Origin of the sequence: Bradyrhizobium manausense, assembly GCF_018130615.1 — a bacterium.
Classification (GTDB): domain Bacteria; phylum Pseudomonadota; class Alphaproteobacteria; order Rhizobiales; family Xanthobacteraceae; genus Bradyrhizobium; species Bradyrhizobium manausense_A.
Genome location: NZ_JAFCKB010000024.1, coordinates 1 through 55,513, shown reverse-complemented (window position 1 = coordinate 55,513; position 55,513 = coordinate 1). Strand labels below are relative to the sequence as shown.

Annotated in this window: 56 protein-coding genes (1 of these 56 cut by a window edge); 23 read left to right on the top strand and 33 right to left on the bottom strand. The window is 64.0% G+C overall.

Features of this window, described 5'->3' with window-relative positions:
• From JQ587_RS31855 to JQ587_RS31840, 4 genes are all read right to left on the bottom strand, one after another.
• On the bottom strand, window positions 1–807 hold the 5' portion of the coding sequence (locus JQ587_RS31855; RefSeq protein ID WP_027557529.1) for a branched-chain amino acid ABC transporter permease. The gene continues 57 nt to the left of window position 1, outside the view; the window shows 807 of its 864 coding nt (coding positions 1–807); it begins with the start codon at window positions 805–807; the stop codon falls past the left edge of the window.
• Window positions 808–974: 167 nt separating this feature from the next.
• On the bottom strand, window positions 975–2,195 hold the full coding sequence (locus JQ587_RS31850) for an ABC transporter substrate-binding protein (protein ID WP_212427976.1): 1,221 nt from the start codon (window positions 2,193–2,195) through the stop codon (window positions 975–977).
• 61 nt (window positions 2,196–2,256) lie between these two features.
• Entirely contained in the window at window positions 2,257–3,003 is a 747-nt protein-coding gene (locus JQ587_RS31845; protein WP_212427975.1) for an ABC transporter ATP-binding protein, read from the bottom strand.
• Window positions 2,996–3,751: an ABC transporter ATP-binding protein gene (locus JQ587_RS31840; protein ID WP_212299335.1), complete on the bottom strand. Its 756-nt coding sequence runs from the start codon at window positions 3,749–3,751 to the stop codon at window positions 2,996–2,998. Before JQ587_RS31840 ends, JQ587_RS31845 begins: the two co-directional genes overlap by 8 nt.
• 338 nt (window positions 3,752–4,089) lie before the next feature.
• On the opposite strand from JQ587_RS31840, the gene JQ587_RS31835 reads away from it, so the two are divergent.
• On the top strand, window positions 4,090–4,740 hold the full coding sequence (locus tag JQ587_RS31835; RefSeq protein WP_212427974.1) for a hypothetical protein: 651 nt from the start codon (window positions 4,090–4,092) through the stop codon (window positions 4,738–4,740).
• Window positions 4,741–4,747: 7 nt separating this feature from the next.
• Here the strand turns inward: JQ587_RS31835 and JQ587_RS31830 are convergent, their stop codons facing one another.
• The gene (locus tag JQ587_RS31830; protein ID WP_212427973.1) at window positions 4,748–5,113 is read right to left on the bottom strand and encodes an ArsC family reductase; all 366 of its coding nucleotides are present in this window, start codon (window positions 5,111–5,113) and stop codon (window positions 4,748–4,750) included.
• Window positions 5,114–5,213: 100 nt separating this feature from the next.
• On the opposite strand from JQ587_RS31830, the gene JQ587_RS31825 reads away from it, so the two are divergent.
• The 3 genes from JQ587_RS31825 to JQ587_RS31815 all read left to right on the top strand — a co-directional run bounded on the left by JQ587_RS31825 (window position 5,214) and on the right by JQ587_RS31815 (window position 7,189).
• Window positions 5,214–5,585, top strand: coding sequence for a tRNA-binding protein (locus JQ587_RS31825; RefSeq protein ID WP_212427972.1), 372 nt, complete (start codon window positions 5,214–5,216; stop codon window positions 5,583–5,585).
• A 185-nt stretch (window positions 5,586–5,770) separates the two neighbouring features.
• The gene (locus tag JQ587_RS31820; protein ID WP_212427971.1) at window positions 5,771–6,403 is read left to right on the top strand and encodes a TetR/AcrR family transcriptional regulator; all 633 of its coding nucleotides are present in this window, start codon (window positions 5,771–5,773) and stop codon (window positions 6,401–6,403) included.
• A 3-nt stretch (window positions 6,404–6,406) separates the two neighbouring features.
• Complete coding sequence (locus JQ587_RS31815) at window positions 6,407–7,189, top strand: sulfite exporter TauE/SafE family protein (protein ID WP_212427970.1); 783 nt, start codon at window positions 6,407–6,409, stop codon at window positions 7,187–7,189.
• A gap of 2 nt (window positions 7,190–7,191) precedes the next feature.
• On the opposite strand, the gene JQ587_RS31810 is transcribed toward JQ587_RS31815, so the two are convergent.
• The 6 genes from JQ587_RS31810 to JQ587_RS31785 form a co-directional block, all read right to left on the bottom strand.
• The gene (locus tag JQ587_RS31810) at window positions 7,192–7,896 is read right to left on the bottom strand and encodes a glutathione S-transferase family protein (RefSeq protein ID WP_212427969.1); all 705 of its coding nucleotides are present in this window, start codon (window positions 7,894–7,896) and stop codon (window positions 7,192–7,194) included.
• Between the two features lie 370 nt (window positions 7,897–8,266).
• Window positions 8,267–8,932, bottom strand: coding sequence for a DUF429 domain-containing protein (locus JQ587_RS31805; protein WP_212427968.1), 666 nt, complete (start codon window positions 8,930–8,932; stop codon window positions 8,267–8,269).
• Between the two features lie 31 nt (window positions 8,933–8,963).
• Window positions 8,964–9,311, bottom strand: a complete 348-nt coding sequence (locus JQ587_RS31800) for a carboxymuconolactone decarboxylase family protein (protein WP_212427967.1) — start codon at window positions 9,309–9,311, stop codon at window positions 8,964–8,966.
• Between the two features lie 3 nt (window positions 9,312–9,314).
• Entirely contained in the window at window positions 9,315–9,836 is a 522-nt protein-coding gene (locus JQ587_RS31795; RefSeq protein WP_212427966.1) for an RNA polymerase sigma factor, read from the bottom strand.
• Window positions 9,833–10,042, bottom strand: a complete 210-nt coding sequence (locus JQ587_RS31790; protein WP_212299325.1) for a YgaP family membrane protein — start codon at window positions 10,040–10,042, stop codon at window positions 9,833–9,835. The genes JQ587_RS31795 and JQ587_RS31790 overlap by 4 nt, the downstream gene beginning before the upstream one ends.
• Window positions 10,043–10,137: 95 nt before the next feature.
• The gene (locus JQ587_RS31785) at window positions 10,138–11,322 is read right to left on the bottom strand and encodes a serine hydrolase domain-containing protein (protein ID WP_212427965.1); all 1,185 of its coding nucleotides are present in this window, start codon (window positions 11,320–11,322) and stop codon (window positions 10,138–10,140) included.
• A 246-nt stretch (window positions 11,323–11,568) separates the two neighbouring features.
• Between JQ587_RS31785 and JQ587_RS31780 the strand changes: the two genes are divergently transcribed.
• Window positions 11,569–12,117: a hypothetical protein gene (locus tag JQ587_RS31780; RefSeq protein WP_212427964.1), complete on the top strand. Its 549-nt coding sequence runs from the start codon at window positions 11,569–11,571 to the stop codon at window positions 12,115–12,117.
• 31 nt (window positions 12,118–12,148) lie between these two features.
• Here the strand turns inward: JQ587_RS31780 and JQ587_RS31775 are convergent, their stop codons facing one another.
• The 7 genes from JQ587_RS31775 to JQ587_RS31745 form a co-directional block, all read right to left on the bottom strand.
• On the bottom strand, window positions 12,149–12,838 hold the full coding sequence (locus JQ587_RS31775) for a GNAT family N-acetyltransferase (protein WP_212427963.1): 690 nt from the start codon (window positions 12,836–12,838) through the stop codon (window positions 12,149–12,151).
• Between the two features lie 4 nt (window positions 12,839–12,842).
• Complete coding sequence (locus JQ587_RS31770; protein ID WP_212427962.1) at window positions 12,843–13,190, bottom strand: Lin0512 family protein; 348 nt, start codon at window positions 13,188–13,190, stop codon at window positions 12,843–12,845.
• 24 nt (window positions 13,191–13,214) lie between these two features.
• Window positions 13,215–15,041 carry a chloride channel protein gene (locus JQ587_RS31765; protein ID WP_212427961.1) on the bottom strand — a complete coding sequence of 609 codons (1,827 nt, stop codon included), beginning with the start codon at window positions 15,039–15,041 and terminating at the stop codon, window positions 13,215–13,217.
• 107 nt (window positions 15,042–15,148) lie between these two features.
• Complete coding sequence (locus JQ587_RS31760) at window positions 15,149–16,804, bottom strand: acetolactate synthase large subunit (protein ID WP_212427960.1); 1,656 nt, start codon at window positions 16,802–16,804, stop codon at window positions 15,149–15,151.
• Between the two features lie 178 nt (window positions 16,805–16,982).
• Window positions 16,983–17,627 (bottom strand): O-methyltransferase, encoded by a 645-nt coding sequence (locus JQ587_RS31755; RefSeq protein ID WP_212427959.1) that lies wholly within the window; start codon window positions 17,625–17,627, stop codon window positions 16,983–16,985.
• 11 nt (window positions 17,628–17,638) lie between these two features.
• A complete protein-coding gene (locus tag JQ587_RS31750; RefSeq protein WP_212299317.1) occupies window positions 17,639–18,265 on the bottom strand; it encodes a PadR family transcriptional regulator in 627 nt (208 codons plus the stop codon).
• A gap of 112 nt (window positions 18,266–18,377) precedes the next feature.
• A complete protein-coding gene (locus JQ587_RS31745; RefSeq protein WP_212299316.1) occupies window positions 18,378–18,929 on the bottom strand; it encodes a carboxymuconolactone decarboxylase family protein in 552 nt (183 codons plus the stop codon).
• A gap of 75 nt (window positions 18,930–19,004) precedes the next feature.
• On the opposite strand from JQ587_RS31745, the gene JQ587_RS31740 reads away from it, so the two are divergent.
• From JQ587_RS31740 to JQ587_RS31710, 7 genes are all read left to right on the top strand, one after another.
• The gene (locus JQ587_RS31740) at window positions 19,005–19,379 is read left to right on the top strand and encodes an MmcQ/YjbR family DNA-binding protein (RefSeq protein WP_212299315.1); all 375 of its coding nucleotides are present in this window, start codon (window positions 19,005–19,007) and stop codon (window positions 19,377–19,379) included.
• 98 nt (window positions 19,380–19,477) lie between these two features.
• A complete protein-coding gene (locus tag JQ587_RS31735) occupies window positions 19,478–20,866 on the top strand; it encodes an SWIM zinc finger family protein (protein WP_212427958.1) in 1,389 nt (462 codons plus the stop codon).
• Complete coding sequence (locus tag JQ587_RS31730; protein WP_212427957.1) at window positions 20,859–22,289, top strand: DUF5691 domain-containing protein; 1,431 nt, start codon at window positions 20,859–20,861, stop codon at window positions 22,287–22,289. Before JQ587_RS31735 ends, JQ587_RS31730 begins: the two co-directional genes overlap by 8 nt.
• Window positions 22,286–23,362: an ATP-binding protein gene (locus tag JQ587_RS31725; protein WP_212427956.1), complete on the top strand. Its 1,077-nt coding sequence runs from the start codon at window positions 22,286–22,288 to the stop codon at window positions 23,360–23,362. The genes JQ587_RS31730 and JQ587_RS31725 overlap by 4 nt, the downstream gene beginning before the upstream one ends.
• A gap of 4 nt (window positions 23,363–23,366) precedes the next feature.
• Window positions 23,367–25,592, top strand: a complete 2,226-nt coding sequence (locus tag JQ587_RS31720) for a DUF5682 family protein (RefSeq protein WP_212427955.1) — start codon at window positions 23,367–23,369, stop codon at window positions 25,590–25,592.
• On the top strand, window positions 25,589–26,767 hold the full coding sequence (locus JQ587_RS31715; protein ID WP_212427954.1) for a VWA domain-containing protein: 1,179 nt from the start codon (window positions 25,589–25,591) through the stop codon (window positions 26,765–26,767). The genes JQ587_RS31720 and JQ587_RS31715 overlap by 4 nt, the downstream gene beginning before the upstream one ends.
• Before the next feature lie 124 nt (window positions 26,768–26,891).
• A complete protein-coding gene (locus JQ587_RS31710) occupies window positions 26,892–27,770 on the top strand; it encodes a bifunctional helix-turn-helix transcriptional regulator/GNAT family N-acetyltransferase (protein WP_212427953.1) in 879 nt (292 codons plus the stop codon).
• A 6-nt stretch (window positions 27,771–27,776) separates the two neighbouring features.
• Here JQ587_RS31710 and JQ587_RS31705 read toward each other — a convergent pair whose 3' ends face one another.
• Window positions 27,777–29,003 carry an MFS transporter gene (locus JQ587_RS31705; protein ID WP_212427952.1) on the bottom strand — a complete coding sequence of 409 codons (1,227 nt, stop codon included), beginning with the start codon at window positions 29,001–29,003 and terminating at the stop codon, window positions 27,777–27,779.
• 239 nt (window positions 29,004–29,242) lie between these two features.
• The gene (locus JQ587_RS31700; protein ID WP_212427951.1) at window positions 29,243–29,653 is read right to left on the bottom strand and encodes a hypothetical protein; all 411 of its coding nucleotides are present in this window, start codon (window positions 29,651–29,653) and stop codon (window positions 29,243–29,245) included.
• Between the two features lie 125 nt (window positions 29,654–29,778).
• Here JQ587_RS31700 and JQ587_RS31695 point away from each other — a divergent pair, with 125 nt between their 5' ends.
• Complete coding sequence (locus JQ587_RS31695) at window positions 29,779–30,093, top strand: hypothetical protein (protein WP_212427950.1); 315 nt, start codon at window positions 29,779–29,781, stop codon at window positions 30,091–30,093.
• Between the two features lie 270 nt (window positions 30,094–30,363).
• Here the strand turns inward: JQ587_RS31695 and JQ587_RS31690 are convergent, their stop codons facing one another.
• Both JQ587_RS31690 and JQ587_RS31685 read right to left on the bottom strand, forming a co-directional pair.
• Window positions 30,364–33,702: a DEAD/DEAH box helicase gene (locus JQ587_RS31690; RefSeq protein ID WP_349629546.1), complete on the bottom strand. Its 3,339-nt coding sequence runs from the start codon at window positions 33,700–33,702 to the stop codon at window positions 30,364–30,366.
• Between the two features lie 109 nt (window positions 33,703–33,811).
• Window positions 33,812–34,345, bottom strand: a complete 534-nt coding sequence (locus JQ587_RS31685) for an RBBP9/YdeN family alpha/beta hydrolase (protein WP_212428016.1) — start codon at window positions 34,343–34,345, stop codon at window positions 33,812–33,814.
• 110 nt (window positions 34,346–34,455) lie between these two features.
• On the opposite strand from JQ587_RS31685, the gene JQ587_RS31680 reads away from it, so the two are divergent.
• Together JQ587_RS31680 and JQ587_RS31675 are read left to right on the top strand one after the other, a co-directional pair.
• Window positions 34,456–34,932 carry an Lrp/AsnC family transcriptional regulator gene (locus JQ587_RS31680; protein ID WP_212427949.1) on the top strand — a complete coding sequence of 159 codons (477 nt, stop codon included), beginning with the start codon at window positions 34,456–34,458 and terminating at the stop codon, window positions 34,930–34,932.
• Window positions 34,933–34,942: 10 nt separating this feature from the next.
• Window positions 34,943–35,440, top strand: a complete 498-nt coding sequence (locus JQ587_RS31675) for a peptide deformylase (protein ID WP_212427948.1) — start codon at window positions 34,943–34,945, stop codon at window positions 35,438–35,440.
• A 75-nt stretch (window positions 35,441–35,515) separates the two neighbouring features.
• On the opposite strand, the gene JQ587_RS31670 is transcribed toward JQ587_RS31675, so the two are convergent.
• The 5 genes from JQ587_RS31670 to guaA form a co-directional block, all read right to left on the bottom strand.
• Entirely contained in the window at window positions 35,516–36,397 is an 882-nt protein-coding gene (locus JQ587_RS31670; protein ID WP_212427947.1) for an AraC family transcriptional regulator, read from the bottom strand.
• A gap of 87 nt (window positions 36,398–36,484) precedes the next feature.
• Complete coding sequence (locus JQ587_RS31665) at window positions 36,485–36,967, bottom strand: acyl-CoA synthetase family protein (protein WP_212427946.1); 483 nt, start codon at window positions 36,965–36,967, stop codon at window positions 36,485–36,487.
• A 131-nt stretch (window positions 36,968–37,098) separates the two neighbouring features.
• Window positions 37,099–38,358, bottom strand: coding sequence for a three-Cys-motif partner protein TcmP (locus tag JQ587_RS31660; RefSeq protein WP_212427945.1), 1,260 nt, complete (start codon window positions 38,356–38,358; stop codon window positions 37,099–37,101).
• Between the two features lie 165 nt (window positions 38,359–38,523).
• Window positions 38,524–39,303 (bottom strand): DUF5131 family protein, encoded by a 780-nt coding sequence (locus JQ587_RS31655; RefSeq protein WP_212427944.1) that lies wholly within the window; start codon window positions 39,301–39,303, stop codon window positions 38,524–38,526.
• Window positions 39,304–39,579: 276 nt separating this feature from the next.
• Window positions 39,580–41,178, bottom strand: a complete 1,599-nt coding sequence (guaA, locus tag JQ587_RS31650) for a glutamine-hydrolyzing GMP synthase (protein WP_212427943.1) — start codon at window positions 41,176–41,178, stop codon at window positions 39,580–39,582.
• A gap of 150 nt (window positions 41,179–41,328) precedes the next feature.
• On the opposite strand from guaA, the gene JQ587_RS31645 reads away from it, so the two are divergent.
• From JQ587_RS31645 to JQ587_RS31635, 3 genes are all read left to right on the top strand, one after another.
• On the top strand, window positions 41,329–41,700 hold the full coding sequence (locus tag JQ587_RS31645) for a nuclear transport factor 2 family protein (RefSeq protein ID WP_212427942.1): 372 nt from the start codon (window positions 41,329–41,331) through the stop codon (window positions 41,698–41,700).
• Between the two features lie 158 nt (window positions 41,701–41,858).
• Window positions 41,859–42,191 (top strand): DHCW motif cupin fold protein, encoded by a 333-nt coding sequence (locus JQ587_RS31640; RefSeq protein WP_212427941.1) that lies wholly within the window; start codon window positions 41,859–41,861, stop codon window positions 42,189–42,191.
• Between the two features lie 264 nt (window positions 42,192–42,455).
• Window positions 42,456–42,665 carry a cold-shock protein gene (locus JQ587_RS31635; RefSeq protein ID WP_027532363.1) on the top strand — a complete coding sequence of 70 codons (210 nt, stop codon included), beginning with the start codon at window positions 42,456–42,458 and terminating at the stop codon, window positions 42,663–42,665.
• A gap of 155 nt (window positions 42,666–42,820) precedes the next feature.
• Here JQ587_RS31635 and JQ587_RS31630 read toward each other — a convergent pair whose 3' ends face one another.
• The 3 genes from JQ587_RS31630 to JQ587_RS31620 are packed head-to-tail and all read right to left on the bottom strand — an operon-like array spanning window position 42,821 to window position 45,293.
• Window positions 42,821–44,122, bottom strand: a complete 1,302-nt coding sequence (locus JQ587_RS31630) for an RsmB/NOP family class I SAM-dependent RNA methyltransferase (RefSeq protein WP_212427940.1) — start codon at window positions 44,120–44,122, stop codon at window positions 42,821–42,823.
• 35 nt (window positions 44,123–44,157) lie between these two features.
• Window positions 44,158–44,580, bottom strand: a complete 423-nt coding sequence (locus JQ587_RS31625) for an MAPEG family protein (RefSeq protein WP_212299295.1) — start codon at window positions 44,578–44,580, stop codon at window positions 44,158–44,160.
• A gap of 47 nt (window positions 44,581–44,627) precedes the next feature.
• A complete protein-coding gene (locus tag JQ587_RS31620) occupies window positions 44,628–45,293 on the bottom strand; it encodes an NUDIX hydrolase (RefSeq protein WP_212299294.1) in 666 nt (221 codons plus the stop codon).
• A gap of 129 nt (window positions 45,294–45,422) precedes the next feature.
• Here JQ587_RS31620 and JQ587_RS31615 point away from each other — a divergent pair, with 129 nt between their 5' ends.
• The 3 genes from JQ587_RS31615 to JQ587_RS31605 all read left to right on the top strand — a co-directional run bounded on the left by JQ587_RS31615 (window position 45,423) and on the right by JQ587_RS31605 (window position 48,134).
• A complete protein-coding gene (locus JQ587_RS31615; RefSeq protein ID WP_212299293.1) occupies window positions 45,423–46,418 on the top strand; it encodes a radical SAM protein in 996 nt (331 codons plus the stop codon).
• Between the two features lie 187 nt (window positions 46,419–46,605).
• Window positions 46,606–47,223: an acriflavin resistance protein gene (locus JQ587_RS31610; protein WP_212299292.1), complete on the top strand. Its 618-nt coding sequence runs from the start codon at window positions 46,606–46,608 to the stop codon at window positions 47,221–47,223.
• Between the two features lie 68 nt (window positions 47,224–47,291).
• Window positions 47,292–48,134: a metallophosphoesterase family protein gene (locus tag JQ587_RS31605; protein WP_212299291.1), complete on the top strand. Its 843-nt coding sequence runs from the start codon at window positions 47,292–47,294 to the stop codon at window positions 48,132–48,134.
• A 6-nt stretch (window positions 48,135–48,140) separates the two neighbouring features.
• On the opposite strand, the gene JQ587_RS31600 is transcribed toward JQ587_RS31605, so the two are convergent.
• Both JQ587_RS31600 and curA read right to left on the bottom strand, forming a co-directional pair.
• On the bottom strand, window positions 48,141–48,440 hold the full coding sequence (locus tag JQ587_RS31600) for a hypothetical protein (protein WP_212299290.1): 300 nt from the start codon (window positions 48,438–48,440) through the stop codon (window positions 48,141–48,143).
• A gap of 194 nt (window positions 48,441–48,634) precedes the next feature.
• Window positions 48,635–49,657 carry an NADPH-dependent curcumin/dihydrocurcumin reductase gene (gene curA, locus JQ587_RS31595; RefSeq protein WP_212427939.1) on the bottom strand — a complete coding sequence of 341 codons (1,023 nt, stop codon included), beginning with the start codon at window positions 49,655–49,657 and terminating at the stop codon, window positions 48,635–48,637.
• Window positions 49,658–49,792: 135 nt separating this feature from the next.
• On the opposite strand from curA, the gene JQ587_RS31590 reads away from it, so the two are divergent.
• The gene (locus tag JQ587_RS31590) at window positions 49,793–51,922 is read left to right on the top strand and encodes a methyl-accepting chemotaxis protein (RefSeq protein ID WP_349629545.1); all 2,130 of its coding nucleotides are present in this window, start codon (window positions 49,793–49,795) and stop codon (window positions 51,920–51,922) included.
• 111 nt (window positions 51,923–52,033) lie between these two features.
• On the opposite strand, the gene guaB is transcribed toward JQ587_RS31590, so the two are convergent.
• Window positions 52,034–53,527, bottom strand: coding sequence for an IMP dehydrogenase (gene guaB / locus JQ587_RS31585; RefSeq protein ID WP_212299288.1), 1,494 nt, complete (start codon window positions 53,525–53,527; stop codon window positions 52,034–52,036).
• A gap of 372 nt (window positions 53,528–53,899) precedes the next feature.
• Between guaB and JQ587_RS31580 the strand changes: the two genes are divergently transcribed.
• Window positions 53,900–55,390, top strand: coding sequence for an MFS transporter (locus JQ587_RS31580; protein WP_212299287.1), 1,491 nt, complete (start codon window positions 53,900–53,902; stop codon window positions 55,388–55,390).
• The last annotated feature ends 123 nt before the right edge of the window (window positions 55,391–55,513 follow it).

Sequence of the window (55,513 nt, the reverse complement as noted above, 5' to 3'; positions counted from 1 at the left end):
CACAAAGACGACGGTGTTGGAGGCCTCGGGGTAGAAATACTTGGTCAGGCCCTCGATCACGCCCAGCGCGAAGCCGGTGATGATGGAGCCCATGATCGAGCCCATGCCGCCGATCACGACCACCGCGAACACGACGATGATGAGGTCGGCGCCCATCAGCGGCCGGACCTGGTTGATCGGCGCCGAGAGCACGCCCGCGAGCGCGGCAAGACCGACGCCGAGGCCGTAGGTGAGCGTGATCATCCGCGGCACGTTGATGCCGAAGGCACGCACCAGCGTCGGATTTTCAGTGGCGGCGCGCAAATAGGCGCCGAGCCGGGTCTTCTCGATCAGGAACCAGGTCGCCAGGCACACCACCAGCGAGAAGATGACGACCCAGCCGCGGTAGACGGGCAAGAACATGAAGCCGAGATTCATGCCGCCCTTGAGCTGGTCCGGAATGGCGTAAGGCAGGCCGGAGGAGCCGAAATAGTTCTGGAACACGCCCTGCACGATCAGCGCGATGCCGAAGGTCAGCAGCAGTCCGTAGAGATGGTCGAGCCCGGTCAGCCATTGCAGCATGGTCCGCTCCAGGATCATGCCGAAGATGCCGACGATGATCGGCGCCAGCAGCAGCGCCCACCAGTAGTTGATGCCGCCGAGGTTCAGCAGGAAATAGGCGACGAAGGCGCCCATCATGTAGAGCGCGCCATGGGCGAAATTGATGATGTTGAGCATGCCGAAGATCACGGCAAGCCCGAGACTGAGCAGCGCGTAGAACGAGCCGTTGATCAATCCCACCAGTAGCTGTGCGTAGAGAGCCTGCATCGATCCAGCACCCAGTCCCTTCGGCGTTCCCTAGAGCCATTTCCGCTCCGATGGAATCGGAACGGGGCTCGTTGTTCTGACGCGTCTTCTTTACGCGAACCGGTATCCACTTCGCTCGAAAACGGTTTGGAGCGCCCGCCGGCTCGCCGCCGGCGGGCTTGTTGGTCTTACTTCTTGAGCAGCGCGCACTTGCTTTCGGACAGCGGCGTGAAGGCCTGGTCGCCCGGCACCGTGCCGACGAGCTTGTAGAAGTCCCACGGTCCCTTGGACTCGGAAGGCTTCTTCACCTCGAACAGATAGGCGTTGTGAATGGTGCGGCCATTGGGCTGGATCTCGCCCTTGCCGAACAGATCGTCTTCCGTCGGCATCGACTTCATCTTCTCGACGACCTTGAGACCGTCATGCGGATTGCCGCCCAGCGCTTCCAGCGCCTTGAGATAGTGGCGCACGCCGGCATAGACGCCCGCCTGAACCATGGTCGGCGGCGCGCTGTTCTTCATCTTCTCCGCAAAGCGCTTGGAGAAGGCCCGGGTCTGGTCGTTCATGTCCCAGTAGAACGTCTCGGTGAAGTTCAGGCCTTGCGCGGTTTCCAGACCGATCGCCTTGACGTCGGTGAGGAACAGCAGAAGCGCGGCGAGCTTCTGGCCGCCCTTGACGATACCGAACTCGGCTGCCTGCTTGATGGTGTTGGTGGTGTCGCCGCCGGCATTGGCAAGACCGATGATCTTGGCCTTGGAGGCCTGCGCCTGCAGCAGGAAGGACGAGAAGTCCGGCGTATTCAGCGGATGCTTGACGCCGCCAACCACCTTGCCGCCATTGGCCGTGATCACCGCCGTGGTGTCGCGCTCGAGCGCTGCGCCGAAGGCATAGTCGGCGGTCAGGAAGAACCAGGTGTCGCCACCGGCCTTCACCAGCGCCTGGCCGGTGGTGTGGGCCAGCATGTAGGTGTCATAGGTCCAGTGCACGGTGTTGGGCGAGCACTGCGCGTTGGTGAGGTCCGAGGTCGCCGCGCCCGAATTGATGTAGACGCCGTTCTTTTCCTTGACGACGTTGTTGACGGCGAGCGCCACGCCGGAGTTCGGCACGTCGACGATGAGGTCGACCTTGTCAACGTCGAACCACTGCCGCGCAATCGCGGTGCCGATGTCCGGCTTGTTCTGGTGGTCGCCGGAGATGATGTCGATCTTCCAGCCCTTGCCCGCGAGGCCGGAATCCTCGACGGCCATCTGGGCAGCGAGCGTCGAGCCGGGACCGCCGAGGTCGGCATAGAGGCCGGACTGGTCGGACAACGCGCCGATCTTGACGGTCTTGTCCTGTGCGAAGCCGGCGCCAGCGGTGGTCACGGCCAACGCCGTGCCGAGCAACAACGATGCAATCGACTTTTTCATGTGACTTCCCTCGTAAATTCTCTCTTCGCCGCCGCTCTTGTCCGCCCCACTTTGGGCCGCACTAGACGCCGAGATAGGTGTGAAGCTTGTCCATGTTGGCGGCAAGCTCCGCATTGGCAAATCCGTCGATGATCTTGCCGTGCTCGACGACGTAATAGCGGTCGGCGACGGTGGATGCGAAACGGAAGTTCTGCTCGACAAGGAGGATCGTGAAGCCCTCCTTCTTGAGTCGCGCTATGGTGTGGCCGATCTGCTGAATGATGACAGGCGCAAGACCTTCGGTCGGCTCGTCCAGCATCAGGAAGCTCGCGCCCGTGCGCAGGATTCGCGCGATCGCGAGCATCTGCTGCTCACCGCCGGACAGCTTGGTGCCCTGGCTGTTGAGGCGTTCCTTCAGGTTCGGAAACAGGTCGAAGATCTGCTCGAGCGGCAATCCGCCTGCGCGCACCACCGGCGGCAGCAACAGGTTCTCCCGCACGTCGAGACTGGAGAAGATTCCGCGCTCCTCCGGGCAGAACGCGATACCCATCCGCGCGATCTTGTCGGAGGTCGCGCGAATGATCTCCTGGTTGTTGAATTTGATCGAGCCGGCACGTTTGCCGATGATGCCCATGATCGATTTCAGCGTGGTCGTCTTGCCGGCGCCGTTGCGGCCCAGCAGCGTGACGACCTCGCCCGCATTCACGTCGAAATTGATCCCGTGCAGGATGTGGGACTCGCCGTACCAGGCCTCCAAGTTGCGAACCTGGAGAATGTTGCCGCCGGATGCGGCCTTCACTGGCGCCTCGGTCATTGCAGTCTCAGGCATGACCCGCTCCCAGATAGGCTTCCTTGACGCGCTCGTCCTTGGTGAGTTCGCTGTAGTGGCCCTGCGCAAGCACCTGCCCGCGCGTGAGCACGGTGATGATGTCGGAGAGGTTGGCCACCACGCTCAGATTATGCTCGACCATCAGGATTGTGTATTTTGCCGAGATGCGCTTGATCAGCGCCGCGATCTTGTCGATGTCCTCGTGGCCCATGCCGGCCATCGGCTCGTCCAGCAGCATCATCTCCGGATCGAGCGCGAGCGTGGTTGCGATCTCGAGCGCGCGCTTGCGCCCATAGGCCATCTCGACCGCCGGCGTGTTGGCGAACTCGCTGAGACCCACATCGTTCAACAACTCGCGCGCGCGTTCGTTGAATTGATTCAGCACCGACTTGGAGCGCCAGAAATCGAAGGAGCTGCCGTGCTGGCGCTGGAGCGCTACGCGGACATTCTCCAGTGCAGTCATGTGCGGAAATACCGCCGAAATCTGGAATGAACGCACCAGTCCCAGGCGCGCCACGTCAGCTGGCGCCATCGCGGTGATGTCCTGTCCCTTGTACAGGATTTTTCCGGCAGACGGTTTGAGGAACTTGGTCAGAAGATTGAAGCACGTCGTCTTGCCGGCACCGTTCGGCCCGATCAACGCGTGGATACTGCCACGGCGAACCTTGAGCGCAACGTCGCGGACGGCAAAGAAGCCCGCGAACTCCTTGGTCAAGCCTTCCGTTTCGAGAATGAACTCATCGGCCAAACAGATTTCCCCCTGCCCGCGCAATGCGCGCGGCTATCCTTGTTTCCTTCGGCTTTCCGAGGCTTTGGAGCCTGTCCCGGAACGCCGCCTCCGGGCGCGGAATATGCCGGAGGTGACGGGGGTTAGGCAAGGCGGAAAGCTGAGCAGGTCAGGCCTTTGGCCGGGAGTCTTATGCTCCCTTAGTTGGAGGCTTTGTGATGTCGCCTGCCGGCCTCCCGGTTCGCAAAACACCGGTCATCAAGTCGTCGTTAACGGTCTTAGGTCCCGCGCGCCAGCCTTCATCAAAAATTTTACCGCAAGCGAGATCATGCGCGCGTTTCATTCGCCGGGATATTGTTTTGGATTTCGCCAGCGCCGCTCCCTCCGCCATCAAGTCGATCAAGCAGCGTGACCTGCTCAACACGTGGCTGCGACTTTATGCGCGCCAGCAGACCGCGCCGGCGATCTGGGAATATCAGCCTGCGCGACTCGAGGAAGAGCTGTCCGATCTCATCTATTACACCGTGGACAATTCGGCGCCGACGCCGCGCCTGACCATCCAGAGCGAGGGCACGCGAATCTCGCGCGCCTATGGCCTTACCGGCAAGGGCGCTCTGCTGGAGGATTATGTCGGGCCGCTTCTCGCGCCCTTCGTGATGCCGATCTACCACGAATGCGTGGCGCGCGGCCTTCCGGTCTACAGCGTTGCCGACGTCGACGACATCTACGGTCGCGTCGTCGCCTATGAACGGCTGCTGCTGCCGTTCCTGACCGACGACAAGGTCAGCCACGTCATCGCTTCGCTCAAGACGTTCTGCGAGGATGGCGGCTTCGAGATCAAGAATCTGCTGCGCGGAAGTGACGCGCTGCCGCGGCCGAAACTGCGCGTGGTGATCGACCGCGACCTGTTTCACCGCGCCCCTGGCCGCATTGCCGCCGCCGAAATCGTCGAATTCGCCGATCAGTCCGGCGGTCCCGAGGTCCCGCCCGAGATCATCGAGCTGAACTAGCTCTTGATCAGCCCTTGCGCGCTTTGGCGCCGACTTCCTTGTCGTAAATGTCGGGCTTGAAGCCAACCAGGAGCTTGCCGCCGATTTCGAGCACCGGCCGCTTGATCATCGATGGTTGCGCTAGCATCAGCGACAGCGCCTTCTTCTCGGTCAAGCCTTCCTTGTCGGCATCCGGCAGTTTCTTGAAGGTCGTGCCGGCGCGATTGAGCAAGGTCTCCCAGCCGAGCTTATCGCTCCATTGCTTGAGCTTGTCCTTCTCCACGCCAGAGGCCTTGTAATCGTGGAACTCGTAGGCAACGCCATGGGTGTCGAGCCAGGCGCGGGCCTTCTTCATGGTGTCGCAGTTCTTGATGCCGTAGATGGTGTTGGGCAAGACGGTCCTCGCGTTTTACGTCCCCTCGCGTTGTACGCAACCCCACATCGCGCGACAATGTTGCGAACGACGCTTTCGACATCTTCCGAACGGACACACCATGCACGTCACCCACGATCCCGCCGCATCCGCCTCGCCGACCATCGACTTCAGCACGTTCCTCGCAGTCGATATCCGCGTCGGCACCGTCATCGACGCCAAGCCCTTTCCCGAGGCGCGCAAGCCGGCCTGGCGGCTGTGGATCGACTTCGGCCCGGCCATCGGCGTGCGCAAGAGTTCGGCGCAGATCACCGAGAACCATCCGCTCGAGACGCTGGTGGGACAGCAGGTCGCTGCCGTCGTCAATTTCCCGCCGCGCCAGATCGGACCCGTGGTCTCCGAGGTGCTGACGCTCGGCTTTCCTGACGCCGACGGCAAGGTCGTGCTGATGCAGCCGAGCAAGCCGGTGCCGAACGGCGGGCGGCTGTTCTAGCGGCGGCTCTTCTCCCACCGGCCCCTCAGCGTCCAGCCTCTTCGGTCAAATCCTCCGGACTTGACCACGATCATCCTTTACGGATAAAACTGACTGACTGGTCGTTTTTTATAAACCGCCTTCCTAACGTTCCTGCGGCGACCAACCAAAACGATCGATCTGTCAGTTATTTACGGACGGGACGGATGCCCAAGATCAGCGACCAGAAGCGTGAAGACCGGCGGCAGCAGATCCTCGAGGCGGCCCTCGCCTGCTTCTCCGAAGACGGATTTCACCAGACCGGCATGGCCGATATCGTCAAGCGATCGGGCCTGAGCCACGGCGCGGTCTACCTCTACTTCCAGAGCAAGGACGATCTGATCGAGGCGCTCGCCGACGACAGGCATCGTCGCGAGGCCGTTCTCAACTCGGTCGCACAAGGCTCCGGAGATGCGATCGAGGGACTGCACGCGCTGGTGCGCGTCTACGCGCAATGGCTCACCGATCCCGCGGGCGAAGCGCGGCGCCGCGTCGGCATTCACGGCTGGGCCGAAGCGCTGCGCAACCACCGTGTCCGCAGCAGCGTGGTTGAAGGCATCGACATGCCGCGGGCCCTGATCGCGACCCTGGTCGAGCGTGGCCAGCACGACGGCCTGATCAAGCGCGACCTCGGCGCGGATGCAATCGCGCGCGTGCTGATCGCAACCTTCCAGGGCTTTGTGCTGCAGAAATGCTGGGGCGAGGATTTTGACATCGCCGGCTGCATGGCGGCAGTCGACGCCGTGATCGACGGCTTTCGCACCGCCAAGCCGCATATCAAGCGACGAACGCGGGCGTGACCGATGTCGGGGATGTACGACCTTCTTGCTGGTGCCGGCGTCGGTCTCGTCAGTGGATTGACCTCGGGCTTCATGGGAACGAGCCCCGGCGGCGGCCTCGTCATCTTCAGCGTATTGCTGCTCGGCGCAGAGCAACACGTCGCCCAGGGTACGTCGCTGATCACGCAGATTCCACCGACCGGCCTCGCCGGCGTGCGCCGCTACTGGCAGAACGGCAATCGTAGCCCGCTGTCATGGATCGTCTGGATCGGCATCGGATTTCTGATCGGCGGCGCGGGCGGCGGTTATGCCGCGGCCGCCGTCTCCGATGTGGTCCTGCAATGGACCTATGTCGCCTATCTCGTCGCGCTGATCGCGCTTTTGATCCTGCGCCGTGACCGCAAGGACGGCGGCAGCGGGACCGGTGAACGCGACCAACTTCCCTGGCTCCCCCTGCTCCTCATCGGCGGGCTCGCGGGCTTCTCCTCCGGCTTCATGGGCATCGGCGGCGGGCTCGCGATCACGGTCGGCCTCGCCGCCGGACTCCGCGTGCCGCAACATCAGGCGCAACTCGTCAGCCTGATCTTCTCGGTCGTCCCGACCAACGTTCCGGCTGCCTGGATCTACTGGAGCAAGGGATTGATGGTCGGCTGGCCGGCCATCCTCGGCATCGTTGCCGGCCTCTGGATCGGCACCGATCTCGGCGCCCGCGCGGCCAACGGCGTCAGCAAAGTGGCGCTACGCCGGAGCATGATCGGGCTCGTCGCGCTTATGGCGATCTACATGAGCTACAAGGCGCTGAGCTAGTTTCACGGACGCTTCGGAATGTTCAATCCGCGCTCCACGGCCGGCCGCGCCAGGGCGCGTTCGAGCCAGGCACCGACCGATTTGAACTGGCCGAATGCAACGAGATCGCCCGCGCCGTAGAAGCCGACGAGGTTGCGCACCCAGCCGAGCATGGAGATGTCGGCAATGGTGTAATCGTCATCCATAAACCACTGCCGGCCTGAAAGATGCGCGTCCATCACGCCGAGCAGACGCTTGGACTCGCCCACGTAACGCTCCAGCGGGCGCTTGTCCTCAAAATCCTTGCCGGCGAATTTGTGGAAGAAGCCGACCTGTCCGAACATCGGCCCGATGCCGCCCATCTGGAAGTGCACCCACTGGATGGTCTGGTAGCGCCGCGCCGCGTCCTGCGGCAGCAGCTTGCCGGTCTTCTCCGCGAGATATTGCAGGATCGCGCCCGACTCGAACAGCGCCAGCGGCCTGCCGCCGGGGCCGTTGGGATCGAGGATCGCCGGAATCTTGCCGTTGGGATTGAGCGAGAGAAATTCCGGCGTCTTCTGATCGTCTTTGCCGAAATCGACCAGATGAACCTCGTAAGGCAGTCCGATCTCCTCCAGCATGATGGAGACCTTGACGCCGTTCGGCGTCGGCAGCGAATAGAGCTGAAGCAATTCCGGATGCTTGGCAGGCCAGCGCTTGGTGATGGGAAAGGCGGACAGATCAGACATCGGAACCCCGGCTGCTTGCGTGAGAGTCCGCCTAATCTAGGCGAGCCGGGACATGGCGCAAGGCCGGGACGTCGTCACATCAATATTCAGCCGCGAAATCCGGTCATAATGGCCGCAGCAGATGACTGGTGGCATAGAGCACATCGTGCTGGACGCGCTGCTCGATGAAGGACTGCCCGGTGACGAACAACGCCCCGGCGAAAACGAGTGTGAGCATCGCGGTCGCTAACTGACTGGCATCATACATCGTAGTACGAGCTTCTCTCAATTTCGGTTCGCATAGGGAACGCGGACCGACCACGGCCAGTTCCTGCTGGGTTCAAATAAATTGCCTGTTTTTCCCAAACTTGAGATCCACCATCCGAACGTCTCAGTAGTTGATCTCCATCCGCAGACCGCGCGGATCGATCTCATTCTCGCCGACGCGCTGCGTGCTGTCCCGCGCCGCAATCGCACATGCGCAGGCATCGGTGAGATCGTCGCGACCGATGCCGGTGCCGTGGCGCTGCGTCAGCCATTCCGGCAAGCGCGTGAAGCCGCGCTGCGCCAGCAGTACGATACGCTGCCCGCGACCTTCCGCCGAGGTCTTCTTCGCCAGTCGGACTCCGCTGGCGAGATTCCGGAAGATCAATTCCGGATGTGCTTCGCCGATTGTCGCCTGGCGCTCCGGCGTCATGATCTCGTCCACCTCCCTGATCTTGTCCCTGATATTCCAGAGTTGCGCCGAGACGCCCCTGCCCTTGCCTTCGTGCTTCCAGTAATGGCGATTGGCGGCCGCCATGTCGGGAAACGTCCAGAGGTCGCGGCGAGCCCCGAGGAATACGGCGGGGCCCACCAATTCGCGCGCCCGCAGGTCGCACGCGCGATAGCCGCTCGGCTGCAACCCGATCGGCATGTCGATCATCGCGCGCGCATGCGGCATCGCGAGCAGGCGCGTCAGCCCTGGCGAATAGTCGAACCCATGATCGCCGCGCTCATCGATCCACGCGGCAACCCAGCCGAAACGAAATCCGTCGAGACCGAGATAGGTTTTCACATGCCCGGTCCCGCCCCCTGCCAGCGCTTGTTCACCCTGCACCCTCACCCCGATGTCGATCAAACAGCCGCTGCGCCAGCAGCGCATGGCCGAGCGTGCCGCCGGCGCGCACCGCCGCTGCAATCAGTGCGGCTTCTGCCACCTCCTCGCGCGTCGCGCCGGCTTTCGCCGCCTGCGCCGTATGAACGTCGAGGCAATAGGCACATTGCGTGGTGAGCGCGACCGCGAGCGAGATCAGCTCGCGATATTTTGCTGGGATCAGCCCGTCCTTGCGCTCGACCGCGCGGTTGAACGCCAGGAATGCGTTGGCTTCGACCGGCGCGAGCGCGACGAAGGCCGGGACCGATTTCAGATCGTCCGGGTTTTGGTAATCGGCCATGACTCACCTCGTCAGATATTCGCGCATCAGGGCGCGGGCGCGATGCAGACGCGCTTTCACGGTCTGTCGCGTCGCGCCGAGCGCGTCGGCGATTTCGTCGATGGTCATCTCCTTGACGTCGCGCATCAGCGCGACATCGCGGTAATGTGCCGGCAGCGCTTCGAAGGCTGCGGCGACGTCGAGCCGCAGATCGGCCTCTGGCCGCAACAGCAGCACGGCCTCCGCCTCGCTCTCATCGACCGACGGGGCGAGGCCCGCCTTGCGCGCGAGCCGCAGGCATTCACGACGGACCACGCTGAACAGCCAGGACGAAAATGCCAATAGCGAGCGGATCGTGCCGACATGCCGGAACAGGATCCACAGCGCCTCTTGCGCCGCATCCTCGGCATCCGCCGAACTGCGGCACGTCGCGCGAGCGTAGCGGCGGATATCGGGCTGCGCCGTCTCGAGCAGGCGGGCTATGGCCTGGGGATCGCCGAGCCGCGCGGCCTCAAACAGGTTTGGGGAGATTGCGGCCGCGCTCACGACACATCTCCCCTGCCGATGCCGGCCATCGCGCACATCGGACAATAGCCGACGAGGCCGGTCAGCGCGAAACCTGCACCGCCGAACGCGACCAGCCATGCCGGCGCACCGGTCAGATAGACGAACGCCGCAATCGCCACGGCGATCCCTGACGCAACCCGCACCGCCTGGTGCCAGCCGCCGATGTTCTTCCTGTAAAATGCCATCGCATCCTCCGAGATGGGCCGAGGCGGAATGCCTCGACCACCAAGAGGGCGCGACGGCGGAAAAGGATTCGCCAGGACGCGCAATTTCTTCGCGCTCAGCCTCCGACCGCCTGGTAGGCCAGGCGCTTGAACTCGAAGAAGAACGGATTCCAGAAGCCCAGATGGCGCTGGGCCATCAGGACACCCGCCGTATTGGCCTCGGGGCAGATCCACCAATGGGTGCCGGCCAGGCCGCCCCACTGGAATTCGCCGGTGGAATTCGGGGGATCGAACTGCGTCGGCGCGAAGGTGACGGCGCCGCCTAGGCCAAAGCCCTTGCCCGGCATCGGGCCGAGATTGGCGAAGCGGATGGTCTGGCCCGCCGGCAATTGGTTCGTCATCATCTGCCGCAGCGTCTCCGGCTTCAGCAGCGCGTCCGGGCCAGGCAGCAGCGCACGCACCAGAGCAAGCATGTCCGGCAAGGTCGACACCAGCCCACCGCCGCCCGACAGTCGCGGGAACGGCCGCCGATAGGCCTGCGGAAAAGGCAGATTGTCCGCGCGGGTGAGGCCAGGCTTCATCGGATCGAGCACGTCGGCGCCGGTGTAATGCGCGACCAGCCTGCCCTGCTGCGCTTCAGGCACGGAGAAGCCGGTATCGGTCATGCCGAGCGGATCGAAGATCCGCACCTTGAAGAAGGCGTCGAGCGGCTTGCCCGAGACGACCTCCACCACGCGGCCGAGCACGTCGGTCGCCACCGAATATTCCCAGGACGTGCCGGGATGATAGGACAGCGGCAGATCGGCGAGCTTGTCGATCATGTCGGTCAGCGGCGTCAACGGATTGAGCACGCGCGCGTCGTTGTAGCCTTTGAACAGCACCGTGCCGGGATCGAAGATGCCGTAGCTGAGGCCCGATGTATGGGTCAGAAGCTGCCGGATTGTGATCGGGCTTTTCGCTGGCTCGACATCAGCAAGGCTCGAAGCGCCCTGCTTCAGCACCTGGCGATTGCCGAGTTGCGGCAGGAATTTCTCGATGGGGTCATCGAGCCCGATAAGGCCTTCCTCGACCAGCAGCATGATCGCAGACGTGACGAATATCTTGGTGTTGGAGAAGGCACGAAAGATATGGTCCGGCCGGAGCGCCGTCTTGGCCTCGCGGTCGGCGAAACCGACGCATTGCTGATCGACCACCTCCCGCCCGCGCAGCACGGCCCAGGACACGCCAGGAATGATCTCCTGATCGACGTAGCGTTGCATCGCTGTCCGCACGGCGGAAAAATCTGGCGTTCTAACGTCCATAAACAGGCCCCTCTCCCAATTGGTTGCCACGGATATAGCAACGAATCGGCGGCGTGAAAGCCCGTTCGTGCGAGCCTCGATCCGCACAGGCACCTGCCGCTTTTTTGTTTCGCTGCATGTTCGCACCCGTGCGAGCAACACAACGAAAACGCCAGCAATCCCCGCGGCAAGACCTCGTTAAGCGCGCGACCTTTAGCCTCACACTCATGTTCAGCGTATCTTCACCCTCACCAGGAGTGACCGGCAATGACCTCGATCTCTGCAACGACCACCAATTCCTACTCCCCGCTCGACCGCCTCAAGAGCGAGCTCACCAAGGAAGTCTCGGCGGGCACCATCTCTTCGAGTGACGAATCCGCGCTCTCGTCGGCGCTCGACGACATCGATTCCTCACTCAAGAGCGGCGCATCGAGCGCGACCTCCTCGTCGCCGCCCTCGGCCGACGAGATGCAATCCAAGGTCGACGGCCTCATCCAGAACGAGGTGTCGAGCGGCAAGCTGACCAGCGACCAGGCAAGCGAGCTGAAGAATGTGTTCGCCAACACCTTCTCCGGCAGCGCCGGCGGACCGCCGCCCCCGCCCGATGGCAGTGACAGCTCCAGCACGAGCAGCACGGACTCGACCTCTTCGTCGGATTCCTCCTCCAGCTCGTCTTCGGCCACCACCGCAGAGCTGATGAAGGAGCTGATCGCGCTGCTCCAGAACGCGACCAGCCAGTCGACCTCCTATGGCTCCAGCGGCAACTCGGCGGCCTCCAACGCGTCGAGCGCGCTGCTGGTCGATTACACGACTTGAGCCCAGCGGCCCGGCGCGCACCGCCGGGCCGTCATTCCTGCTTCATGAACGCCGTCACGTGAAGGCGACGGCGGATGCGCATGCCCTGACGCTGATAGAGCGCGATGGCGGACGTGTTGTTCGAAAACACGTGCAGGAACGGAATTTCACCGCGCGCCTCGATCCGGCGCGCGACGGCTGCGAGCAGCGCCTGCGCGTAGCCGCGCCCGCGATAGTCGGGATGGACGCAGACGGCCGTCATCTCGACGAACTTGCCCGGCTTCATGCGCTCGCCGGTCATCGCGACCAATTCGCCGCCGGCGCGGATGCCGAGGAACGTGCCGAGCTCGTGCGTCCGCGCAGCGAACGGCCCGGGCTTGGTCAGCGCCGTGAGCGCCATCATCGCGGGAACGTCGGCCGGACCGAGCGTGACGATCTCGGCATCGCGCAATGGGCTGTCGGCGGGCGAGCCGATCATCTGATCGCCGCTCTCGGCGAGCACAACCTTGAATCCAGCCGGGACATCAACCGGGTCCGGCGTGAACAGCGCGACAACCTGCGAGGGCGACATGAGATCGCCGAGCGCGGCAAAGCTTGCCGCCGACATGTCGATCATGTCCGCGAACGGCGTCATGTCCACGGGATAGCGCAGCGCGCGCGGGCCGCCTTCCGCCAGATGCTTATGGCTCGTCGTCAGCGCGCTCCAGATCGGACGGTCCAGCAGAGCCTCATCGTCGGACATCGACTCATTCCTTGTCGAAGCTGACGATGACAGCGGCATTGGCGATGAGGATGGGGTCATTGGCCACTTCCGTGGCCGAGGGAATCTCCAGCCCGCCCTTGACCGCGGTGACGGTCACGGTGCCGTAAGGAAGCTCCTTGGCGACCGCCTCCTTGTCCACCGCCTCGGGATAGGGCACGCCAATCGTGACATCGACGAACATGTCATTCGCGGTCTTGTTGATCATCCGGAAGAAACCGAGGCTCGAATGGCGGATGGCATCCGACACCGCGCGCTTCGCCGCCTTGGTGGCATCCCTGCCGTGGACGTCGACGCCCATCCCCATCTCGGTAACACAACGAACGCGAGTCATGCTCATTCCTGTCGCTGCTGGAGTTCAGAGGGACTGACCTTCCGCGATCCGTGCCTCCGGCACAAGCGCCTTTTCGCGCAGGAAATATGCGTTGCGGTCCTCCTCCTGCGCGTTCACGACCGCGCGAATTCGCAGCAAATCCTTGCGAGCGACCAGGCCGACCACGCGATGGCTGGCGCGATCGACCACCGGCAGCCGGCCGAGATCGGAGGCAACCATGAGGTCCGCAACCCGCCCCAGAACATCGTCGGGATGCGCCACCACGCTGGAGCTGTCCGACACGACGTCATCGAGCGTTGCGGCCTGATGATCGCCCTCGGTGCGCCAGCGCAGCACGTCGGCGCGCGTCACCATGCCGGTCAGACGTCCATCGGCCGCGACGACCGGATAGGATTTATGACGACGCTGGTCCGAGGTGAAGAAAGTCACCGCCGCGTCGATGGACATGTCGGCCGGCAGCGTGTCGACATCCGTGACCATGACATCAGCCGTACGCATCAGTTCGAACGGGTCGATCGCATATTCACGGGTGATGTGCTGGCCGCGGCGCGCGATCTTTTCGGTCAGGATCGAGCGCTTGAGCAACAGCACGGTGACGGCATGCGCCGCGCCAGTCGCCGCCAGCAATGGCAGAAGCATGTCGATATTGCCGGTGAGCTCGATCGCGAACATCACGCCGGTCAGCGGTGAGCGCATCGTGCCGCCCATCATGGCGGCCATGCCGACCAGCGCCCAGAACGATGCGCCACCGGGCAGCACCAGCCCCTCCATCCAGCCGGCGGTGCCGCCGAGGATGAGCAGCGGCGCCAGCACGCCGCCCGACGTGCCCGAGCTCAGCGCGACCACCCAGATCACGGACTTCACCAGCAAGAGCCGGATCGCCTCGTCGCGCACCATGTGGCCGGAGAGGAGATCCGCAATGACGTCATAGCCGACGCCGAGCGCGCTGGGATCGATCAGCCCGCCGAGGCCGACGACGAGGCCGCCCAGCATCGGCCACCACATCCAATGCATCGGCAGATGATCGAACAGGTCTTCGATGGCGTAGAGCAGCCGCGTCATCAATCCGGATTGCAGGCCGGCGACGATGCCGACGCCGATCGCCGCCGCGAGGCCCCACCAGGGCAAATCCGGCCGGTCCGCGAATGGAAACAGCGGACCGGTCCCGAACAGCAGTGGCCGCCACGCCGCCGAAATCACCGCTCCCGTCACGACGGGGAGGAAGCTGCGCGGCTTCCATTCGAACAGCAGCAGCTCGACCGCGAGCAGCACCGCCGCAATCGGCGTGCCGAAGATCGCCGTCATGCCGGCGGCAGCGCCCGCGACCAGCAGCGTCTTGCGTTCGGCCGCGGTGAGATGGAAGCACTGGGCGAAGATCGATCCGATCGCGCCGCCCGTCATGATGATTGGCCCCTCGGCGCCGAACGGACCTCCGCTGCCGATCGACACCGCCGAGGACAGCGGCTTCAGGATCGCGACCTTCGGCTGCATCCGGCTGCCGCCGATCAGGATCGCCTCGATCGCCTCGGGGATGCCGTGGCCCCGGATCTTCTCCGACCCGAACCGCGCCATCAGACCGATCACGAGACCGCCAAGCGCCGGCGCCAGCACCATCCAGATCCCCCGATGGGCATTCGCCAGCGAGACGTTCTCAGTGCTGACATGACCGAACCAGACCAGATTGGTCACCAGCGCGATCAGCTTCAACAGCACCCAGGCGGCCCCGGCGCCGAGGCTGCCGACCAGCAGCGCCATGCCGATCAGGACCAACACGCGGCGATCGGCGGTAAAATCTCCGGGCTTGCCGCGAGGACGCGGGAGGCCGCCGGTCATGTCGGGGGTCTGGCGCATGGATATCTCTGGTCGGGAGGATTCTTCGCGCCTGCAATATATCGTAGAACGATATATATCAAGGAATGGCAGGTATGACCCTCCCGGCAATTTTCGAGAATTTTCTCCTATTTCTGCCGCGCGCGCAGCTCGTCGACCAGCACCCGCACGTTCTCGGAATAGTCGATCGGGATCGAGACCAGGTGCACGCCGCCCTCCTTGAAAGCGGCATCGAGCGTCGGGCCAAAGCTGTCGATGTTATCGATACGGTGACCCTTGGCGCCATAGGCTTTGGCATAGAGTGCAAAGTCGGGATTGCCGAAGGTCATGCCATAATCGGCAAAGTGATCGACGGCCTGCTTCCAGCGGATCATGCCGTAAGCGTTGTCCTCCAGCACCAGCACGACGAGATTGAGCTTGAGGCGAACGGCAGTCTCCAGCTCCTGGCTGTTCATCATGAAGCCGCCGTCGCCGGCGACCGCGAGCACACGGCGATCGGGATAGAGCATCGCGGCCATCATCGCCGACGGCAAGCCGGCACCCATCGTCGCCAGCGCATTGTCGAGCAGCAGCGTGTTGGCGACGCGGGTGCGGTAATTGCGAGCGAACCAGATCTTGTACATGCCGTTGTCGAGCGCGACGATGCCGTTCTCCGGAATGACCTGACGGATGTCGTGCACGATGCGCTGCGGCGTCGGCGGCCAGCGTGTCTCGGTGGCGCGGTCGGCGATGTGGTTGAGGATTTCTTCGCGCAGCGGCAACAACGTCGCGGCCTGCGGCAGCTTGCCTTCGAGCCGGTCGGCCAGAAGCTCGAGGCTCGGGCCGACGTCGCCGATCACCTCGGCGTCGGGGAAATACACTAGTTCGACACTCGCCGAGGTGTAGCTGACGTGAATGACCTTCGGCCCCGACGGGCCCATGATGAAGGGCGGCTTCTCGATCGGATCATGGCCGATCGCCACGATCAGATCGGCGGCGTCGATGGCATCGTGTACATAGTCGCGCTCGGATAGCGCCGCGGTGCCCATGTAGAGATTGGTGCCGCCCGGCACGGTGCCCTTGCCCATCTGCGTGGTGAAGAACGGAATGCCGGTCCGCCGCACGAAACTTGCGATGCCGTGGGTCGAGCGCGGGCGGCTGGTCGCGGCCCCCATCATCACCAGCGGACGCTTTGCGGCCAGGATCATCACGGCGGCGCGATCGAGCGCGGCGCGATGTGCGACGGGAATCTCGATCGGATGGATCGGGATCACGGGAACGGCGACCACCTCGTCGCCCGCGATGTCTTCGGGCAATTCGAGATGCACCGGACCAGGCCGCTCCTCCATCGCCACGCGGAAGGCGTCGCGCACCACGGTCGGAATCGAGGAGGCGCTGACGATCTGCCGCGACAGTTTCGTCAGCGGCTTCATGGTCGCGACCACGTCCACGATCTGGAAGCGGGCCTGCCGGCTGCTCATGATCGGCTTCTGGCCGGTGATGAGGATCATCGGCATCGCGCCGAGATGAGCGTACGCCGCGCCGGTCGACAGATTGAGTGCGCCCGGACCGAGCGTGGAGAGACAGACGCCCGGCTTGCCGGTGAGCCGGCCATGGGTCGCCGCCATGAAGGCGGCGGCCTGCTCGTGGCGGGTCAGAACCAGCTCGATCTTGGAGGTGCGCAGCGATTCGACGAGGTCTAGATTTTCCTCGCCGGGCACGCCGAAGATGCGGTCGACGCCTTCGTTCTCCAGCGCCGCAACGAACAGGTCCGATCCTTTGACTTTGCGTTCCTGCTCGCTCATGTCGCCTCTCCAGTGACGATGTCCGCTCCCGCACACAGCAGGAACCCGGCGCGCATCGTAACCGCGTGGCGTTCAGGCACAACTCACAATGCAGCTGGCCTGCCAGGGCGCACGACTATTCTTCGTATCCATCGTTCAACGATGGCACGCCGACGGAAGGCGTTGTGGGCGGAGGACCTCACCTCACCTTCAACGACAGCTCCGTGCCGCCCTTGAGCGGCAGCGTCATCGAGACGAAGCCTCTGTTGGGATCGCGGATGAAAGCGAGATAGTCGGGCTCGGCATTGTCGTTCATGACGTAGCCGCCGACGAGCAGTTGCGGCGCGACGATCTCGATCACCTCGCGCGCCAGCGAGGGACCGCCCTCGCCCGGCCAGCCGTCGATCAGCACGAAGTCGACGGGGCCACCGAGGTCGCGCAACGTCTTGCGTGCATCGCCTTCGCGGATCTCGGCATAGTCGGCCAGGCCGGCCTCAGCGAGATTGCGCCTGGCGGCTTCGACCTTGGCGGGCACGATCTCCGAGCCGATCACGGTGCCACCGCCATTATCGCGGACGGCAGCCGCGAAATAGAGCGTCGACATGCCGACCGAGGTCGCGAACTCCGCGACGCGGGTGGCGCGCAAGCCGCGGCACAGCAGGTAGATCAACTCACCCTGCTCGGGATGGATCGAAAAGCCCCGTTCGGCATAGGCGTGAGGATCGCGGCTGTTGAACGAGCTGCGCGGACCGGCGCCGGACGGCCGCGACCGCGCGCCCTGCAGGCGCGCGATCACGGCGTTGACGCGCGGATCTTGAATCGGACTGTGCGGCCGATCGGACATGCGGGCCCCCTTCACTTGCCGAGGATTTCCGCAGCCGCGCGCTCCAGGATCCCGGCGATGCGACGTGCTTCGGCGGAATCGCTGCCATGCTTGCTGCGCAGCGCGCGCTTGAGATTGTGTCGAGCGCGGTGCAGCTCGTCGGAGGCATCGGCATCGAGATCGCTGACACCGGCAAAGGCCTCGCGCACCTCGTCCATGCGGCGTCCGATCCGAGACAGCGCCTGCAGGATCGCATCGGCCGTCCCGCGCTGCTCGGCGAGATGTGCCTCGCCCTGCGGCGTGATGCTATAGAGCTTGCGGCCGCCGTCCTGCGCGACGCTCGTGTGGCCGACCTCTTCGAGATAGGTCAGCGCCGGATAGATCACTCCGGGGCTCGGCGTATAAAATCCCTCCGAACGCTCCTCGATGATCTTGATCAGCTCGTAGCCATGCGCCGGCTTCTCGGCGAGCAGAGCCAGGATCACGAGCTGGAGGTCCTGCGAGGCGAGGCGCCGGGCGCCCGGAAAGTCGTCGCCGCCGCGCCCGAAAAAGCCATGCCCGCCGCGGCCGAAGCGATGCCGCCCGCCGTGCCGGCCCATGCCAAAATGGGCGAAGTGGCCAAAATGGAAGTCTCTGTGCTCTCGGTGCTTGCTAAACATATCTTACGTCTCCTTCTTAAAACCTATCTTACGATATAATTTGCGATAATTAGGATTCAACTCACGGATCCGTGATCGCCTGCCGACCGAGCCCCACTACCGCGCCGCCGTGCTACTCGGCGGCTTCGCTTGTGGGCACGCCCCGCTCGACCTCGAGCTGAAGGATGTCGTTGAAGCGGTTGAACGCACCGCACAGCGCGATGCGCCAAGTCAGCTCGACGATCTGTGCTTCCGAGAAATGGACGCGCAGACGGGCAAAGATCTCGTCCCGCGTCCTGTTCCAGTTGTTGGTGACGGCGATCGCATATTCGACGACGAGCTTGTCGAGCTCATCGAGCTCCGGATGATCCTTGAAGTCGACAAGGCGCGCAGTGCCCTCCTCCGACACGCCCTGCACCGCAAGCTTTGGCGCGTGGTGGGAAACGCAATAGTCGCATTTGTTGAGCAAGGACACCGTGACCAGCGCCAGCTCGAGATGCCGCTTCGAGATCATGCCTTCGCTGGCGAGATCGACCAGCAAAGACCACATGTGCTTGAAGATCGGCGCGCGATGCGCCATCACACCGGCCTGGTTCTCGAACGCACCATAGGTCGTCATCTTGTCCCACAGAGGTCGCAGTGCTTCCGGCAGATCGCCCCTGGTCTTGATCGAAACGCGCGACATGGCATGTCATCCCTTGTTGGACGACGCATGCTGCCATAGGGGCCGGCCCGTCCGCTACCTTGCGATCGCAAACGCATGACACCTAGAACGTTCGAAACACGCTGCTTGCGCCTGCCCGCCGCCACCAAGGTGGTGCAATGGGAAGGCACCTCTGTGTTCAAGGTCGGCGGCAAGATGTTCGCGCTGAGCGGCGGTTATACGGCTGATACCGGCGGCTACATGTTCAAGGTCTCGAACCTGGCCTATTCCATGCTGATCGAACACGGGCTGGCGCGGCCCGCGCCTTATCTTGCGCGGGCCAAATGGGTGCAGCTCGTCAGCAACAACGCGTTGCCGGACGCGGAGCTGACGGCCTATCTCGCCCAGGCGCATGCGTTGATCGTGGCAAAACTCACGCGCAAGGCTCGCAAGCAGCTTGGGCTTGCGTCGCCGGAAACCGGGCTCGAATGACGATCTCCGCGTGCAGCCGGTCGGCGGCGCGCGGCGACATTGAGCTTTCATCCTGCCCCGATATACTGACCATCCTGGATTCGAATTGGGAAGCCGGCGTGGCGATTGATCTGAAGGCGGTCGAGCAACTCGCTACCGATCAATCCTCTCTCAAGGCGGCTGCCGGCCTTGCCAAGCCGGCCAAATGGTCGGGCGTCGGCAGCAGCCCGGACGGCGCACTGATCTGGGGCGAATGCGCGGGCTCCGGCGCCAATCCCTATCGCGTGATGGCCGACCTCCGCGACCTCGGCAACAAGTGCACCTGTCCGTCGCGCAAATTCCCCTGCAAGCACGTGCTCGGCCTGTTGTGGCTCAATGCAGAAGCCATCGTGCCGTTCGCGCCCGCCGACACGCCAGCCTGGGTCAGCGACTGGCTGGGGCGCCGGCGCGGCACGTCCGCCGCGAAGCCGGCAAGCACCGCCGCTCCGGCCGGTGAGAAGGATGTGCGCGCCGCACGGGCCGTCGAGCCCGAGGTCGTCGAGGATCCGAAGGATGCAGCGCGACGCGAGGCGCAGTCGGCTAAACGAAACGAAGAGACCGAGCGCGCCATCCTCGATGCGCTGGATGCGCTGGAGCAATGGATTGGCGATCAGCTCCGCATGGGATTATCGGGCTTCATCGACGATGCCACAGCGCGATGCCGGCGCATCGCGGCACGTCTGGTCGACGGCAAGGCCGCGGTGCTGGCCGGACGGATCGACGAACTGCCGTCCCGTCTGCTCGCGCTGGCCGCGGGCGATCGGCCTAGCGGCGCGGTCGTCGAACTCGGCAAGCTGGTGCTGCTTGCGCGCGCCTTCCGCGCCACGCCGCGCGATGCCGAGATCCGCCGCGTCGTCGCGACGACCGAGACACGCGAGACAGTGCTGGCCGATCCGCAGGCGTTGCGCGTGAACGCGCAATGGGAGGTGCTCGCCGAGCAGGTGCAGACGCGGCGCGACGGCCTGGTATCGCAAACCACGTGGCTGCTCAATCTCGCTGCAAGCGGTCCGCGCTTCGCGATGCTGCTCGACTTTTTTCCCGCAAGCGCCGGACGGCGCGGTTCGGTGTTTGCGCCCGGCGAGCGCTTTCAGGGCGAGCTCGTCTTTTATCCGTCGCAACAGCCACTCCGCGCCCTGCTCGTCCGGCGTGACGCCGCCGAGGCGATGCTTAACTCCGAATGGCCCGCGCCTGATATGGCGCTGGGCGAAGCGTTGACACGCCCTCTGCTCGCAGAACCCTGGATCGTCGAGATTCCCCTGCTGCTGCCTCGGGGGCGGATCGCACGAGACGATTCAGGGGGCACATGGTGGCGAGCAGCCGACGGCACGGCCACGCTGCCGGTCGCAGGCAACGCGGAGGGCTTGCTGGCCGGCACGGAGCTGATGCGCACCGCCGCGATCTGGTCGGGCAACAGGCTCGCGATCCTTGCCGCACAGTCCCCTTGGGGACGGATCGGCGGCCATGACTGAAACCGCCGATGCCGAAGCGATCTTCGAGGCGATGGGCGCAGTCGTGACGCGCTGGACCATGGGCTCGACCGCCGCCCCTGTCGCGTCCTTCTGGCGCACCGAGCTCGGCGACGATCCCGTCGAGGCCGAGTTGCGACTACTCGCGCTGTCGGGCCAGTTCCTCGGCGCGATCGTGACGGCCGAACCGCCGCCTGTGCTGCGCGTGCTACCCGACATTCCAACACTCGGACTGCCGACCGTGCACGAGGCATTGCGACCGTTGGTGCGGCGGATCCTTGCGACGAGCAAGGACGGAGCTTCCAGAACCGAGTTCATCCACTTCCTCGTCGCGCGCGGCTGGACGACACATCCCGCCGACTGGATACCGGACGCAAGCGACGAGGACGCGCCCGATATCTATGCCGCGTGGCGCGACTGGAGCGCATCCGCCGCATCCGGCGAGACGACGCGACGACAGGCCGGCGACCAGCTCACAGCAGAAAACTGGGAGGACTTTTGGCCGGCCGCACGCAAGGCCGCGTTGATCATGCTGAGGCAGCGCGATCCGTCAGCGGCGCGCGCGCTGCTCGAAGCAAAGCTCGGCAGCGAGAGCGCCGATGCGCGGCTGCGCCTGTTGTCCCTGCTGTCGGAGCGATTGTCCGGTGACGACGTTGCCTTTCTCGAAGGTCTGGCGGCGAACGATCGCGCACCGAAGGTGAAAGCGCTCGCAACATCCATGCTGGCGCGCCTCGGCCATGGTCCCGCCGCAGGAGAAGATATCGCGGAGCTCGCCGGCTACTTCTCGGTCAAGACGAAGGGGCTGCTGCGTCGCTCCCGCGTGGTCCAGATCGAGTCTCCGAAGACACCGGCGCAGTGGCAGCGCCGAAAAGCCCTGCTCGACGGCACCGATCTGATGTCGTTCTCGGGCGCGCTCGGCCTCGGCCCGCAGGATTTGATCGATGCCTGGGACTGGAACGTGGACCCCGCGGCCGACACCGGGCTGATCAAATTGATTGTGGAGACCGGCACCGACGCCCAGCTTGCGCAGGCAGCCGGGATCGTCAGCGAGCACGACGCGACCGGTCTCATCGTGGCGCTCGCACCGCGCCTTACACCCGCCGACCGAGCCAGGTTTGCGTCGGCTCGTCTGCGCGCACACGGCATCGGCTTCGACATGGCGCGGGTGATCGCCGGCGCGGCTGCGCGCCTGGACGATCTGCTGTCGGCACCCGCTGGCGCCAAGCTACTGGCCGAGCTTCGGCGCGACGACGCGAAGCCGTCGGACCATGTTGCAGAATTTCAGGCTCTGGGCCTGCTCGCCTCGCGCACGGCGGCGCAGCAGACCTTGCAGCGCCTGACGGCTGCGGGCCTGCTGCAAGGCGACCCGCGCCTCGACATGCTGCGGCTCAACGCCGCGTTGGACGATAATGGAGAGAAACCATGAGCGAGAAACTGCGGTTGCCCGCCGAGGACAGCTTTGCGGCCGAGCTGAAGGCACTCGCGGCAGGCGACGGCCATCGCCCGCCCGGCTGGGCCCTCTCGCCGCGTCAGGTCGTGACCTATCTGATGGGCGGCAAGGCAGTCGATGGCACGGTGGTCACGCCGAAATATGTCGGCGACAAACGACTGATCGAGACAGCGGTCGCGACGCTTGCGACCGATCGCGCGCTGCTGCTGCTCGGCGTGCCCGGCACGGCGAAATCGTGGGTCTCCGAGCATCTTGCCGCCGGCATCACCGGCGACTCCACGCTCGTGATCCAGTGCACGGCCGGGACCGACGAGAACCAGATCCGCTACGGCTGGAACTATGCCCAGCTGCTCGCCCACGGACCGAGCCGTGACGCGCTGGTCGCAACACCGCTGATGCGCGCGATGGAGGGCGGCAAGCTCTGCCGCTTCGAGGAGCTGACGCGCATGGGCAGCGACGTGCAGGATACCCTGATCACCGTGCTGTCCGAGAAGATGATGCCGATCCCGGAGCTCAACACCGCGGTCTATGCGCAGCGCGGCTTCAACATCATCGCGACCGCCAACAATCGCGACAAAGGTGTCAACGAACTATCCTCCGCGCTCAAGCGCCGCTTCAACGTCGTCGTCCTGCCACTGCCCGACAGCGCCGAGGAGGAAGTGTCGATCGTCGTCAAGCGTGTCAGCGAAATGGCGCAGAACCTCGATCTTCCAGCACCAAAGAACGTGGCCGACGAAGTGGCGCGGGTGGTCGCGATCTTCCGCGAGCTCCGCTCGGGCTCGACCGAGGACGGCAAGGTCGCGCTAAAATCTCCCTCCGGCGGTCTCTCGACCGCCGAAGCGATCGCAGTGATGGTCGGCGGCATCAGCCAGGCGACCTTCTTCAACGACGGCAAGCTGACCCCGGAAACGCTCGCCAGCAACATGATCGGCGCAGTGGTGAAGGACCCCGTGCAGGACACGGCCGTGCTCGGCGAATATCTCGAGACCGTGCTGAAGAAGAAGCGCGGCTTCGAAGGCTACTATGCTTCGCTGACCGATCTGATCTGACATCATGGCCGGCGACATCCATCTGTTCGGTATCCGGCATCATGGGCCGGGATCGGCGCGGCGGCTGGTGGAAGCGCTCGATGCGCTGAAGCCGATCATGGTGTTGATCGAAGGGCCGTCGGATGCCTCCGAGCTGCTGCCCATGCTCGCCGACCCCGAGATGGTGACGCCGGTGGCGCTGCTCACCTATGCCGAAGACAATCCGGCCAATGCGAGCTTCTTTCCCTTTGCCGAGTATTCGCCGGAATGTCAGGCCACGCGCTGGGCGGTGCGCCAGGGCGCAGCATTACGATTCATCGACTTGCCGGCATCCGACCGGCTGGGCGTCGCTGCGAGCGAGATCGCGGAAGAGATCGCGACGAAGGCCGACGACGATCCCATCAGCTACGATCCGATCGGGGCGCTCGCGACCGCCGCCGGTTATGACGACGGCGAATCCTGGTGGTCCGACGTCATCGAGGAAAATCCCGCATCGGGGCCGGTTTTCACTGCCGTTGCCGATGCGATGACGGCACTGCGCGCCGAGGCAAAGCTGCTCACCGCCCGCGAGGCTGCGCGCGAAGCCCATATGCGGATCGAGATCGCCAAGTCAGCGAAGGAGTGCGATGGTGCGATCGCCGTGGTCTGCGGCGCCTGGCATGTGCCGGCGCTCGCGGAGCGTCGCAGCCTTGCGGCCGACCGCGAATTGCTCAAGGGCCGGCCGAAGGCAAAGATCAAGGCCACATGGGCGCCGTGGACTGCCCCGCGCCTGGCACGCGCGAGCGGCTATGGCGCAGGCGTCGTCGCGCCCGGCTGGTGCGCGCATCTCTGGGAGACGCGCGAGGGCGATCGCGCCGCGCTTTGGCTCGCCAAGGTGACGCGTGTGCTGCGCGAGCGTGGTCATTTCGTCTCGACCGCCTCGGTAATCGAGGCGCAACGTCTCGGCGTGGCGCTCGCGGCACTGCGCGAGCGGCCCTCGCCCGGCTTCGAGGAGTTGCGCGAAGCGGCGATCGCCTGCCTCTGCAACGGCGAGCGCGCGATGTGGAACGATGTCGCCGCCGAGTTGCTGGTCGGTGCGGGCGTCGGATCGATTCCGTCGGCGACGCCGCTGGCGCCGCTGCTGGAAGACCTTCAGCGCCAGCAGAAGGCGACGCGGCTGAAGCCGGAAGCGCTCGAACGGCCGCTGACGCTCGATTTGCGCAGCGAGAGCGGGTTGATGCGTTCGACGCTGCTGCACCGGCTCAACGCGCTCGACGTGCCCTGGGGACGCCTGACGGATGCGGGCCGCAGCCGTGGAACGTTCCGCGAGAACTGGCAATTGCGCTGGGAGCCGGAATTCGCGGTGCGGCTGGTCGAGAACCTGCTCTATGGCTCGACCATCATGGAAGCTGCCGCCAGCCGCCTGATCGAGGCAATGGGCAAGGAGACCGAGCTCGGCGCGCTGGCGGGCCTCGTGCGCGACGCCATGATCGCCGATCTGCCGCGCGCCACCGAATCCGGCATCGCTGCGCTCGAGACCAAGGCGGCTCTCACCAGCGACGGTCAAGCTCTGCTCGACGCGATACCGCCGATGGCCGACATCCTGCGCTATGGCGAGGCGCGCGCCGGCACCGTTGAGCATCTGGCGGCCTTGATGCCCCGGATCGTCGTGCAGGCCGCACTCGCTTTGCCCTACGCCGCGCGCAATCTGGATGTGCCGGCGGCCGCCAAGCTGCGCGGTGCGATCCTCGCCGGTGATTCCGCGATCCAGCTTGCCCAGCTCGAAACCGAAATCGTCGCCAAATGGCGCGAGGCGCTGACGGCCCTGCTGCACGACGATCAGACCACAAGGCTGATCGCCGGCACCGCAGCGCGGCTGCTCTACGAGGCCGAGTTGTTGGCCGTCGATCAGACGTCCAACCTGTTGGCGCGGATGCTGTCGCCGGGCACGCCGGTTGCCGCGGCAGCGGGTTTCTTCGAGGGCTTCTTTGAGGGTGCGGGCCAGCGCCTGATTCACGATGCGGCATTGCGCGGCGCCGTGGATGGCTGGCTACTGTCACTCGACGATGAGGCCTTTACCGCCAGCCTGCCGCTGTTCCGCCGTGTCTTCTCGGCCTTGGACCGGAACGAGCGCAGGCGGCTGATGAACGCGTTGTTTGCGCGGAACGCCGGTGGCGCGAAGGGATATCGGCTCATCCCGGATGCCGCCGCCATCTGGCCGCAGCACGAGGCGCGCGTGATCGCGCTGCTCAATGCCGGAGTCCCCCGATGAGCGAGACCGACGAGCGCAATCGCCGCTGGACGCTGGCCCTCGGCGTTGACGCAGATGAGGAAGGCGCCACCGCACTGTCCGACAGCGACCGCCGCATGTCCGAGGCCTTGACGGCACTATACGGCAATGGCGACGACGCGCCGAAGAAGGGGCGCGGCGGTCTCGGCGGCTCGGCACCGCGTGTCGCGAAGTGGCTTGGCGACATCAGGGAGTTCTTCCCTGCCCCCGTGGTTCAGGTGATCCAGAAAGACGCCTTCGAGCGCAAGGGGTTGCGCCAGATGCTGCTCGAGCCCGAATTCCTCGCAACCGTCGAAGCCGACGTAAACCTGATCGCCGATCTGGTCGCACTGCGCGGCGTGATGCCGGAGAAGACCAAGGATACCGCGCGGATCGTGATCGCCAAGGTGGTGGCCGAGCTGATGGAGCGGCTCGAGCGGCGCACAACGGACGCAGTCCGCGGCGCGCTGAACCGCTCGCTGCGGACCAACCGCCCGCGCTTTGCCGACATCGACTGGCCGCGCACCATCAAGGCCAATCTGCGCCACTATCAGCCGGAGCATCGCACCGTGGTGCCGGAACGGTTGATCGGCTTCCTGCGCCAGCAGCGTCGCATCGTCGATCTCGAGGAAGTCATTCTGTGCGTCGACCAGTCTGGATCGATGGCGACGTCCGTCGTCTACGCCTCGATCTTTGCGGCGGTGATGGCCTCGCTTCCTGTTGTCGCGACCAAGCTCGTCTGTTTCGACACCGCGATCGTGGACCTGACCGAGGAGCTCGCCGATCCCGTCGAGGTGCTGTTCGGCGTCCAGCTCGGCGGTGGCACCGACATCAACAGCGCCGTCGCCTATTGCGAGGACCGCATCGAGCGGCCCTCAAAGGCGCATCTGATCCTGATCACCGATCTCTATGAAGGCGGCAATGCGGATGCGCTGGTCGACCGGCTGGCCCGACTGGTAACGCGCGGGATCAATGTGATCGTGCTTCTGGCCCTGACCGACACCGGCCGCCCCTCCTACGACACCGAGCTATCGGCAAGGGTTGCGAGCCTCGGCATCCCCGTCTTTGCCTGCACCCCGGACCAGTTTCCCGATCTGATGGCAACCGCGCTGAAGCGCGAGGACGTCGCCGATTGGGCCGCCGACCAGGATATCAAGCTGATCCGGCCCGAAGCCTGAATGCCTTGAATCCGACGAGAGCTTCGCCTCGCCGAAGATGCGGCCGATCCAGTCGAGGAAGACGCGTCAGCTGGCGGTTTTGGAGGCGATTGACGACGACCTTATATCTGACTAAAGTCAGACAATGCTCGATCCGGTCTCCCGCGTCCGCCGTTTCAACCGTGCCGTGACCTCCGCCGTCGGCGCACTCGATACCTCCTTCCTCGGGCGCGGCCGGCCGCTTGGGGCGGCGCGCGTGCTCAATGCAATCGGACACGGACGCTCCGACGTAGGCGAGATCCGCGACTATCTGGGCCTCGATTCCGGTCTGATGAGCCGGCTGTTGCGCAGCCTGGAGGACGAAGGCCTGATCGAGACGCAAGCTCATGAAGATGATGCGCGGCGCCGCGTTGCGAGCCTGACACGCACGGGCAAGCGCGAATTCGCCGCCTATGAAGCGCTATCGAACACGCAAGCCGAAAGCTTCCTCGCCCGCAACTCGCAAGCCGAGGCGCTGCTCGCGGCGATGGACCTGATCGCCTCCGCGCTGACGCGCGAGCGGATCGCGCTCGGCGACATGGACCCGCGCAGCGACGAGGCGCGCTATTGCCTCGGTGATTATTACGCCGAGCTCGGCCGCCGCTTCAAACAGGGTTTTGACGTCTCGCTGTCACGCGACCCTGACGCCAAGGACATGCGCCGCCCGCGCGGCAGCTTCATCGTGGCGATGTCGGACACGCTGCCGATCGGCTGCGTCGGGTTGAAAGGAACCGACCACGGCTATGCCGAGATCAAGCGGCTGTGGGTCGCGCCGTCCGCCCGCGGATTGGGGCTCGGCAAGCGCCTGATGGACGCCGCCGAGGATGCCGCGCGCATGCTCGGCATTGCGCTCTTGCGGCTCGACACCAACAGCGCGCTGCCGGAGGCCGGCCGGCTCTATCGCACCACCGGCTGGCGCGAGATTCCCCGCTTCAACGACGACCCCTACCCGGATCTGTTCTTCGAGAAGCAGATCCGGGCGTAGACCTCGTCATGCCGCCACCGGCGCCGGCGCAGGCTCGGTTTGCGGCTTCGGGAACGGGCGGAACGTCATCGCCATGAGGAACGCACCGACACCCATCGCCCAGGAGCCGATATAGAGCCAGGCGTAGCTGGAGAACGCGTCGTAGATCAGGCCGCCGGCGAGCGGACCGGTCGCCATGCCGAGGCTGCCGGCCATCGCCGTGCCGCCGATCACGGTGCCCATCATCTTGAGCGGAAAGTTTTCGCGGATGATCACGGCATAGAGCGGCATAGTGCCGGCATAGATGAAGCCGAACACCGTCGCGACCATGTAGAAGGTCGTGAGCTGATGGGCGAAGACATAGGCGAGCGCACCGAAGGCTTGCGCGAGCAGCCCCGAGACCAGCACGCGCTTGGCGCCCAGGCGATCGCCCATCAGGCCGAAGGCGATGCGGCCGCCGAGGCCGGCCAGTCCCTCGACGCTGTAGATCGTCACTGCGGAGATCAGCGGGATGCCGCAGCTCACGGCATAGCTGACGGTATGGATGATCGGGCCGGAATGGGTGGCGCAGCAGAAGAAATTGGTGGCGAGCAGGATCAAAAACTGCGGTGAGCGCAATGCTTCGCCCACCGTCATCTCGGATTGCGGACCGCTCGGACCCGCGGCCGCGACCGGCGAATGCGCCAGCGCCGGCGGGCGGCGGACCAGGAGCGCGACCGGGATCATGATGACGGCGACCACCAGCGCCACGATCTGCATCGCGGTGCGCCAGTCATGGTTGGAAACCAGCCAGGCCGCGAACGGCGCCATCGTCATCGGCGCCACGCCCATGCCGGCCGACACCAGCGACACCGCAAGGCCCCGATGAGTGTCGAACCACCCGGTGACGGTCGCCATCATCGGCGCGAAGATCGCGGCGCAGGACGCGCCAACCAGCAGGCCAAACACGACCTGGAACACGATCAGCGAGGTCGCGTGGCTCGCCGCGAACAGGCTGAGCGCCAGCACGGTCGATCCCGTCAGCACCACCGGCAGCGGCCCGAACCTATCCGTCAGCGTACCCCAGGCCATGCTGGTGAAGGCCATCGCCAGGAAGCCGATCGTCATCGCGCTGGAGATCCCGGTCACCGACCAGCCGGTGTCCTTGGCGATCGGTTGCAGGAACACCGGCAGCGAAAACATGCCGCCGATCGCAACGCAGCCGAGCAAGCCGCCGGCGGCGACGATCACCCAGCGATAAGAGGAAGAAGTCATCCTTGTCTCCCGTCAGGTCTGTCTCAAGTGGAAGACGAATGGGAACAGGACTGGCCGACAAGTGTCCGGTCATTTTTGTCACATGCTTTCCGTCTGCCAACAAGAAAAGTCGGAAAACAACCCCATGCACAGTAGCCGGGCGCAGCCGGATCAATGACTTACGAGGTGGATGACGGGAGACCAGGAGCGGTCGCGCAAGGAGCCGATCCACGACGCCTCACCAAGCGCTCGCGGTGAGCTCAATCGTCACCTTGACGTCGACGCCGCATGCCGGATCGGATTTGGGGTACGCCGTCCGCCGCTGAGGAAACAAAGCGATTTCGCCCATCGGTCCCTGAGAGGGCGTTCATCGTGGCCTCGATCAGGAACGCTTCAATCACGTCCGCTGGAACTGACGATTTTGCATCGACCCACCAGGCGAGAACCTGGACCAGGGCCCCGGTCACATAGTGGCTGGCCGCATCGCCTCGCCAATCGGTGTAACGGAACCGCGCCAGATCCTCCGCGACCAGTTCGTGAACCATCATCCGGAAGCGCGCTTGCACGACGATGCCGCTCCGTCGGCCGACGATAGCGCGGAACAGCCGTCTCTGCTCCTGAATGTGATCGATCAGGCCACGCGCGAACGGGAGCATCTTGACGTCGCGCATCTAAACCACTCAATCGGGCCGCCTTCATGTGCTTCTCATTTTCGGTTGGCTCCAAGTTCGGCACGATCCTCGGGGTCGCTTCAGGGATGGATGGTCGATACCTCCTGGCCTACTCGGCGTTGCTCATGGCCTCGATGCTGTTTTGGTCGGTCGCGTTCCTGCATCGCCCCGCGATTCCAAAGACGCTGGGGGCGATCGGCGTCGGCGCCAGCCTGGCTACGATATTGATCGTGGTGGTCGGCCACGTTGTGATCGGCGTCGCCGCGCTGTTCGGACTGCAATCCTTGCTTGGCGCGTCGGCCGGCGCAGCGTCGAACGACCTGACCTTCGTGAACTTCGTCGAGCGACTGTTTGCAGCCTGGTCCGGCGTCGCCGCCTGGTTGCTCTGGCGTGGATACACCAGCGACGGAGCTTCCCGGCTATCCGAGGATGAGCATTGAGCAACCGCGGCAAGACACGGCAGGATGGCTTCATCTCCCGGGTCTGGACACGCAGGATCGCGGCCTCCGGCTCACGGCTGGTCCCGCGCTTCCTCTACGGTCCGCTTCAGGGCCGGAAGGGTCATTCGCCAATAGAACGCGACGTGCTTCGCTCCGGAGTCCTCGCCGATCTCCCAGTCGTGCCATCTGGAAGACGAATGGGAACGGCGAAAGAAGACAGCGCCCCGATTTTTTCGGCACGCACCGGCGCGCCTGCCGCTCTGCGCCGGGCTACGCGTCGAATAGCGCCTTCACATCGCTCTCCGTGAGGGCCGATGCGATCCCGCCATCGCGGTCGAACAGGCCATCGGCGAGCGCGCGCTTTCTGGCTTTGAGCTCGTCCATCTTTTCCTCGATCGTCCCGGTGGCCACCAGCCTGTAAACGAAGACGGCCTTGTCCTGCCCGATGCGATAGGCCCGGTCGATCGCCTGTTCCTCGACAGCGGGGTTCCACCAGGGATCGAAAATGATGACGGTATCGGCGGCGGTGAGGTTGAGGCCGACACCGCCCGCCTTCAGGCTGACCAGGAAGATCTCGGCCGTGCCGCCCTGAAAGGCTTCAATCGCCGCCTTTCGATCCTTGGTCTGACCGGTGAGCACACTATAGCGCAAGCCTCCCGTGTCGAAGCGCTTGCGGATCAGATCGAGCATCGAGGTGAATTGCGAGAAGATGATGATCTTGCGTCCTTCGCTCAGAAGTTCGCCCACCATGTCGATCAGGCGATCGAGCTTGGCTGACGGCCGCTCGACCCCATCGTCCAGTTTCAGCAACGCCGGATCGCAACAAGCCTGGCGCATCCGGAGCAGAGCCTCGAGCACCACGATGTGGCTCTTGGCAAGGCCGCGCTTTGCAATGGCCTCGCGAACCTTCCGCGACATCGCGAGCCGTATCGAATCGTAGAGATCGCGCTGCGGCCCTTCCAGCGCGATGCTCTCCACCATTTCGCTTTTGGCAGGCAGCTCGGTCGCCACCTCCGTCTTGGTACGCCGCAACAAGAAGGGCTTGACACGCCGTGCCAGCGCCGCGGTCCGCACCGTGTCGGCACGCTTTTCGATCGGCGTGCGCCACTGACGCGAAAATGCCGCCTTGTCCCCGAGATAGCCGGGGTTGACGAAGCTCATGATCGACCAGAGTTCGCCGAGATGATTTTCCATCGGCGTGCCCGTGAGACAGAAGCGATGCTGCGCCTTCGTCTCGCGCAGCCATCGCGTGGTGGCGGCATCGGGATTCTTGACCGTCTGCGCCTCGTCCAGCACGGCCATATGCCACTCTCGCGCCAGCAGAACTTCTCGGTCCCTCGCGATCAAGGGATAGGTGGTCAGAACCAGATCGTGATCCGCGATAGCAGGAAACTTGAGCTTGCGATCTGCGCCGTGCAGCACGAGGACTTTCAGATCCGGCGCAAACTTCTGCGCTTCGACAAACCAATTCGTCATCAGGCTGGTCGGCGCGACGACCAGCACGGGATTGGCGAGGTGACCTCGCGCTTTCTCCAGCGCGATCAAGGCCAGGATCTGGACGGTCTTGCCCAGCCCCATGTCGTCGGCGAGAATCCCGCCCAACCCGCTTTCTCGGAGCAGATCCAGCCATGCCACGCCTTGCGCCTGATAGGGCCGGAGCGTGGCGCGAAAGGTCGGCGGCAATTCCGGCGCGGTCAACCCTCGCGCCTGAAGCAGGCCTGCGAGGCGGCGAAGACTGTCAGCCCCCTGAAAGGCGAAGCGCTCGTTCTCGACGCCGAGCAGCGGAACGACGTCCGCGCGCGAAAGTCTGATCTTTCCGGAAGCGTCCGCGAAAGCGCCGCTCATGTGCAGGCCATGCAGCGCCAGCACGAGCGGCAGGAAGCGATCGGCAGCCAGTGCGACGTGCCGGCCGTCGGCGAGCGGCAGAAGGAAACGATCGCCCTTGTCCGCGAGTTGAGTCAGCAACGCGGGAGTGAAGCCAGGCGCCGAAACCAGTGCTGCCAGGAGCGGCGCGAGATCGCGTCGCTCGCCGTCGATCTCGATGCCGAGCGCCAGTTCGAACCAGTCGATGCCGCTGGACTCGAGCACCGCGTCGAAATCGCCCGACGATTCCGCCAGCCGGAACGGAAAATCGTCGTCAATCAGGATCTCGAAACCATCCGACCGCAGTTGGTCGGCGTGCAGCGCGAGAAAATCGAACCAGCCGCGCTGGTCGCTGAGCGTCAAATCCGCAGCATGGCGGTAGTCGAGCGTCGGAAGCGCCGACCTCGCATCGATGAGACCGACGTCGGCGAGGCGCTTGCGCGCCTGCCTTTCCTTCCCTTGGCGGCGTATGATCGCATAGACCTGCCCACCTTGAAACAGTTCCAGCCGGCTCGCACGCTGGGTCGTATCGATCTCGAACCCGGCGTAGCGGAAGCCGAGGCTGGCCACACCGGCGGGGCCAGGCTGCTCGCGCCTGCTGTGATAGTAATAGTAACTTGCGCCGACATGTCCGAGCTTCAGCCGCAGCACGGGACGCGGATCCTCGTCGATCGGCACCGCAGCCACCGGCGGCACCGGCAGCAGGCCGTGGTGAAGCTCGGGCAGCCTCTGGCTCAGGCGGCGCGACACCTCTTCGAGCTGCGCGCGGGGAATGGATGGTGCAGCCAGGAACTGGCAGGCGAGCCGAGGCGGCAGGCCGAGTTGCACCGGCCCGATCACACCGCTGGCTTCGTCGACATAGACCGGCGGTTCGGCATTCAACGCGATCGCCCCCGATACGATGAGATGTGGCGCAACGCCCTTGCCGTGCCCCGGGCGCCATTCGATCCGGCCTTCACGCGTTTCGCCCCAGCTCAGCGGCGCCCGCTTGTGGTCAAGCCAGAATGCGCGACCCGTCGCGACAATCCGGCGCAATAGCTCTTCCGGATGCGGCCCCTGCGTATGGTAGTTGCGCAAACGGCCGGATATTTCCGTCATAATGTCGACGTCGACGTCCCGAAAATATTTTGGCGCCCGTTCCGGCTTGAAGTCGTAAGGACTGGGACTACTGTAGTTGTCGGCATACGCTCCACCCTTGCGCAACTGGACCGATCGTAGGGAAATCTCAAGATGGGGCATCGGGTCGTCCGACGGGTCCAGGCAATACAGCAATCGCGGACTCTCGTCCGCAGCGTAATCGCTGCTCCGCGCCGCACGGCCGACCGTGTCGATCCAGGTGGTGACCTCAAAGCCCAGAACCGGCGGCGTCGACGGCGCTTGCACCTTCCCAGGCTTGGCTGCCTGCGGAGGTGGCACGGAGGCCAACTCCGACGGCTCCTTGTCGCTCAGTGCTTCGAGCAAGGTCGCAGCGACATGCTTGCAATTGAAGGCCATCGAACAACTGCAATCACCGTCAATGTCGGTGAGCCCGCCGTGGTCGAACTCCAGCTGGATGTCGACGCGATATTTCCTGGACTCGCTGCCTCGCACCTGGGAGCTGACGTAGGTCAGGTCATCGCTGACATTCACCGCCGAGACGCGGCCCTGCGCCTGATAGGCGTGCGCCTTCTCCATCGCCGAGCGGCTGAAGTAACTGTAGATTTCCTTGCGCTTGAGAACGTCCGAGAGCACTTGCAGCGATTCCACGACCCAGATTGCCTGGGTTGTAGCATAGCCGTCTCGACCGGGGGATTGTAGTCGCACGTTCGCCACAGATCCGGGGCGCCACGCGGGAGCATCTGCAAACCGCCTTCAACTAGAGCCGCGCATGAAATTCCATGAGAAACCGACGTCCCTCCGGCCAGTCGCCGAGATTGCTCGCACCATTGATGTGGCCCTTCGCGCCGATGTCGACGAGGTCGCTGCCCCACTGCCCTGCTCTCGCCTGCACGTAAGACAGAGACGCGTAGGGGTCATTGGTGCTGGCCACGATCATCGAGGGAAAGCGGAATCGCTGTTCCGGCACGGGCGCGAACGCCGCGGCCTCGGCGGGGAACGCCGGAGACCGCGGATCGGGAACGGCGACCAGAAGCGCGCCCTTCACGAGCGCGGTCATTTGCTTTTGCCAATGCGCGACGAGCAGGCAGGCGAGGCTGTGGGCCACGAGCACGGGCGGCGTGTTCGCGGCGCGGACAGCCCGGTCCAGCGCCGCGACCCAATCGGCCAGATCAGGCTGATCCCAACTCGCCGGAGCGAACCTGCGAATGGCGGGGTCGGCGAGCTCCCAGCGGCTTTGCCAATGTGCTTCGCCTGAGTTGCCGATGCCCGGCAAATGGATGAATTCCGTCACGCTCGACCTTTCATGTTTCGCTACGTTCCAGCGGAGCATGGCGATTTACAAGCGCAAACGGAATTGGCATTCATCGGAAAGAGCAGCACAATTCCGATAGATCAAAGGCCATGACGCGAAGCCAGGATTTTCAGCCCGTCCTCGATCCGACCGATGTTGCGATCATCGAAACGCTACAGGATGATGGCCGCATCAGCGTCTCGGAATTGGGGCGAAAGGTCGGCCTGTCCCAGCCGGCCACCTCGGAACGCCTGAAGCGACTGGAGGAGCGCGGGATCATCAGCGCCTATCGCGCGGTCATCGATCCGGCCGCGGTCGGTCTCAAGATGATGGCGATCATCCGCCTGCGGACGACGCATGAACACATCAAGGCGTGCCTGAAGCAATTTGCGGAGATGCCTGAGATCATCGAAGTCCTGAGGCTGACAGGAGAGGATTGCTTCCACCTCAAGGTGATCGTGCCCTCGCCGGCGGAGCTCGAGAGCATCGTCGATGCTATTGCCCGATATGGTTCGGTCACGACCGCCATCGTGCTGCGGAGCGAACCCGTGAAACGTATCGGGCGAGAACTGATTCAGAGGAGCTAGCACGCGACTCATGCCCATTCGTCCCATCGTCCGCTATCCCGACCGCCGGCTCGCAATGCCGGCCCGCCCCGTCACCGCCTTTGACGACGGCTTGCGCCAGCTTGCAGCCGATCTGCTGGAGACGATGCGCGCTGCGCCCGGCATCGGCATCACGGCGCCGCATATCGGCGTGCCCCTGCGCGTGGTCGTGCTCGAACTCGATCCCAAAGTGGGCGCACAGACCTACGTCAATCCGCAAATCGAATGGGCCTCGCCCGAGATGATCCTCCACAAGGAAGGCAGCGTCTCGATGCCCGGCGTTACCGACGAGGTGCAGCGCCACGCCCGCGTGCGGATCAGCTACCACGATCTCGACGGCAATTTGCAGACCGAGAAGTCCGACGGCCTGCGCGCCGTCTGCCATCAGCACGAGATCGATCAGCTCGACGGCATGTTCTGGATCCAGCGGCTGTCGCGGCTGAAGCGGGATCGGCTGGTGAAGAAGTTCGAGAAGATGGCGCGGGAGTGATCGGCTCCGTAGGGCGGATTAGCCGGCGGACTGCGCTTCGCGCAGCCGCGGGCTAATCCGCCCTACGGCCGCGCACTACTTCAGCGGCAGGAAGACCTCCGCGACAGCCTCATGTTCCGGCACTTCCGGAAACAGGCTCAGCCGCTGGCAATAGATCGGGAAGTCGCGTGCTTCCTCGCCGCTGGCCGGAAGCCAGTCGCGATAGAGATAGAGCGCGGCGGGCTCCAGATTGTCGGTGAAACCGACGACGCGCAGCACCGCGCAGCGTCCGCCGGGGATCTCGCCGGCCTTGATCGCTTCGCCATTCGCCTCGATCGGCTGGTCGGTGCCGACGCAAAGGTCGATGTAATATTCGTCCTGCTGCGCAGGCCGACCCTCGGAATGCCAGACATTGAAGGTCGGACTTGTCCTGGGGTGCAGGCCGGCGGCCTTGCGCCAAGCGATAAACCGCCGGATCGTATCACCGAGCGTCTCGGGGCTCCCCCGATGCTCCATGATCGCCACCCGCGTGGGGGCCACATCGCGGATCGTCACGTCGTCACTGGTAAAGCTTGTCTGCATGAGCTTGCTCCTCGCATTGTCGAGAGGCCCGAAGGCCGCAAGCCACGGCTCCCAATCCGGCGATTTCCGGAATGACGACGGCGATTGCCCGAACCGTTGCCGAAAGGCGCGGGCGAAGGCGTCCGGTGCGTCGTAGCCGGCATCCATCGCGATGTCGGTGACATCAAGGGCGTCGTTATAGGCCAGCTGATGCGACGCGCGCTTCATGCGCGCCAGCTGGACATAGCGATGCACTGATAGCCCGAAGGTCGCCATGAACTGCCGGTGGAAATGGAATTTCGAGAACGCTGCGACAGCGCTCAAGCTGTCCAGATCCAGATCCGCGTCGAGATGCCGGTCGATATGGTCCAGCACCCGCCGCATCCGGGTCTGATAGTTTTGCAGTGCCGCCGTCATCGTCCCTCCTCCGTGGCGGCTTGAGTTAGGCCGGGATGGCGGTGGTGCGCTCGACCGATCTTGCGGTTTGGGACATTGTCGTCGAGACTATGAGGCGAGCCCAGCCTTTGCTCGCGCCAGGATGCTGTCCCAGTTCACCTGGCCGCTGGTGGCCAGATCGGTCTTGAAATAGTCGTCGTGGTGGCCGATGTACGCCGGAGGTGCCTTAGGTCCATGGGCACGCCACGCTTGGGCGAACCATTGCTCCAGAAGCTCTGAAGCCGTTTCCCCCGGTTCAATCACCTCGTATTTCTCATCATCGTAAATTTCGGAGGGAACGACGACCGTCCGGCCCTTGAGAAACCAGTGCCCCTCCCGGTCGACAGGTTCGCCATCGGCATCCATCTCCCACATCGCCACAAAAAATTCTTCACTAAACTGTGACGCGTCGTATTCAATCAGCAGGAAGCTCGTCTCCTCTTCCCATGACAATTCTGCGATCATCGCCATTTCTCTATTCAGTTGAGGCGTGATCTCCTGAAAGTGCCGCCGTACCCGCTCAACGAATTCCTTCTTGTCGTCCTCACCCATGCGACCCCTCCGCTACAATCGACATTGCCTGCTTGCCAGAACTCGTAGAGTGGGTGGAGCGAAGCGATACCCATCAATCCAAACACGATGGGTTTCGCTTCGCTCCATCCGTCCTATAGGGGCTCAGCTAATCACCAGCCTAAACGACTAAAAAGCAACCTCTCGGACGGCAAGATCAATCGATCCTCCCAATCAACGCTCTTCGTTCTTGGCTTCTTTGAACCATCCGGCGCAACAATCAGAAGCTCACCTTCGTCTCGGAGAAGCACCAACTGGCGCGCAAGAATTTCCGAGGTGACCGGCGTATCATTGCAGTTGCCCGCAAAGAGCTGCTCCACAAGAAGCCCTGCGCCATCACGGTTCGCTCCATGGATCATGCGAGGAATCTGTTCAAGAACTGCGGCCTCTGAGCGCTTCATGGCGCCATCATCGAACATGAACGTCAACAACTCTTGGCGCAGATCTTTCGACGGATCGAAACCCAAAGCATGAAAGCCAGCGCCACCATGATGCTGAAAATGATTATTTAGCTTCCAATGAAGCTTCCCCATTTCGTCGCGAGCTTGGCGATGATTGGACAAATGCAACAACCAATACGATCGGTGCGCTTCCACAGAATGAATAAAAAACGGGGTGTAAAATCGAGAGCCGGTTCGGCCTTGGATATGGCGGTAAAGTCCATTTTGAATCAGGTAACGCCATCCTTCGCCGCCTCGGAGATTCAATAAGTCCCGCACGTCCTCACGATTAAGTTCGATATTTAAGAGGGCTTTCGTCTCAGCCGTTCTTACGGAAAGAAAATCGATCAACGCATCGACTGCAAATGTAAGAAGGATTTCGGGATTCTTTAAAGCACTCAGAATTAGGCGTATCGTCTCTAATCGCACGTCACTCCAACCATATTGATCCAAGAAGAACAGCGAACGATGCGCCGTCCCCTTCCGCTGAATGTGAGCAACTACGTCGGGGCATGCGTCTTCAAAACTAGACTCGCGGATAAAAATATCTTGGCCTAGGCGCGGACCGTAGCCGCGCTTTTGGAGAACATCTCTAAGGAAAGCAACGTGGTGTGGATTCTCGTCGATGAAAAAGAAATCTGCCTTGACAGTAAAGCCCTTTGTACGCGCGGCATTTAGCAATCCTTCCGCAGCCTGAATTGCGGTCAACAAGCGAAGAGGCGAGCCCTCGACCTCCTCTGTCCCTCGTCGATACACACCTCCTCCACAGAAGCCATCGACGATCGTAAGATTGAGCACCGTCTGACTTGGCGTACGCGTCAAGCGCTCGATGTAGATCCCAACATACTGATCAAAGATATCGTGCTTGGCGAAGCTGTGGGGCCCGAGAATGGGAAGCGGTTGACCAACCTTCCACTCGTACTGCCCGCTCATCGGCTCTGATGCTCCGTCGTTTGCAATTCACCATCAAGGGCGCGAGTTCGTCGAAGAACTCATAGCGCCAGCAATCCTTGATTGTTGAAATCAGATTAATACAACCCGACACCACATAGCAAATTGCGGGTAGTTTGCAATGAATGCCCCCGCTTCTCGCCGCGACTAAATCTTGGGTGATGCCGTCGGCATATCATCCCAGACTCGATCGCGGTAAACCCGCCCATTAGCCTTTTTTGATCGGCGCTTATTATCCTTCCCCCACGTTCCCCACTGCTTGAAGAAAAACGCAGTGTGGTGCGTCGCACACTGATCAAAAATCTCGTCTATCCACTCTTCGCGAATAGGACGCGCGGACCGACCGCTCTCACCTCCAACGATTGCCCACTGAATGCCTTTGAGGTCTACGGACCCGACCGATCCGATGAGCGGCTCGAAGGAGACAAAACGAATGGCCGCAGGCACCAACTGCAGGTCGCGGATGCGAACCGTCACCTCAGCGCTCTCAACGCTAGTCCCCAACCAGACATTTGGCAAAACCTCTCCGATCTTTGAGCGCACAATCTCATTCATTCGCTCCGGGCGTTTCGTCAAAATTTGATAGTGATGATGCGGAGTTGAGCGCATCACCGCCCAGACCCTTAGAATAAAAGCGTCGGTCACTCGTTGATGAAAAAGATCAGACATCGAATTGACGAAGATCTTCCGCGGCTTCTTCCAACGCAAAGGAATATCGAGCGCAGCCTCATCCTCGCGAACAGTGCCGTTCCAGATCGTTCGTTTGCCACTTCGTCGCGTTAGGCCCTTGTATTTCGGCACATTCATCGCCTGAAGGCGCCGAGCCATTTCCATGGCATAACAATTAGTACAGCCCGCACTAATGATCGAGCAACCTGCAACAGGATTCCAGGTCGCATCCGTCCACTCAATCTGAGTCTCGGCCATAGCCGCATCCGCACTACGTTATCGACAAAACGATTCCTTGGTGAAAACCGATAACAGCTCAACCGTTAATGGCGCGTTGGAATGCATAGAACAAAATAAGAACATTGCATTCGGACGTCAAGCCTCGACTGAAATGGCAGGCGCAGTCTCGGACCGGACGACGCTTCTATGCAAGCGTCTACTCAGGCTCAACGCGAGCCGGTGGCAGCAAAGTCGTAGTCGTTGCCGCGAGGATGGGCCGGGGCGCACCACGATTGTAGCCGGGGGCCGATGAGTCTACTCCCACTCAATCGTCCCCGGCGGCTTGCTCGTCACGTCGTACACCACCCGGTTCACGCCCTTCACCTCGTTGATGATGCGCGTGGCGGTCTCGCCCAGGAATTTCATGTCGAACTGGTAGAAGTCCGCGGTCATGCCGTCGGTGGAGGTGACGGCGCGCAGGCCCACGACGTAGTCGTAGGTGCGGCCGTCGCCCATGACGCCGACGGTCTTCACGGGAAGCAGCACGGCGAAGGCCTGCCAGATGTCGTCGTAGAGGCCGTGCTTGCGGATCTGGTCGATGTAGACGGCATCGGCCTTGCGCAGGATGTCGAGCTTGTCCTTCGTGATGTCGCCGGGGCAGCGGATGGCGAGGCCGGGACCCGGGAACGGGTGGCGGCCGACGAAGATTTCGGGAAGGCCGAGCTCGTAGCCGAGCTTGCGCACCTCGTCCTTGAACAGCTCGCGCAGGGGCTCGACGAGCTTCATGTTCATGCGCTCGGGCAGACCGCCGACATTGTGGTGCGACTTGATGGTGACTGAGGGGCCGCCGGTGAAGGAGACGCTCTCGATCACGTCGGGATAGAGCGTGCCTTGCGCAAGGAAGTCGGCGCCGCCGAGCTTCTTGGCTTCCTGCTCGAACACCTCGATGAAGAGACGGCCGATGGTCTTGCGCTTCACTTCCGGGTCGGTGACGCCTTCGAGCTCGCCGAGGAATTGCTTCGATGCGTCCACGTGCACGAGCGGGATGTTGTAGTGGTGGCGGAACAGGTCGACCACCGTCTTGGCCTCGTCGAGGCGCAGCATGCCGTGATCGACGAACACGCAAGTGAGCTGGTCGCCGATGGCCTCGTGGATCAGCACGGCCGCAACGGCTGAATCGACACCGCCGGAGAGGCCGCAGATCACCTTGCGACTGCCGACCTGCTGGCGGATCTTCGCGATCTCCTCATCGCGGAAGGCGCGCATGGTCCAATCGCCGGTGAGGCCGGCGATCTTGCGCACGAAGTTGCGGATCAGCTTGGCGCCATCGGGCGTGTGCACCACTTCGGGGTGGAACATCAGGCCGTAATATTTGCGCGTCTCGTCTTGGATGATCGCGAAGGGCGCGTTCGGCGAGGTGCCGGCGACGGAGAAGCCCGGCGGCATCTTGGTGATGCGGTCGCCATGGCTCATCCAGACCTGGTTCTTGCTGCCCGACGACCAGACGTCCTCGAACAGCTTGCTCTCGGCCTTCACCTCGACATCGGCGCGGCCGAATTCGCGGTGATGGCCGCCCTCGACGGTGCCGCCGAGCTGGGCGGCCATGGTCATCTGGCCGTAGCAGATGCCCATCACGGGCACGCCGGAGGCGAAGATCAGCTGCGGCGCGCGGGGCGAGCCGGCCTCATGCACCGACTCCGGGCCGCCGGAGAGAATCACCGCTTTCGGCTTCATCTCCAAAAAGGCCTGTTCGGCCTTGTTGAACGGGACGATCTCGCAATAGACGCCGTCCTCGCGCACGCGACGCGCAATCAGCTGCGTCACCTGGCTGCCGAAGTCGACGATGAGAATCTTGTCGTGCGCCGAGGCCACCGAAGGCGTCGACGCGGAGCGGTCGTTCTGTGCTGCTGTCATGGCCAGCAAATACGCGACGCGCGACCGGCCCGCAACCGCGCACGCTGCGCGCCCACATGCTTCTTTGGGCATGGACAAATCCATATAGGTAAGTATTATTGACCTAATTTGCCCCAGCCACCAAACCGGGGCCAATCAGGGAGACCGCTCATGTCACAGCATCATCAGCCATCTACGCTTGCCGCGCTCGGCCGGACCTGGGTCGAGGCCTGGAACGCGCGCGACCTCGAGCGCGTGCTGACGCTCTACGACGAGGCCACGGTGATGACCTCGGACCGCATTCCCATGATGGGATTCGATGCGAGCGGAACGGTGCGCGGCAAGGACGCGCTGCGGGCTTACTGGGGCAAGGCGCTCGCCCTGCTGCCGGAGCTGCACTTTGCGCTGATCGACGTGTTCGTGAGCCCGGACAGCGTGGTGGTGTTTTACGAGAACGAGCGGGGCAAGAAGATCTGCGAATATCTGCGGGTGAACGACGCGGGGCTGATCGTGCAGGGCTCGGCGAATCATTTGCCGCAGTGAGTGCCGCTCTCTCCCCGTCATTGCGAGCGCAGCAAAGCAATCCAGAATCCTTCCGCGGATGCAGTGCTGGATTGCTTCGCTGCGCTCGCAATGACGGAGACTGGGGCGGACACGTGCGTTAACACTGCGTCCGCCCGCGCTGAAACAGGACCCTCCCGATGAAACTCCCCACCTCGCCCTTCACCGTCACCGACTGGAGCAAGGTCGAAGCCACCAGGCATCCCGGCGAGACCGGGCACGCGCTGTGGCGGACGCTCAACATCGGCGAGTTGCGCGTGCGGATGGTGGAGTATTCGCCGGGCTATCTCGCCGATCACTGGTGCGATCGCGGACACGTGCTCTACGTGCTCGCGGGGGAGCTCGACAGCGAGCTGCGCGACGGACGCAAGTTCAAGCTCACGCCGGGGATGAGCTATCAGGTCTCGGATTTCGGCGATGCCGCGCATCGTTCGTCGACCGCGATGGGCGCGACGCTCTTCATCGTGGATTGACGGAACTATCATTCCGAGCGCGGTGTGCAGCGCAAAATAGCAAAATGCGAGGGGCTCGCTGTGGGCGCGTGCCGCCTTGAAGTTGCCCCAAAAAATCGCTAGATTGTGAACATCGATCCTTGGCCGAACGACTGGGCCGCTCCGTCTCATTTCCAATGGGCGAGCACGTTTCAGGTATTTCTCCAAAATCGACCAATCGGGACGTGGGCGCGGATAATGCGCATTTGTCCCCCTGAGTGCATCGTCAATTGAAAGGAAATGACTATGGCAATGGGCACCGTGAAGTGGTTCAACAACCAAAAGGGCTTTGGCTTCATCCAGCCGGATGACGGCGCAAAGGACGTCTTCGTTCACATCAGCGCCGTTGAGCGCGCCGGTCTGAGCACCCTCAATGAGGGCCAGAAGGTCTCCTTCGACATCGTTGCGGACCGCCGCAGCGGCAAGTCCTCGGCCGACAACCTCCGCGCCGGCTAGTTGACCGCGAAATTCGCGATCTGACCGCGGACGTACCGGCAGATCGTAGAGTTCGAAAGACCCCGCGACCGGGATCCGGTTCGCGGGGTTTTTGTTTGCCCCCTCGTCATTCCGGGCTCGCTCTGCGGGCGCCCCGGAATGTCGGCGGAGCGAATTCAGCCCGCTTTCTTCAGAACTGACACGAAGAACCCATCCGTGCCGGTGCGGCGCGGGGTCATGAGCCAGCCCTCGGGCGACTGCAGTGCAGCTTCTGCGAACGCCTCGGCCTTGTCCCAGAGCACGCTAGCGGTCTGCTCTGGCGGCACCACCGCGAACTCGGGATGCGCGGCGACGAACGCCCTCACCTGCTCGTGGTTCTCCTCCGCAAGGACCGAGCAGGTGATGTAGGCGATGCGGCCGCCCGTCTTCACCAGCGGAACCGCACGCTCCAGCACCTCGGCCTGGTCCTTGAGGCGAATCTCCAGGGCACCCGGCCGCATGCGCCATTTGGCGTCGGGATTGCGGCGCCAGGTTCCGGTTCCCGTGCAGGGCGCGTCGATGACGACGAGATCGGCCGTGGCGCGGATATCGGCCAGTGGATCGACCTCGCCCTTGGGCGTGCGGACATCGGCATTGTGGACACCGGCGCGCGACAGGCGTTCGTGGATCGGCACAAGCTGGCGCTTGTCGCTGTCGGTCGCGATCAGCCGGCCTTTGCCCTGCATCATCGCTGCCAGCGCCAGCGTCTTGCCGCCGGCGCCGGCGCAGAGATCGATCACCTGCTCGCCCGGTTTTGCCGCGGTGAAGAGCGCCGCAAGCTGCGATCCTTCATCCTGCACCTCAACGCCGCCCTTGATGAAATCCTCCTCGGCCTGGATGCCGGGATTGCGCGCATCGGCCGAAAGCTCGATGCGCAGGCCGTTTGGCGACCATGGCGTCGGTTTCGCATGAAGATGAGCAAGCGCCTTCAGCACCTTGTCGCGATTGGATTTTAGCGTGTTGACGCGCAAATCGAGCGGCGCCCGGCTCGCCATCGCCGCCGCCTCGGCGACGCGGTCCTCGCCGAACACTTTTGCGAGGTGGGAATCCAGCCAGTCCGGATAGTCGCCCGCGATGGCGGCGGGCGCATCTTTCAGCGAGCGATGGCTGAGCGCCGCCTGCTCGGCCTCGGTCAGGGGCTCGGGTGCGAACCGGCTGCCGTCGAACAAGGCGCCCATGGTTGCGCTATCCATGTTCCGCTCGAGGCGCAGCATGCCGATCAGCCGCGCGCGTGCGGTATCGGAATCCATCAGGAACGCGCTGGAGGAAAAGCGGCGCAGCACGTCCCAGACCAGGCCGGCAATGGCGGCGCGGTCGCCGGAGCCGGCAAAGCGGTGCGCGGTGCCCCACTCCTTCAGCGCCTTGGCCGCAGGCACGCGGTCCTTCTCGATGGTGTTGATCACTTCAATGGCTGCGGACAGCCGGGCAGCGGGAGTCATTTGAATCTTTCAGATCAAGATTGGCGAGCAAGCGCCTAGATCAGCAACAGGATTTTAAGTGCGAAATAGATCCACATCGCCAGCAGCACCAGGACACCGGCGAGCCAGACCGACGAGCGCCGGCCGAGATCGTTCGAACTGACGAACACGCCGGCATGGGCAAAGCGCGTCACCACGAACACCCAGGACATCAGCACGATGAAGAGATCGGCGTGGCGAAGCGGCAGCGCCAGCGCGATCAGCGCGTAGAACAGCACCGGCAACTCGAACTGGTTGCGGTAGCAATTGGCGATTTGCGTGGCGCCCTTTGGCCAGTTCGGCTCGCCCAGCGCAATGTCGCGGATCTTGGTCTCGCCCGAGACCAGCGCATTCCGGCGCCCGAACACCATGCCGATCAGCAGCGCGAAGGTGAGCCCGATCTGCACGAAGACTGGCAGCAGGACCATTTGGACGGACATCGGAACTTTCCCGAAAATGGCGCGAACGGCGCGCGAGGCGATCACCGCTACACGGTGCGGTCGAATTCGACAACGCCGGACTTGGCCAAACGAAACAATTGCGCCGGCCGCGCGGACGCCTTGCTGACGGAACCGGCCACCTGTTCGATCAGCCTGAGCTCGTCGATCTTGCGACGGAAGGCGCTGTCGTTGAGCGAGCGGCCGAGCGCGGCCTCATAGGCGCGCCGCAGCTCCGGCAGGGTGAATTCCGGCGGCAGCAGAAAGGCCGGCAACGACGAATAGGCCGCGCGGCGGCGGCAGCGCTCGATCGCGGCGGCGACGATGGCGTCGTGGTCGAACGGAAGTCCCTTCGCCTCGGCGAGCGGCAGCATTTTCAGCGACGTCACGCCCCGGGCGGCAAAATCCTCATGCGGCAGCAGCGTGTAATAGGCGATCGACGCCGACCAGCCGCGCGGATCGCGCTGTCCGCCCGAAAAGGTCATCAACTGCTCGAGCACGCGCATCGAAAGCCCGGCCTTGTCGCGCAGCACGCGCACCGCTGCGGCGTGGGTCGAGTCGTCCTCTTCGGGATGGACATAGCCGCCGACCAGCGCAAGTCGTCCGGCATGCGGGGCCTTTTCCCGCGCCTGGAGCACGACATGGATGCGGTCGTCGTGCAGGGTCAGCAGCACGACGTCGACGGTGAGAATGGGGCGGATCAGCTCGGCGGCCATGGGTCCATCCTAGCCATTCAAATAGCAAATTGCAAATAACAAGTTGCAATAGATCTCCCCCAGGCCCAGGCTTTCGTCAAGGCGATGGCAATCATCGCCTGAGACACTGAAGCAAAGAGAGAGGCCAACATGATCGTCGTCTGGCGTGTCGTGGACAGTTGCAACCTCGCCTGCGGATTCTGCGCCTATGACAAGCGTCTCGGCTTTCCGCGCGGCCAGGCTGCGCCCGCCGATATCCTCCGCTTCGCCGCGGTGCTGGCCGAACACCAGGCGCAAACCGGCGACCGCGTTCTGCTGAGCTGGCTCGGCGGCGAGCCGCTGCGCTGGCAGCCCTTGCAAGCCCTGACCCACGCCGTACGCGGGCTTGGCCTCGAGGTCAGCGCGACCACCAACGGCACGACGCTTGGCAGCCCGGCGCTGCGCCGGCATCTGTGCGAGAGCTACAAGGAGCTGACCATCAGCGTCGACGGTTTTGCCGCCTTCCACGATCCCTCGCGCGGCTGGGCCGGCGGTTTCGACAAGCTGCGCCGCTGGGTCCCTCAGCTCGCGGCCGAAGCGCGTGCGCTCGATTCAAGGCTGAAGCTGCGCGCCAACGTCGTGCTGATGCACCAGAATGTCGGCGAGTTCGCCGCGCTGTGCGAAGAACTTGCCGACTGGGGCATCGCCGAGATCACCTACAACCAGCTCGGCGGCCGCGACCGGCCGGAGTTCTATCCGCAGCACCGTCTCACCGGTGCCGACGTCGATGCGCTTGGACAGGCCCTGCCGGCGATCCGCCAACACCTCGCGTCACGCAGCGTGATGCTGATCGGCGGCGAGCAATATCTGGCGCGGATCCGGGCCAGCACGCAAGGTCAGCGCATGCCCGTCAGCGATTGCGATCCCGGACAGAGCTTTCTGTTCGTCGATGAGAAGGGCCAGGTCTCGCCCTGCAGCTTCACGACGCAGGACTACGGCATCGACATCGGCAGCCTGCAAAGCGCCGCCGATCTCGCCACCCTGCCCGCCCGCTTCCGCCTGTTGCAGCAGGCCGCACGCTCCCGGCAGTGCGACGACTGCCTGAGCACGCAGGTCTGCGGCAAGTTCTCACGCCGCGAGGCGCCGGTCCTGATGGCCGCAGAATAGCGCTTCAGAAGGCGCCGCAGGATCCCGGCCAACACGCTTGAACAGTCACCGCAATTGCCGTCGGCGCCATTGTTTGCGGCGACTGCAATCATCCGCGAGCGACTTGAACCAGCGTTCCCGATCTTGCGACCAACCACCAATCATCAAAGCGATTTCGACCCGTTTGATCGCAAGGCGAGACGCCGCCATGAACACCCTGTCCAGCCTTTGGACCGAATCCGCGGACGGCCAGCTCGGCATCTGGCTATCGGCGCTCTCAGGCATCGCGGCGGCGCTGGCGGTCGCGCTGGCGATGACGGTGTATTTCCGCCTGGGCTACCGGACCTGGCGCGACATCGTCAGGCATGGCCTGGCGACGCTCGCCGCCATCGCCCTGTTCGCCTTTGCCGCCTACGACATGCGCCACGCCGCGCTCGCCTATCTCGGCCTCAACCCGTCCAAGCCCGCGGTCGAGTTCGAGATCCGCATGCCGCGCGAGACGCTGGCGACGGTGTCCGCCGATACCCAGATCGAGCTGCATACCGACCGCAATCAGACGCTCGCTTTGGTCGACGGCGTCAGCGACCTCGCCGACGGACGGGCGCTGCTGCGCGGCGCGGTCGCGCTCAACCATCGCACCGCCGACCGTGTGCTGGTCGTGAACCTGCCCGGCAAGGGCATGTTCGAGTTTCGCCTGCGCCTGCCCGCCGAGCCGCATCGCACCGAGCAGTTCGGCCCCTGGCATCTCGCCGACCGCATCGCCTCGCCGCTGACAGGCAACCTCGCGCCGCAGGACGCCTACACCATCCGCTATCGCGTGCTTTAAACTTTGTTTCATCGCCGATTTTGCGCGCGCGTCATCGTTCCGACGTTTGGCCGGACGATACTTCGCGCATGTCAGAATTTCGCCTCACCCAGATTTCGGACACGCATCTCGGCCGGCGCTTTCCCGGCCTGATCGCGAACTTTCATCGCGTCGGTGAGCACATCGACGCTGACAGGCCGGACCTCGTCATCAACAGCGGTGACGTCTCCTTCGACGGGCCGACCAGCCGCGACGACGTCGCGTTCGCCAAGAGCCTGCACGATGCCTTGCCCGTCGCGTGTCGTTACATCCCCGGCAATCACGACATCGGCGACAATCCCACCGCGATCGGACCTGCACCGAAGCCGCCGATCACTGAAGCCCACCGCCAGCAATTCCGCGACATCATCGGCGACGACCATTGGTCGTTCGAGGCCGCCGGCTGGCGCTTCATCGGCCTCAACTCGCTGGTGATGAATTCAGGGCTCGCCTTCGAAGCCGAGCAATTTGACTGGCTCGCCTCGAAGATCGCGCGCGTGAACGGCAAGCCGGTCGCGCTGTTCATTCACAAGCCGCTGTTTCTCAACCTGCCCGATGATCCCGAGACGCCGGAGACCTCGATCCGCTACGTGCCACAGCCGGCGCGTGCGCGGCTGATCGAAATGTTCGGACGTGTCGATCTCCGCCTGATCGCCAGCGGTCACGTGCATCAACGCCGCGACTTCACGTTTCACCACACGCGGCACGTCTGGGCGCCCTCGGTCGGCTTCAAGATCAACGATGCGCGCCAGGACCGGATCGCGATCAAGGAAGTCGGGCTGGTCGAGTATCGCTTCGCCCCCGACCGCTTTGAAGTCCGTCACATCCGTGCCGCGGGTCAGGTCGATGTCGACATCGAAGAGCTGTTCGCCCAGATGGGCGGTGAGCACTAGCTCCGCTCAGGCGACGCTCTTGAGATCCTGCTGGATCGCAGCCAGCAACGACCGCAGTGCTTCGCTGGTCACGGGCTTCGCGGCGGGACCAGCGGCGGGAACGACCGTGGCGGGCCCGACCATCTTGACCGGGCGCTTGGGAAAACGTGGCGGAGGCGTCGGCATGGCGAGGGCTGCAAACTCGCCCTGCTCCTCGCTGTGCACGAACTTGCCGTGGATGACGTCGTCATGGCGGCCCATGACATACATGGCCATCCAATAGCCGGCAGCCAGAAGGATTACGCAGAAAATACCGATCTCTAACATCGCAACACCCTAAATATGCGCGATGATTCAATGCCTTCGACCGGGCGTCAATGAACCCTCGGTCACACCTTGCGCCTTTTGCGGGCAAGTGTGGCGAATCGGTAACTCTTTGTTAACCACCGACGCCCCGGGGTGTGGCGTCGGTGCAACGCGAAGGCGCGCGAGGCTTGCGGGCGGCGCGCCAAGCCTGGCAGCTACGCCTTATCCGGCCCGACCCGGACCAGCTGCTTGCCGAAATTGGCCCCCTTCAAGAGCCCGATGAAGGCGCCCGGGGCGCTCTCCAGGCCCTCAGTGACGAACTCCTTGTACTTCACCTTGCCGTCGCGGACCCATCCCGACATGTCGCGCAGGAAGTCGCCATGGCGCGAGGCGAAATCGGAGACGATGAAGCCGCGGAAGGTCAGCCGCTTGGTCAGCGTCGCGCGCATCATCGAAGCGGCCCATTTCGGCGGCTTGGCCTCGGTGTCGTTGTAATGCGCGATCAGGCCGCAGACCGGCACACGCGCGAATGGATTGAGCAGCGGGAAGACCGCCTCGAACACGGCGCCGCCGACATTCTCGAAATAGACGTCGATGCCTTTCGGGCAAGCGTCCTTCAGCTTCGCCGCGAGATCGGGATCGCGATGGTCGATGCAGGCATCGAAGCCGAGTTCCTTCACGACGTAATCGCACTTGTCCTTGCCGCCGGCGATGCCGACCGCACGTGCACCCTTGATCTTGGCGATCTGGCCGACCGCCGAGCCGACCGCGCCGGAGGCACCGGCAACGACGACCGTCTCGCCTTCCTGTGGCTTGCCGATGTCGAGCAGGCCTGTGTAGGCGGTCATACCGGGCATGCCGAGCACGCCGATCGAAGTCGAGATCGGGCCGAGCTTGGGGTCGACCTTGATCAGGCCCTTGCCGTTCGAGACCGCATGCGTCTGCCAGCCCGAACGAATTCGCACGATGTCGCCGACCGCGAAATCAGGATTGTTGGAGGCCGCGACCTCGCTCACGGCCTCGCCCTCCATCACGCCGCCGACCGGCACCGGCGCGGCATAGGACGGCCCCTCGCTCATGCGCCCGCGCATATAAGGATCGAGCGACAGCCAGACCGTGCGCAGCAGAATCTCGCCTGCGCCCGGCGTTGGCACAGCGAATTCCTCCAGACGAAAATCGGACGATTTAGGCTCGCCGACGGGACGTGCGGCGAGAACGATGCGTTTTGCTTGGGCCATGATGGTTCCTCCGGATTGGTTGTCGGCATGATTTAGGAGGAGCGGCGTGATGAAGCAAACCCCCAGTCGATTAAGGCTTTGGTCGCGATTGCGATCTAAAATTGTAAGGACCTCCCATGATCGAAGAGTCCTTTCGTGCCAGAGCTTGCCCCGCCATCTGCTCCCTCCTCCAAGATCGGCGCGAAGGGCGGTCTCAGCCTGCGCTGGCGCGTCCTGGCCGGAAATCTGATCACAAGCCTGCTCGCTGTCGCCTTCGCCGGAGCGGTCGCCTGGGGCGGATGGGGTGATCTGCGCAAGCGGGAAGCCGCCGCGCGCTCGCTCACCGCCTTCGAGCTGGTGATGAAGGCCAACAGTCTCATTCCGGTCGAACGCACCGCCTGGTACGCCGTCGCGACCCCGGCCGAGCCGGCCACGCCCGAGAAGCTGTCGGCTCTCGACAAGACCATCGCCAACACCGACGCCGCCATCAACGCCGCCAAGGCGGCCACTCGCGCGGCAGAGCTGCCGACGCGGTCGATCGAAGCCGCCGAGCAGACGTTGCAAAAGACCCGCAGCGCCGGCCGCCAGGCCGCGGTCCTGCCGAAGTCGCAACGCCCCGCCGACAGCCAGACGGCGATCGTGGACGGTCTGGCGCGCTCCGTCGATGCCCTCACGGCGGCGACGAGCGAAGCCTTGATCAACCTCTCGCGCACCGGCAGCGACATCGAGAACCTCCTGCCGTCGGCGACGCTGGCGCAGAGCGCGCAGAGCATGCGCACCATCAATGGCGCGCGTGCCGCCGTGCTCGGCCTTTTCGCTCGCAACCAACCCTTGTCGCCAGCCCAGCGCGTCGAGGTGACTGAATTGACCGGTCAGGTCGCGCTGATCTGGACCCAGATCGAGCAGGGTGTCCACAACGCCGGCGATGCGCCGGCGCTCGCCAACGTCACCAACCAGGTGCGTGCGAAACTGATGACCGAAGGCGAGCCGCGGTTTCAAGAAATGGTCGCGGCCGCCCGGGAAAGTCGTCCCAGCCCGATCGGTGAGGCCGAATGGCCCCGCTGGCTCGCTCCCGTCCTGAACAGCGTGCTCGGTCTGCGCGACGCCGCCTTGACCTTTGCCCACGACGCCAACGACGCGGCGATCGCACAGGCGCAGACACGGCTGATCTGGGCTCTGGGGGCCCTGCTGGTCGTGCTGATCGCCTCGGTCGCCGTCGTCATCGCCGTGATGCGCCAGGTGATCGGTCCGCTGGTGCGGCTGACCGGCGCGACGCTGCGGCTTGCCGATGGCGAACTCGCCGTTGCAATCCCCGACGGGCATCGCAAGGACGAGATCGGCACCATGGCTGGCGCGCTGCAGATCTTCAAGGACGCGCTGGTCGCAAAGAAGCTCGCCGACGAAGATTCCGCACGTAACGCCGAAGCGCAAATCGAGCGCGGCCGCCGCGTCAACATCATCACGCGCGATTTCGAGACCGTGATCGGCGAGATCGTCAGCACGGTGTCGTCGGCAGCGACCGAGCTTGAAGGTTCGGCCGGTACCTTGAACACCAATGCGGATCGTTCGCAGACGCTGACGACGGCCGTCGCGGCGGCGTCCGAGGAGGCATCCGCCAATGTGCAGTCGGTCGCCTCCGCGACCGAAGAGCTCACATCGTCGGTCAACGAGATCAGCCGGCAGGTCCAGGAATCCGCGCGCGTGGCCGGCGACGCCGTCGAGCAGGCCCGCCGCACCAATGACCGCGTCGGCGAACTGTCACAGGCCGCAAGCCGGATCGGCGACGTCATCGAGCTCATCAACTCGATCGCGGGCCAGACCAACCTTTTGGCGCTGAACGCGACCATCGAGGCCGCACGCGCCGGCGATGCCGGCCGCGGCTTCGCAGTGGTCGCCTCGGAGGTGAAGGCGCTGGCGCAGCAGACCGCCAAGGCGACCGAGGAAATCCATCAGCAGATCGGAAGCGTCCAGGCGGCGACGCAGGAATCCGTCGGCGCCATCAAGGCGATCAGCGAGACGATCGAGCGACTGTCGGAAATCTCCTCGACGATTGCGGCGGCCGTCGAGGAACAGGGCGCAGCGACGCAGGAAATCGCGCGAAACGTGCAGCAGGCGGCGCACGGCACCCAGCAGGTCTCCGCCAACATCAACGACGTCCAGCAGGGCGCCAGCGAGACCGGCTCGGCCTCGTCCCAGGTACTGACCGCCGCCCAATTGCTGGCCTCGGATTCGGGCCGCCTCAAGCTCGAGGTCGGGAAATTTCTCGAGGCCGTGCGCGCGGCTTGAACCGCGCGAAACTAAATCGCGATGAGATTTGGAGGAATGGTCATCGCGATTTAGGTTCGTTTAGACGCATGATCTTTCCGGAAACCGCTTCGCACCTTTCCGGATCATGCTTTAGCCGCCACCGGGATAGTTCGGGCTCTCGCGCGTGATGGTCACGTCGTGGACGTGGCTTTCGCGCAGGCCCGCGCCGGTGATGCGGACAAACTGCGCCTTCTCGTGCAGCTCCTTCATGTCCTTTGCACCGACATAGCCCATCGCGGCGCGCAAGCCGCCGGCGAGCTGGTGCATGACGTTGCCGACCGGGCCCTTGTAGGGCACCTGGCCCTCGATGCCTTCAGGCACGAGCTTGAGCGAATCCTTGATGTCCTGCTGGAAGTAGCGGTCGGCCGAGCCCCGCGCCATCGCGCCGACCGAGCCCATGCCGCGATAGGCCTTGTAGGAACGGCCCTGCCACAAAAACACTTCGCCCGGCGTCTCGTCGGTGCCGGCGAGCAGCGAGCCGACCATCGCAATGTCGGCACCGGCAGCGAGCGCCTTGGCAAGGTCGCCCGAGAACTTGATGCCGCCGTCGGCGATGACGGGAATGTCGGATTTCTTCGCCGCTTCCACCGCATCCATGATCGCGGTGAGCTGGGGCACGCCGACGCCGGCCACGATGCGCGTGGTGCAGATCGAGCCTGGGCCGATGCCGACCTTGATGCAGTCCGCGCCCGCATCGATCAGCGCCTGTGCGCCGTCCGAGGTTGCGATGTTGCCGGCAACGACCTGCACCGAGTTGGACAGGCGCTTGATGCGATTGACCGCATGCAGCACGTGGCGCGAATGGCCGTGCGCGGTATCGACGACGACGAGGTCGACACCGGCATCGATGAGGCGCTCAGTGCGCTCGAAGCCGGTGTCGCCGACCGTGGTGGCGGCGGCGACGCGCAGGCGGCCCTGCGCGTCCTTGCAGGCCAGCGGATGGGCGACCGCCTTCTCCATGTCCTTGACCGTGATCAGGCCGACGCAGCGATACTGCTCGTCGACGACGAGCAGCTTCTCGATGCGATGCTGGTGCAGCATGCGCCGCGCTTCGTCCTGGCTGACATTCTCGCGCACCGTGACGAGGCCTTCATGCGTCATCAACTCGGAGACTTTTTGCCGGCGGTCGGTGGCAAAACGCACGTCGCGGTTGGTGAGGATGCCGACCAGCTTGCCCGGCGTGGACTTGCCGGCACCGGTGACGACGGGAATGCCGGAGATGCCGTGATCGCTCATCAGCTTGAGCGCGTCGTCGAGCGATGCCTCGGGGCTGATGGTGAGCGGGTTCACCACCATGCCCGACTCGTACCGCTTGACCTGCCGCACCTGGGCGGCCTGCCCTTCGGGATCGAAATTGCGGTGGATCACGCCGAGGCCGCCGGCCTGCGCCATGGCGATCGCCATGCGGGCCTCGGTGACGGTATCCATGGCCGAGGCCATGATCGGGATGTTGAGCGGGATGGCGCGGGTGACGCGGGAACGGATGTCGACCTCGCCCGGCATGACGTCCGAGAGGCCCGGCTTCAACAGCACGTCGTCGAACGTAAAGGCTTCGCGAATGCCTTGAAGTTGCACCGTGGCCATTTGCCAACTCCTTCCTGCGGCCCTGCCGCAAATAGCTATGGATGAGCGCCGCCCTCGGCGTACCTTGCGGCATCGCCTTGAGAATCGGAGCCCATCGGTGGGGTTGACGCGGGTCGATAGCACGGCCGCGCGACGAATCAAAGCAAATCGGACCGCTGGCCAGCCATGCACAGGCTTTTTAAGCAAATTCAGCCGGGATAGCCGGGCGGGCCCCGTCATTCCCGGGGACGCGACACACCCGCGGGACCGAAAATGACGAAGGAGCGAGCACAGGATTTAGGTGCTATGCGCCGATCCACAATGGTCCGGCGCCAGCGGCGGTGATAAGCCGCAATTCTCGCCCTTCGGCCCCGTTTCCATTACCAAACCGTCATGGTCGACAAGCAACGCATCATCCCGCTGATCGTGGCCACCGCTCTCTTCATGGAGAACATGGACTCGACGGTGATCGCCACCTCGCTGCCGGCGATCGCGGCCGACATCGGCACCAGTCCGCTGACGCTGAAGCTCGCGATCACCTCCTACCTCTTGTCGCTCGCGGTGTTCATCCCGGCGAGCGGCTGGACCGCTGACAGGTTCGGCGCGCGCATGGTGTTCGCGATCGCCGTCGGCGTGTTCATGGTCGGATCGGTCGGCTGCGCGCTCTCGACCTCGGTCACCAACTTCGTATTCGCGCGAATCCTCCAGGGCATGGGCGGCGCGATGATGACGCCGGTCGGGCGCCTCGTGCTGCTCCGCTCGGTCGACAAGAGCGCTCTGGTCAATGCAATGGCCTGGGTGACGGTCCCTGCCCTGATCGGTCCGGTGATCGGCCCGCCGCTCGGCGGCTTCATCACCACCTACGCGTCGTGGCACTGGATCTTCCTGATCAACATTCCGATCGGCCTGCTCGGCATCTTCATGGCGCTGCGGTTCATCGATCCCATCAAGAGCGAGACGCAGGAAAAGTTCGATCTCTACGGCATGGTGCTCGCAGGGCTCGGCCTTGCCGGCATCGCGTTCGGTCTCTCCGTGGCCGGCCTCAATCTGCTGCCCTGGAGCACGGTCGCAGCCCTGGTTGCGGGCGGCGCGATCTCGATGACGCTCTACGTCATTCATGCCCGGCGGACGGGATCGCCGGTGCTGGACTTTTCGCTGCTCAACCTGCCGACGCTGCGCGCGGCCGTGTTGGGCGGATTCCTGTTCCGGCTCGGTATTGGCGCCCTGCCCTTCCTGCTGCCGCTGCTGATGCAGATCGGCTTCGGCCTGTCACCGTTTCATTCCGGGCTGGTCACCTTCGGCTCCTCGCTCGGCGCGATGGGCATGAAGACGCTGGCCGCGCGGATCATCCGCACCTTCGGCTTCCGCAATCTGATGACGGTGAACGCGATCGTCTCTGCATTTTTCCTCGGCGTGTGCGCGCTGTTCACGGTGACGACGCCGCTGCTCATCATCCTGGTGATCCTGGTCGTCGGCGGCTTCTTCCGCTCGCTCGAGTTCACCGCGATCAACACGGTGGCCTATGCCGACGTCGAGAGCGCCCAGATGAGCCGCGCCACCACGCTTGTCAGCGTCAACCAGCAACTCGCGATCTCCGCCGGCGTCGCGGTCGGCGCAGCTTGCGTCGAGACGACGATGTGGTTCGGCCATGTCAGCGAGATCAACGCCACCGTGTTCGCGCCCGCCTTCGTCGTGGTGGCGTTGACCTCGGCGGCATCGAGCTGGTTCTTCTGGCAGATGCCGAGCGATGCCGGCCACGAGATCTCCGGTCGCAAGGCGGTGGAGATCGCGAGCCGCAAGGGTGCCGCAAAAAGCGCCGCCAGCGCCGCCGTCAAGGTCGCGACGGAAGATACCCAGGACATGCGCGATCAGCGGCTGGGGTGAATTTTCCGCAAACGGCGCAACATACTCGGCGTCGTCCCGGCCTTCACCCTAGGGCATGCACACATCTTTCTTGGCAGGAAGTTGCCTTGGGGGATTCCCGAATCGGCACTTTGTGTGATTCCT

Coding starts and splice junctions, on each gene's coding strand:
- JQ587_RS31745 (WP_212299316.1), bottom strand. CDS start 18,929: ATGTCGCGCGTTTCGATCAAGACCAGGGGCGATCTGCCGGAAGCACTG.
- JQ587_RS31765 (WP_212427961.1), bottom strand. CDS start 15,041: ATGCGCCAGACCCCCGACATGACCGGCGGCCTCCCGCGTCCTCGCGGC.
- JQ587_RS31680 (WP_212427949.1), top strand. CDS start 34,456: ATGACGCGAAGCCAGGATTTTCAGCCCGTCCTCGATCCGACCGATGTT.
- JQ587_RS31725 (WP_212427956.1), top strand. CDS start 22,286: ATGAGCGAGAAACTGCGGTTGCCCGCCGAGGACAGCTTTGCGGCCGAG.
- JQ587_RS31785 (WP_212427965.1), bottom strand. CDS start 11,322: ATGGACGTTAGAACGCCAGATTTTTCCGCCGTGCGGACAGCGATGCAA.
- JQ587_RS31625 (WP_212299295.1), bottom strand. CDS start 44,580: ATGTCCGTCCAAATGGTCCTGCTGCCAGTCTTCGTGCAGATCGGGCTC.
- JQ587_RS31610 (WP_212299292.1), top strand. CDS start 46,606: ATGAACACCCTGTCCAGCCTTTGGACCGAATCCGCGGACGGCCAGCTC.
- guaB (WP_212299288.1), bottom strand. CDS start 53,527: ATGGCCACGGTGCAACTTCAAGGCATTCGCGAAGCCTTTACGTTCGAC.
- JQ587_RS31635 (WP_027532363.1), top strand. CDS start 42,456: ATGGCAATGGGCACCGTGAAGTGGTTCAACAACCAAAAGGGCTTTGGC.
- JQ587_RS31780 (WP_212427964.1), top strand. CDS start 11,569: ATGACCTCGATCTCTGCAACGACCACCAATTCCTACTCCCCGCTCGAC.
- JQ587_RS31700 (WP_212427951.1), bottom strand. CDS start 29,653: ATGCGCGACGTCAAGATGCTCCCGTTCGCGCGTGGCCTGATCGATCAC.
- JQ587_RS31775 (WP_212427963.1), bottom strand. CDS start 12,838: ATGTCCGACGATGAGGCTCTGCTGGACCGTCCGATCTGGAGCGCGCTG.
- JQ587_RS31580 (WP_212299287.1), top strand. CDS start 53,900: ATGGTCGACAAGCAACGCATCATCCCGCTGATCGTGGCCACCGCTCTC.
- JQ587_RS31825 (WP_212427972.1), top strand. CDS start 5,214: ATGCACGTCACCCACGATCCCGCCGCATCCGCCTCGCCGACCATCGAC.
- JQ587_RS31815 (WP_212427970.1), top strand. CDS start 6,407: ATGTCGGGGATGTACGACCTTCTTGCTGGTGCCGGCGTCGGTCTCGTC.
- JQ587_RS31670 (WP_212427947.1), bottom strand. CDS start 36,397: ATGACGGCGGCACTGCAAAACTATCAGACCCGGATGCGGCGGGTGCTG.
- JQ587_RS31660 (WP_212427945.1), bottom strand. CDS start 38,358: ATGAGCGGGCAGTACGAGTGGAAGGTTGGTCAACCGCTTCCCATTCTC.
- JQ587_RS31715 (WP_212427954.1), top strand. CDS start 25,589: ATGAGCGAGACCGACGAGCGCAATCGCCGCTGGACGCTGGCCCTCGGC.
- JQ587_RS31645 (WP_212427942.1), top strand. CDS start 41,329: ATGTCACAGCATCATCAGCCATCTACGCTTGCCGCGCTCGGCCGGACC.
- JQ587_RS31710 (WP_212427953.1), top strand. CDS start 26,892: ATGCTCGATCCGGTCTCCCGCGTCCGCCGTTTCAACCGTGCCGTGACC.
- JQ587_RS31630 (WP_212427940.1), bottom strand. CDS start 44,122: ATGACTCCCGCTGCCCGGCTGTCCGCAGCCATTGAAGTGATCAACACC.
- JQ587_RS31695 (WP_212427950.1), top strand. CDS start 29,779: ATGGCCTCGATGCTGTTTTGGTCGGTCGCGTTCCTGCATCGCCCCGCG.
- JQ587_RS31730 (WP_212427957.1), top strand. CDS start 20,859: ATGACTGAAACCGCCGATGCCGAAGCGATCTTCGAGGCGATGGGCGCA.
- JQ587_RS31600 (WP_212299290.1), bottom strand. CDS start 48,440: ATGTTAGAGATCGGTATTTTCTGCGTAATCCTTCTGGCTGCCGGCTAT.
- JQ587_RS31845 (WP_212427975.1), bottom strand. CDS start 3,003: ATGCCTGAGACTGCAATGACCGAGGCGCCAGTGAAGGCCGCATCCGGC.
- JQ587_RS31810 (WP_212427969.1), bottom strand. CDS start 7,896: ATGTCTGATCTGTCCGCCTTTCCCATCACCAAGCGCTGGCCTGCCAAG.
- JQ587_RS31750 (WP_212299317.1), bottom strand. CDS start 18,265: ATGTTTAGCAAGCACCGAGAGCACAGAGACTTCCATTTTGGCCACTTC.
- JQ587_RS31720 (WP_212427955.1), top strand. CDS start 23,367: ATGGCCGGCGACATCCATCTGTTCGGTATCCGGCATCATGGGCCGGGA.
- JQ587_RS31850 (WP_212427976.1), bottom strand. CDS start 2,195: ATGAAAAAGTCGATTGCATCGTTGTTGCTCGGCACGGCGTTGGCCGTG.
- JQ587_RS31605 (WP_212299291.1), top strand. CDS start 47,292: ATGTCAGAATTTCGCCTCACCCAGATTTCGGACACGCATCTCGGCCGG.
- JQ587_RS31790 (WP_212299325.1), bottom strand. CDS start 10,042: ATGGCATTTTACAGGAAGAACATCGGCGGCTGGCACCAGGCGGTGCGG.
- JQ587_RS31760 (WP_212427960.1), bottom strand. CDS start 16,804: ATGAGCGAGCAGGAACGCAAAGTCAAAGGATCGGACCTGTTCGTTGCG.
- guaA (WP_212427943.1), bottom strand. CDS start 41,178: ATGACAGCAGCACAGAACGACCGCTCCGCGTCGACGCCTTCGGTGGCC.
- JQ587_RS31800 (WP_212427967.1), bottom strand. CDS start 9,311: ATGGCCGATTACCAAAACCCGGACGATCTGAAATCGGTCCCGGCCTTC.
- JQ587_RS31755 (WP_212427959.1), bottom strand. CDS start 17,627: ATGTCCGATCGGCCGCACAGTCCGATTCAAGATCCGCGCGTCAACGCC.
- JQ587_RS31740 (WP_212299315.1), top strand. CDS start 19,005: ATGACACCTAGAACGTTCGAAACACGCTGCTTGCGCCTGCCCGCCGCC.
- JQ587_RS31615 (WP_212299293.1), top strand. CDS start 45,423: ATGATCGTCGTCTGGCGTGTCGTGGACAGTTGCAACCTCGCCTGCGGA.
- JQ587_RS31705 (WP_212427952.1), bottom strand. CDS start 29,003: ATGACTTCTTCCTCTTATCGCTGGGTGATCGTCGCCGCCGGCGGCTTG.
- JQ587_RS31655 (WP_212427944.1), bottom strand. CDS start 39,303: ATGGCCGAGACTCAGATTGAGTGGACGGATGCGACCTGGAATCCTGTT.
- JQ587_RS31675 (WP_212427948.1), top strand. CDS start 34,943: ATGCCCATTCGTCCCATCGTCCGCTATCCCGACCGCCGGCTCGCAATG.
- JQ587_RS31665 (WP_212427946.1), bottom strand. CDS start 36,967: ATGGGTGAGGACGACAAGAAGGAATTCGTTGAGCGGGTACGGCGGCAC.
- JQ587_RS31770 (WP_212427962.1), bottom strand. CDS start 13,190: ATGACTCGCGTTCGTTGTGTTACCGAGATGGGGATGGGCGTCGACGTC.
- JQ587_RS31640 (WP_212427941.1), top strand. CDS start 41,859: ATGAAACTCCCCACCTCGCCCTTCACCGTCACCGACTGGAGCAAGGTC.
- curA (WP_212427939.1), bottom strand. CDS start 49,657: ATGGCCCAAGCAAAACGCATCGTTCTCGCCGCACGTCCCGTCGGCGAG.
- JQ587_RS31620 (WP_212299294.1), bottom strand. CDS start 45,293: ATGGCCGCCGAGCTGATCCGCCCCATTCTCACCGTCGACGTCGTGCTG.
- JQ587_RS31820 (WP_212427971.1), top strand. CDS start 5,771: ATGCCCAAGATCAGCGACCAGAAGCGTGAAGACCGGCGGCAGCAGATC.